Origin of the sequence: Candidatus Pelagibacter communis (assembly GCF_001179845.1) — a bacterium.
Classification (GTDB): Bacteria; Pseudomonadota; Alphaproteobacteria; order Pelagibacterales; family Pelagibacteraceae; genus Pelagibacter; species Pelagibacter ubique_Q.
The window spans coordinates 1-57,671 of the sequence record NZ_CVSB01000006.1 but is presented as its reverse complement, the minus strand read 5'-3'; the positions used below and the strand labels follow the sequence as shown (position 1 = coordinate 57,671).

63 protein-coding genes and 1 riboswitch (1 of these 64 running past the window's edge) are annotated in these 57,671 nt (G+C 30.1%); of the genes, 25 read left to right on the top strand and 38 right to left on the bottom strand.

Annotation, left to right across the window (positions count from 1 at the left end):
- The 6 genes in view from purF to AMN81_RS00330 are tightly spaced (at most 30 nt apart) and all read left to right on the top strand, a layout consistent with a single transcriptional unit that may run on beyond the window.
- Nucleotides 1-757, top strand: the 3' portion of a protein-coding gene (gene purF / locus AMN81_RS00355; protein WP_072090177.1) for an amidophosphoribosyltransferase. 725 nt of this gene lie to the left of the window's left edge; only the last 757 of its 1,482 coding nucleotides appear in the window; its start codon lies beyond the left edge, outside the window; its stop codon occupies nucleotides 755-757.
- Between the two features lie 3 nt (nucleotides 758-760).
- Entirely contained in the window at nucleotides 761-1,318 is a 558-nt protein-coding gene (locus AMN81_RS00350) for an HD domain-containing protein (protein ID WP_072090176.1), read from the top strand.
- Between the two features lie 29 nt (nucleotides 1,319-1,347).
- Nucleotides 1,348-2,643 (top strand): glutamate--cysteine ligase, encoded by a 1,296-nt coding sequence (locus AMN81_RS00345; RefSeq protein ID WP_072090175.1) that lies wholly within the window; start codon nucleotides 1,348-1,350, stop codon nucleotides 2,641-2,643.
- Nucleotides 2,633-3,559, top strand: coding sequence for a glutathione synthase (gshB, locus tag AMN81_RS00340; protein WP_072090174.1), 927 nt, complete (start codon nucleotides 2,633-2,635; stop codon nucleotides 3,557-3,559). Before AMN81_RS00345 ends, gshB begins: the two co-directional genes overlap by 11 nt.
- The gene (locus AMN81_RS00335) at nucleotides 3,556-4,431 is read left to right on the top strand and encodes a DMT family transporter (RefSeq protein WP_072090173.1); all 876 of its coding nucleotides are present in this window, start codon (nucleotides 3,556-3,558) and stop codon (nucleotides 4,429-4,431) included. The genes gshB and AMN81_RS00335 overlap by 4 nt, the downstream gene beginning before the upstream one ends.
- A 30-nt stretch (nucleotides 4,432-4,461) precedes the next feature.
- Nucleotides 4,462-5,760, top strand: a complete 1,299-nt coding sequence (locus AMN81_RS00330) for an MFS transporter (RefSeq protein WP_072090172.1) — start codon at nucleotides 4,462-4,464, stop codon at nucleotides 5,758-5,760.
- On the opposite strand, the gene AMN81_RS00325 is transcribed toward AMN81_RS00330, so the two are convergent.
- The gene (locus AMN81_RS00325) at nucleotides 5,757-6,401 is read right to left on the bottom strand and encodes a (d)CMP kinase (RefSeq protein WP_072090171.1); all 645 of its coding nucleotides are present in this window, start codon (nucleotides 6,399-6,401) and stop codon (nucleotides 5,757-5,759) included. The two genes, AMN81_RS00330 and AMN81_RS00325, sit on opposite strands and share 4 nt — an antisense overlap.
- Nucleotides 6,402-6,554: 153 nt before the next feature.
- On the opposite strand from AMN81_RS00325, the gene AMN81_RS00320 reads away from it, so the two are divergent.
- The 4 genes from AMN81_RS00320 (at nucleotide 6,555) to AMN81_RS00305 (ending at nucleotide 8,730) form a co-directional block, all read left to right on the top strand.
- Nucleotides 6,555-7,214: a hypothetical protein gene (locus AMN81_RS00320; RefSeq protein ID WP_072090170.1), complete on the top strand. Its 660-nt coding sequence runs from the start codon at nucleotides 6,555-6,557 to the stop codon at nucleotides 7,212-7,214.
- A gap of 46 nt (nucleotides 7,215-7,260) precedes the next feature.
- Nucleotides 7,261-7,728, top strand: a complete 468-nt coding sequence (locus AMN81_RS00315) for a hypothetical protein (protein WP_072090169.1) — start codon at nucleotides 7,261-7,263, stop codon at nucleotides 7,726-7,728.
- A 306-nt stretch (nucleotides 7,729-8,034) separates the two neighbouring features.
- Nucleotides 8,035-8,247, top strand: coding sequence for a hypothetical protein (locus tag AMN81_RS00310; RefSeq protein WP_072090168.1), 213 nt, complete (start codon nucleotides 8,035-8,037; stop codon nucleotides 8,245-8,247).
- Nucleotides 8,248-8,730 (top strand): hypothetical protein, encoded by a 483-nt coding sequence (locus AMN81_RS00305; RefSeq protein WP_072090167.1) that lies wholly within the window; start codon nucleotides 8,248-8,250, stop codon nucleotides 8,728-8,730. It abuts the gene before it with no gap.
- Between the two features lie 311 nt (nucleotides 8,731-9,041).
- On the opposite strand, the gene AMN81_RS00300 is transcribed toward AMN81_RS00305, so the two are convergent.
- The gene (locus AMN81_RS00300) at nucleotides 9,042-9,848 is read right to left on the bottom strand and encodes a hypothetical protein (RefSeq protein WP_072090166.1); all 807 of its coding nucleotides are present in this window, start codon (nucleotides 9,846-9,848) and stop codon (nucleotides 9,042-9,044) included.
- Nucleotides 9,845-10,411 carry an ABA4-like family protein gene (locus AMN81_RS00295; protein WP_218836524.1) on the bottom strand — a complete coding sequence of 189 codons (567 nt, stop codon included), beginning with the start codon at nucleotides 10,409-10,411 and terminating at the stop codon, nucleotides 9,845-9,847. The genes AMN81_RS00300 and AMN81_RS00295 overlap by 4 nt, the downstream gene beginning before the upstream one ends.
- An 83-nt stretch (nucleotides 10,412-10,494) precedes the next feature.
- Between AMN81_RS00295 and AMN81_RS00290 the strand changes: the two genes are divergently transcribed.
- Nucleotides 10,495-11,058: a TetR/AcrR family transcriptional regulator gene (locus tag AMN81_RS00290; protein ID WP_072090165.1), complete on the top strand. Its 564-nt coding sequence runs from the start codon at nucleotides 10,495-10,497 to the stop codon at nucleotides 11,056-11,058.
- A 100-nt stretch (nucleotides 11,059-11,158) separates the two neighbouring features.
- Entirely contained in the window at nucleotides 11,159-11,386 is a 228-nt protein-coding gene (locus AMN81_RS00285) for a hypothetical protein (RefSeq protein ID WP_072090164.1), read from the top strand.
- Here AMN81_RS00285 and AMN81_RS00280 read toward each other — a convergent pair.
- The 6 genes from AMN81_RS00280 to mobA are packed head-to-tail and all read right to left on the bottom strand — an operon-like array spanning nucleotide 11,379 to nucleotide 17,571.
- A complete protein-coding gene (locus AMN81_RS00280; RefSeq protein ID WP_072090163.1) occupies nucleotides 11,379-12,428 on the bottom strand; it encodes a threonine aldolase family protein in 1,050 nt (349 codons plus the stop codon). The genes AMN81_RS00285 and AMN81_RS00280 overlap by 8 nt on opposite strands.
- Before the next feature lie 2 nt (nucleotides 12,429-12,430).
- The gene (locus AMN81_RS00275) at nucleotides 12,431-13,546 is read right to left on the bottom strand and encodes a serine/threonine protein kinase (RefSeq protein ID WP_072090162.1); all 1,116 of its coding nucleotides are present in this window, start codon (nucleotides 13,544-13,546) and stop codon (nucleotides 12,431-12,433) included.
- 5 nt (nucleotides 13,547-13,551) lie between these two features.
- Nucleotides 13,552-14,769, bottom strand: a complete 1,218-nt coding sequence (locus AMN81_RS00270; protein ID WP_072090161.1) for an aminopeptidase P family protein — start codon at nucleotides 14,767-14,769, stop codon at nucleotides 13,552-13,554.
- 1 nt (nucleotide 14,770) lies between these two features.
- Nucleotides 14,771-15,676, bottom strand: coding sequence for a DMT family transporter (locus tag AMN81_RS00265; protein WP_072090160.1), 906 nt, complete (start codon nucleotides 15,674-15,676; stop codon nucleotides 14,771-14,773).
- Nucleotides 15,677-15,725: 49 nt separating this feature from the next.
- Nucleotides 15,726-16,970, bottom strand: a complete 1,245-nt coding sequence (locus tag AMN81_RS00260; protein WP_072090159.1) for a molybdopterin molybdotransferase MoeA — start codon at nucleotides 16,968-16,970, stop codon at nucleotides 15,726-15,728.
- The gene (mobA, locus tag AMN81_RS00255; protein ID WP_072090158.1) at nucleotides 16,963-17,571 is read right to left on the bottom strand and encodes a molybdenum cofactor guanylyltransferase; all 609 of its coding nucleotides are present in this window, start codon (nucleotides 17,569-17,571) and stop codon (nucleotides 16,963-16,965) included. The genes AMN81_RS00260 and mobA overlap by 8 nt, the downstream gene beginning before the upstream one ends.
- A gap of 42 nt (nucleotides 17,572-17,613) precedes the next feature.
- Between mobA and AMN81_RS00250 the strand changes: the two genes are divergently transcribed.
- From AMN81_RS00250 to AMN81_RS00220, 7 genes are all read left to right on the top strand, one after another.
- Nucleotides 17,614-18,012, top strand: coding sequence for an iron-sulfur cluster assembly scaffold protein (locus tag AMN81_RS00250; protein WP_072090157.1), 399 nt, complete (start codon nucleotides 17,614-17,616; stop codon nucleotides 18,010-18,012).
- Nucleotides 18,013-18,489 (top strand): HPP family protein, encoded by a 477-nt coding sequence (locus AMN81_RS00245; protein ID WP_072090156.1) that lies wholly within the window; start codon nucleotides 18,013-18,015, stop codon nucleotides 18,487-18,489. It abuts the gene before it with no gap.
- A gap of 4 nt (nucleotides 18,490-18,493) precedes the next feature.
- Complete coding sequence (fdhD, locus tag AMN81_RS00240) at nucleotides 18,494-19,333, top strand: formate dehydrogenase accessory sulfurtransferase FdhD (RefSeq protein ID WP_072090155.1); 840 nt, start codon at nucleotides 18,494-18,496, stop codon at nucleotides 19,331-19,333.
- 18 nt (nucleotides 19,334-19,351) lie between these two features.
- Nucleotides 19,352-21,007, top strand: a complete 1,656-nt coding sequence (locus tag AMN81_RS00235) for an NADH-ubiquinone oxidoreductase-F iron-sulfur binding region domain-containing protein (protein WP_072090154.1) — start codon at nucleotides 19,352-19,354, stop codon at nucleotides 21,005-21,007.
- Nucleotides 21,007-23,775, top strand: a complete 2,769-nt coding sequence (gene fdhF / locus AMN81_RS00230) for a formate dehydrogenase subunit alpha (RefSeq protein WP_072090153.1) — start codon at nucleotides 21,007-21,009, stop codon at nucleotides 23,773-23,775. The genes AMN81_RS00235 and fdhF overlap by 1 nt, the downstream gene beginning before the upstream one ends.
- Before the next feature lie 5 nt (nucleotides 23,776-23,780).
- On the top strand, nucleotides 23,781-25,223 hold the full coding sequence (locus AMN81_RS00225) for a protein adenylyltransferase SelO (RefSeq protein WP_072090152.1): 1,443 nt from the start codon (nucleotides 23,781-23,783) through the stop codon (nucleotides 25,221-25,223).
- A 72-nt stretch (nucleotides 25,224-25,295) separates the two neighbouring features.
- Nucleotides 25,296-25,919, top strand: a complete 624-nt coding sequence (locus tag AMN81_RS00220; RefSeq protein WP_179850552.1) for an FkbM family methyltransferase — start codon at nucleotides 25,296-25,298, stop codon at nucleotides 25,917-25,919.
- Here AMN81_RS00220 and AMN81_RS00215 read toward each other — a convergent pair whose 3' ends face one another.
- Both AMN81_RS00215 and AMN81_RS00210 read right to left on the bottom strand, forming a co-directional pair.
- On the bottom strand, nucleotides 25,920-27,023 hold the full coding sequence (locus AMN81_RS00215) for an NAD(P)/FAD-dependent oxidoreductase (protein WP_072090150.1): 1,104 nt from the start codon (nucleotides 27,021-27,023) through the stop codon (nucleotides 25,920-25,922). It lies immediately after the preceding gene.
- 2 nt (nucleotides 27,024-27,025) lie between these two features.
- Nucleotides 27,026-27,508: a TspO/MBR family protein gene (locus tag AMN81_RS00210; protein ID WP_256998198.1), complete on the bottom strand. Its 483-nt coding sequence runs from the start codon at nucleotides 27,506-27,508 to the stop codon at nucleotides 27,026-27,028.
- 8 nt (nucleotides 27,509-27,516) lie between these two features.
- Here AMN81_RS00210 and AMN81_RS00205 point away from each other — a divergent pair, with 8 nt between their 5' ends.
- Nucleotides 27,517-28,275 carry an SDR family NAD(P)-dependent oxidoreductase gene (locus AMN81_RS00205; protein WP_072090148.1) on the top strand — a complete coding sequence of 253 codons (759 nt, stop codon included), beginning with the start codon at nucleotides 27,517-27,519 and terminating at the stop codon, nucleotides 28,273-28,275.
- Here the strand turns inward: AMN81_RS00205 and AMN81_RS00200 are convergent, their stop codons facing one another.
- From AMN81_RS00200 to AMN81_RS00155, 10 genes are all read right to left on the bottom strand, one after another.
- Nucleotides 28,276-28,824, bottom strand: coding sequence for a DUF3833 domain-containing protein (locus tag AMN81_RS00200; protein WP_034390313.1), 549 nt, complete (start codon nucleotides 28,822-28,824; stop codon nucleotides 28,276-28,278).
- 17 nt (nucleotides 28,825-28,841) lie between these two features.
- On the bottom strand, nucleotides 28,842-30,020 hold the full coding sequence (locus AMN81_RS00195) for an SAM-dependent methyltransferase (RefSeq protein ID WP_072090147.1): 1,179 nt from the start codon (nucleotides 30,018-30,020) through the stop codon (nucleotides 28,842-28,844).
- Nucleotides 30,020-30,784 (bottom strand): DUF1365 domain-containing protein, encoded by a 765-nt coding sequence (locus tag AMN81_RS00190; RefSeq protein ID WP_072090146.1) that lies wholly within the window; start codon nucleotides 30,782-30,784, stop codon nucleotides 30,020-30,022. The genes AMN81_RS00195 and AMN81_RS00190 overlap by 1 nt, the downstream gene beginning before the upstream one ends.
- Entirely contained in the window at nucleotides 30,777-32,015 is a 1,239-nt protein-coding gene (locus AMN81_RS00185; protein ID WP_072090145.1) for an NAD(P)/FAD-dependent oxidoreductase, read from the bottom strand. The genes AMN81_RS00190 and AMN81_RS00185 overlap by 8 nt, the downstream gene beginning before the upstream one ends.
- A 6-nt stretch (nucleotides 32,016-32,021) precedes the next feature.
- On the bottom strand, nucleotides 32,022-34,892 hold the full coding sequence (gene gcvP, locus AMN81_RS00180; protein WP_072090144.1) for an aminomethyl-transferring glycine dehydrogenase: 2,871 nt from the start codon (nucleotides 34,890-34,892) through the stop codon (nucleotides 32,022-32,024).
- Entirely contained in the window at nucleotides 34,892-35,272 is a 381-nt protein-coding gene (gene gcvH / locus AMN81_RS00175; RefSeq protein ID WP_023854947.1) for a glycine cleavage system protein GcvH, read from the bottom strand. Before gcvH ends, gcvP begins: the two co-directional genes overlap by 1 nt.
- Complete coding sequence (gene gcvT / locus AMN81_RS00170) at nucleotides 35,272-36,375, bottom strand: glycine cleavage system aminomethyltransferase GcvT (protein WP_072090192.1); 1,104 nt, start codon at nucleotides 36,373-36,375, stop codon at nucleotides 35,272-35,274. The genes gcvH and gcvT overlap by 1 nt, the downstream gene beginning before the upstream one ends.
- 77 nt (nucleotides 36,376-36,452) lie before the next feature.
- A riboswitch (glycine riboswitch) is annotated at nucleotides 36,453-36,538 on the bottom strand.
- A gap of 30 nt (nucleotides 36,539-36,568) precedes the next feature.
- On the bottom strand, nucleotides 36,569-37,441 hold the full coding sequence (locus tag AMN81_RS00165) for a DMT family transporter (protein ID WP_072090143.1): 873 nt from the start codon (nucleotides 37,439-37,441) through the stop codon (nucleotides 36,569-36,571).
- Entirely contained in the window at nucleotides 37,441-38,385 is a 945-nt protein-coding gene (locus AMN81_RS00160) for a 5-oxoprolinase subunit C family protein (RefSeq protein WP_072090142.1), read from the bottom strand. The genes AMN81_RS00165 and AMN81_RS00160 overlap by 1 nt, the downstream gene beginning before the upstream one ends.
- Nucleotides 38,378-39,052: a 5-oxoprolinase subunit B family protein gene (locus AMN81_RS00155; RefSeq protein WP_072090141.1), complete on the bottom strand. Its 675-nt coding sequence runs from the start codon at nucleotides 39,050-39,052 to the stop codon at nucleotides 38,378-38,380. The genes AMN81_RS00160 and AMN81_RS00155 overlap by 8 nt, the downstream gene beginning before the upstream one ends.
- Before the next feature lie 27 nt (nucleotides 39,053-39,079).
- Here AMN81_RS00155 and AMN81_RS00150 point away from each other — a divergent pair, with 27 nt between their 5' ends.
- The 3 genes from AMN81_RS00150 to AMN81_RS00140 are packed head-to-tail and all read left to right on the top strand — an operon-like array spanning nucleotide 39,080 to nucleotide 40,952.
- Nucleotides 39,080-39,853, top strand: a complete 774-nt coding sequence (locus tag AMN81_RS00150; protein ID WP_179850551.1) for a 5-oxoprolinase subunit PxpA — start codon at nucleotides 39,080-39,082, stop codon at nucleotides 39,851-39,853.
- Nucleotides 39,850-40,335, top strand: coding sequence for a tetratricopeptide repeat protein (locus tag AMN81_RS00145; RefSeq protein ID WP_256998197.1), 486 nt, complete (start codon nucleotides 39,850-39,852; stop codon nucleotides 40,333-40,335). Before AMN81_RS00150 ends, AMN81_RS00145 begins: the two co-directional genes overlap by 4 nt.
- A 5-nt stretch (nucleotides 40,336-40,340) precedes the next feature.
- Complete coding sequence (locus tag AMN81_RS00140) at nucleotides 40,341-40,952, top strand: YjbE family putative metal transport protein (RefSeq protein ID WP_072090139.1); 612 nt, start codon at nucleotides 40,341-40,343, stop codon at nucleotides 40,950-40,952.
- On the opposite strand, the gene panB is transcribed toward AMN81_RS00140, so the two are convergent.
- From panB to AMN81_RS00090, 10 genes are read right to left on the bottom strand one after another with little or no spacing between them, the layout of a single operon-like run.
- On the bottom strand, nucleotides 40,953-41,723 hold the full coding sequence (gene panB, locus AMN81_RS00135) for a 3-methyl-2-oxobutanoate hydroxymethyltransferase (RefSeq protein WP_072090138.1): 771 nt from the start codon (nucleotides 41,721-41,723) through the stop codon (nucleotides 40,953-40,955). It lies immediately after the preceding gene.
- Nucleotides 41,716-42,117 (bottom strand): hypothetical protein, encoded by a 402-nt coding sequence (locus AMN81_RS00130; RefSeq protein ID WP_072090137.1) that lies wholly within the window; start codon nucleotides 42,115-42,117, stop codon nucleotides 41,716-41,718. The genes panB and AMN81_RS00130 overlap by 8 nt, the downstream gene beginning before the upstream one ends.
- A 10-nt stretch (nucleotides 42,118-42,127) precedes the next feature.
- Nucleotides 42,128-42,547 carry a VOC family protein gene (locus AMN81_RS00125; protein ID WP_072090136.1) on the bottom strand — a complete coding sequence of 140 codons (420 nt, stop codon included), beginning with the start codon at nucleotides 42,545-42,547 and terminating at the stop codon, nucleotides 42,128-42,130.
- Nucleotides 42,548-42,568: 21 nt separating this feature from the next.
- Nucleotides 42,569-44,131 carry a glutamine-hydrolyzing GMP synthase gene (gene guaA / locus AMN81_RS00120; RefSeq protein WP_072090135.1) on the bottom strand — a complete coding sequence of 521 codons (1,563 nt, stop codon included), beginning with the start codon at nucleotides 44,129-44,131 and terminating at the stop codon, nucleotides 42,569-42,571.
- Entirely contained in the window at nucleotides 44,121-44,561 is a 441-nt protein-coding gene (locus AMN81_RS00115) for a tetratricopeptide repeat protein (RefSeq protein ID WP_072090134.1), read from the bottom strand. Before AMN81_RS00115 ends, guaA begins: the two co-directional genes overlap by 11 nt.
- Nucleotides 44,561-45,637, bottom strand: a complete 1,077-nt coding sequence (gene guaB / locus AMN81_RS00110; protein WP_072090133.1) for an IMP dehydrogenase — start codon at nucleotides 45,635-45,637, stop codon at nucleotides 44,561-44,563. The genes AMN81_RS00115 and guaB overlap by 1 nt, the downstream gene beginning before the upstream one ends.
- A gap of 37 nt (nucleotides 45,638-45,674) precedes the next feature.
- A complete protein-coding gene (locus AMN81_RS00105; RefSeq protein WP_072090132.1) occupies nucleotides 45,675-46,286 on the bottom strand; it encodes an RlmE family RNA methyltransferase in 612 nt (203 codons plus the stop codon).
- Nucleotides 46,287-47,198 (bottom strand): glycosyltransferase, encoded by a 912-nt coding sequence (locus AMN81_RS00100; protein WP_072090131.1) that lies wholly within the window; start codon nucleotides 47,196-47,198, stop codon nucleotides 46,287-46,289.
- Complete coding sequence (gene pssA, locus AMN81_RS00095; protein WP_072090130.1) at nucleotides 47,198-48,001, bottom strand: CDP-diacylglycerol--serine O-phosphatidyltransferase; 804 nt, start codon at nucleotides 47,999-48,001, stop codon at nucleotides 47,198-47,200. The genes AMN81_RS00100 and pssA overlap by 1 nt, the downstream gene beginning before the upstream one ends.
- Nucleotides 48,002-48,004: 3 nt before the next feature.
- Complete coding sequence (locus AMN81_RS00090; RefSeq protein ID WP_072090129.1) at nucleotides 48,005-48,652, bottom strand: phosphatidylserine decarboxylase; 648 nt, start codon at nucleotides 48,650-48,652, stop codon at nucleotides 48,005-48,007.
- A gap of 76 nt (nucleotides 48,653-48,728) precedes the next feature.
- Between AMN81_RS00090 and AMN81_RS00085 the strand changes: the two genes are divergently transcribed.
- Nucleotides 48,729-49,943, top strand: coding sequence for an NADP-dependent isocitrate dehydrogenase (locus tag AMN81_RS00085; RefSeq protein WP_072090128.1), 1,215 nt, complete (start codon nucleotides 48,729-48,731; stop codon nucleotides 49,941-49,943).
- On the opposite strand, the gene alaS is transcribed toward AMN81_RS00085, so the two are convergent.
- The 7 genes from alaS to AMN81_RS00050 all read right to left on the bottom strand — a co-directional run bounded on the left by alaS (nucleotide 49,935) and on the right by AMN81_RS00050 (nucleotide 57,155).
- Nucleotides 49,935-52,601 carry an alanine--tRNA ligase gene (alaS, locus tag AMN81_RS00080; protein WP_072090127.1) on the bottom strand — a complete coding sequence of 889 codons (2,667 nt, stop codon included), beginning with the start codon at nucleotides 52,599-52,601 and terminating at the stop codon, nucleotides 49,935-49,937. The genes AMN81_RS00085 and alaS overlap by 9 nt on opposite strands.
- A gap of 93 nt (nucleotides 52,602-52,694) precedes the next feature.
- A complete protein-coding gene (gene recA / locus AMN81_RS00075; RefSeq protein ID WP_072090126.1) occupies nucleotides 52,695-53,852 on the bottom strand; it encodes a recombinase RecA in 1,158 nt (385 codons plus the stop codon).
- Nucleotides 53,853-53,959: 107 nt separating this feature from the next.
- A complete protein-coding gene (locus AMN81_RS00070) occupies nucleotides 53,960-55,252 on the bottom strand; it encodes a TolC family outer membrane protein (protein WP_072090125.1) in 1,293 nt (430 codons plus the stop codon).
- A complete protein-coding gene (locus AMN81_RS00065; RefSeq protein WP_072090190.1) occupies nucleotides 55,249-56,178 on the bottom strand; it encodes a uridine kinase in 930 nt (309 codons plus the stop codon). The genes AMN81_RS00070 and AMN81_RS00065 overlap by 4 nt, the downstream gene beginning before the upstream one ends.
- Before the next feature lie 7 nt (nucleotides 56,179-56,185).
- Nucleotides 56,186-56,551, bottom strand: a complete 366-nt coding sequence (locus AMN81_RS00060; RefSeq protein WP_072090124.1) for a GFA family protein — start codon at nucleotides 56,549-56,551, stop codon at nucleotides 56,186-56,188.
- A 12-nt stretch (nucleotides 56,552-56,563) separates the two neighbouring features.
- Complete coding sequence (locus tag AMN81_RS00055; RefSeq protein WP_080986882.1) at nucleotides 56,564-56,947, bottom strand: VOC family protein; 384 nt, start codon at nucleotides 56,945-56,947, stop codon at nucleotides 56,564-56,566.
- A 13-nt stretch (nucleotides 56,948-56,960) separates the two neighbouring features.
- Nucleotides 56,961-57,155, bottom strand: a complete 195-nt coding sequence (locus tag AMN81_RS00050; RefSeq protein WP_072090123.1) for a hypothetical protein — start codon at nucleotides 57,153-57,155, stop codon at nucleotides 56,961-56,963.
- 175 nt (nucleotides 57,156-57,330) lie between these two features.
- Between AMN81_RS00050 and AMN81_RS00045 the strand changes: the two genes are divergently transcribed.
- A partial coding sequence (locus tag AMN81_RS00045) for a LexA family protein (RefSeq protein ID WP_072090122.1) occupies nucleotides 57,331-57,671 on the top strand: 341 nt, incomplete at its 3' end.

The window sequence follows — 57,671 nt, the reverse complement described above, 5'->3', positions numbered from 1 at the left end:
TGAACTAAAAAGCATTAAACCCTTCCCTGCTAAAAAAGTTAGACCTTGTGTATTTGAATATATTTATTTTTCAAGACCAGACAGTCTAATAGGAGGGAAAACAGCTTACGAGCATAGAAAAAATATTGGTAGAGAACTTGCAAAAGAAAATGACACTGATGCTGATATAGTGGTTCCAGTTCCAGATTCTGGAAACGCTGCAGCTATGGGTTTTGCTCAAGAATTAAAAATGAATTTTGAGCATGGATTAATTAGAAATCATTATGTTGGGAGAACTTTCATTGAACCAAGCCAAAAAATTAGAAGCTTGGGTGTTAAACTAAAATTAAATGCTAATCAAACAACAATCAAAGATAAAAAAATTATACTAATTGACGACTCTCTTGTTCGAGGAACCACATCATATAAAATTGTTAAAATGCTTTATGATGCTGGCGCAAAAGAAGTACATGTTAAAATTGCATGCCCCGAAATAAGATATCCAGATTTCTATGGTGTAGATACACCTACAAAAAAAGAATTATTAGCAGCAAATAAAACAAATGATGAAATTTGTGAATATATTGGAGCTAAATCTTTAAGATTTTTATCAATAGAGGGATTGTATAAAGCTATTGGTTTTGAAAAAAGAAACGAGGCTTATCCTCAATTAACAGATCATTATTTCACGGGAGATTATCCTGTTAAATTAGTGGATGAATTAGGGGATAATAAAATAACTCAATTATCATTATTAAGTACAGGATCAAACAATTAAGTTATGAAAACAGTTAATTTTACTGAAATGAAAAATGGAACGAAGGAAGACTATGAGCTTCTTGAAAAATTTGAGAAAAACTTTGAAAGACAAACAGCTGAGAGAGTTTTAAATTATTTATCGAAACAAACTACAACTTTAGAAGGTTATAAAATCACCAGGCTAGAACACTCCTTACAAGCAGCAACAAGAGCTTTTAAAAATAAAGAAAGTGATGAAATGGTTGTTGCAACTTTACTACATGATATTGGAGATGATTTAGCACCAATGAACCATTCTCAATATGCTGCATCTATATTAAGACCTTATGTTTCAGAAAGAACTTATTGGATTGTTCTACACCATGGTCTTTTTCAAACTTACTACAGCGCTCATCATTTAGGTGGTGACAGAAATGCAAGAGATAAGTTTAAAGACCACAAGTATTATCAAGACACTATAGATTTTTGTGAAAAATATGATCAATGCTCTTTTAACCCTGATTACAAAAGTATGACTTTGGATGATTTTAAGCCATTAGTTAAAAAAATATTTGCAAAAGAACCTTATTATTATCTTTAAATTTAGGTATAAATCACTACTTACAGCGCATGATTGATTCAAAAGAGAAAATTATAAATTATTTTAAATCAGGTATTAAGGAACCCAAAAGCTTTAAAATTGGGATCGAGCATGAAAAGTTTTTATTTAATAATTCGAACAATAAAAGGATTGATTATTCAAAAATAAAAGAAATGTTTACAGCCTTGCTTGAATTTGGCTGGAATCCAGTTTTTGAAAAAAAAAATATTATTGCTCTTAATAAAGGTGGAAAAAATATAACTCTTGAACCAGGCAATCAGATAGAATTATCAGGAGATCAATTAAACCATATGCATGAAGCTTGTGCAGAGTCACAAGACTATTTGTTTGAATTAAAACAAGTTACGAAAAAATTAGATATAAAAATTGTTAGTGCAGGATTCGATCCAATATCTAAATTAAGTGAAATCCCAAATAATCCTAAACAACGATATGAATTGATGACTAAGGATATGCCTCTTGGTGGTGAGCTTAGTTTAGATATGATGTATCGAACATGTGGCACTCAGTTAAATATAGATTATAGTTCAGAAGAAGATTTTATTAAAAAGTTCAGAGTAGCAAATTCTATCGTGCCTATTGCTATTGCTTTATTTGCTAATTCATCAATTGTAGAGAAAAAAAATAGTAACTATTTATCTTATAGATCTAAAGTATGGCAAAGTACTTCTAGAGGTGGATTGCCTAAATTATTTTTTGAAAACATGAGTTTTGAAAAATATGCAGATTTTGTAATTAATTTTCATATATTATTTATACAATATAAAGATCAGTATATTTCAGGAAGGAAATATACTTTTAAAGATTTTATGGAAGGAAAAATCCAAGAAATTGGAAATAGACTTCCAACTGAATCAGACTTAACAACTCACTTAAGTACAATATTTACTGAAAACAGAGTTAAGAAATATATTGAATTGAGATCGATGGATACCTGTGGTTGGGATTGTTTATGTTCAGGACCAGCTTTCAATATAGGTATGCTTTATGGAAATTTAGATGAAGTTTATGAACTAATTTCAACATGGGAGATCGATAAAATAATTAATGCCTATCTTGAGGCGCCACAAAAGGGATTTAATACTCAATTAATGGGTAAAGATCTTCTTTATTGGTCATCTACACTTTTAGACCTTTCAAGAAAAGGATTAGAGAATAGAGATATTTTAAGTAAAAAAGGTAATAACGAGACTGTATTCCTAAACCATCTACAAAAAGTAATTGATAATAAGACAACAAACGCAGATCATATGATTAGTAAATTTTCAAAAAACGAAAATTTAGACGAATTGTATGATAAATAAAATTGTTGCTGTTCAAGGAAACCATCCTTCTAAACTAAATCCTTTAACGGATACAAGTGTTTTTTTAGCAAACGAAATTCAGAATAAAAAATATAAAATTTTCTATTACGATCCAAAAGACTTATCAGTTATTAATTCAAAAGTTACAGCTAAAGGTTTTTTTATTAAATTTAATTATAACAATAAAAAATTCTATAAAATTACAAAAAAACAAAATCTAGACTTAAGTAAATGTAAATTTATTCTTATTCGCCAAGATCCACCATTTAATCTTGAGTATATTTCAACAACATACATTTTGGATACAATTAAGACTAAAGTAAAAATAATCAACAATCCTACCTCTGTAAGGAATGTTTCTGAAAAATTGTATTCATCTAAATATCAAAAATACATGCCAGCTACTATATTTACTCAAAATTTGGATGAAATAAAAAAATTTTTTAAAAAAAACAAAAAAGTTATTTTAAAACCCATCTACAGTTTCAGTGGAAATGATATTCATTTACTAACCAAGTTTAATTTAAAATTAGTAAATAAATTTATAAACAAACATGATCATATTATGTGCCAAAAATTCCTTCCTAAAATAAGTAAGGGAGACAAAAGAGTTTTTATTATAAATGGAAAAGTATGTGGTGCAATTTCAAGGGTTCCAAAGAAAGGTTCAATTTTAAGCAATATGAGTAAAGGAGCAAAACCAACAAATATTAAATTAACAAGTAAAGAAATGAAGATTTCAAAGAAAATTGCAAAAGATTTAAAAAAAGAAAATATTTTTTTTGCTGGAATTGATTTTATAGATCAAAAACTCAATGGAGATATAAATGTTACATCTCCAACTGGACTTAAAACACTTTATGATCTGTCGGGAAAAAATTTAGCTAAAACTTTTTGGAAAGAGCTTAAAGAGTGAATAATTTAACTAATCAACAAAAAGGTTCATTGATGGCTTTTATAGGAGTTATGTTTATAACTCCAGACTCTTTGCTAATTAGATTAGCAAATATTGATACTTGGGGGATGCTTTTTTACAGAGGAGCAATACCATTTTTGGTGGTTTTAGTTGGTCTTCTTTTATTTTATAAAAATAATTTCTTTAAAGCATTATTCAAAATTGGTTACCCAGGTATTTTTTATGTAATTAGTTTTTCTATTTGTAATATTACTTTTATTATCTCAATACAAAACACCAATGTAGCAAATACTTTATTAATGGTAGCCCTTGCGCCAATGTTATCAGCAATATTAGGGGCTATTTTCTTAAAAGAAAAACCGGATAACAAGACTTGGGTTGCTATAATAATTACCTTTATTGCTTGTGTTTATATTTTTTACGATTCTTTAAGTCTTGGCAATTTTTATGGAGATTTATTTGGTTTAATCACTTCTTTTGGATTAGCTTGTAATGCTAACATTGCGAGATACGCTAAAAATATTGATTTAGTACCTGCTGCTGTAATTGGAAAATCGTGCGTTGCTATATTTGCCTTTTTCTTTGTTAAAGACTTTGCATTAGTGGGAAATGATCTTTTTTATATACCTTTAATGTGTGTAATGTGTGTAGCCATACCATTTGTTTTAGTCACCATAGCACCAAGATTTATAACTGCAGCTGAAGTTAATCTATTTTTCCTATTAGAAACTATCCTTGGACCAATATGGGTCTGGATGGTTATCAAAGAACAGCCTTCTAACGAGACTATCTATGGAGGTATCGTTATCATTATTACTATAGCAATTCATTCTTTACTGGCCATAAAAAAAACACAAACCAAAACTAATTAGCCAGCAATTATTTAAACTTAGAAATTACAAATGCAAAAAGAAGTAAAAAGGTCTTGGGCTCTATTTATAGGGATAGGGGTAATGATGATTGCTCATGGATTGCAAATGCAAATTATGGGTATTCGATCAGTTATTGAAGATTTTAGCGTTTTTACAACCGGTATCTTTATGTCTGGATACTATGTAGGTTACTTTGTAGGCTCGAGAACTACTCCTAATTTTGTTTCAAAAGTCGGACATATAAGAGTATTTGCTGCATTTGCATCACTTGCTTCATTAAGTGCTTTAGTTGCTGTTGTTTATATAAATCCTTTTATGTGGACAATTAGTAGATTCATTACAGGTATAAGTTTAGTAAGTTGTTATGTGGTTACAGAAAGCTGGTTAAACGATAGAGCAACTAATAAAAATAGAGGACAACTATTATCTGCTTATATGATGGTAATCTATTTTGGATTAGCCGTTGGTATGTTGTTGCTTAATGTTAGCAAACCAGAAGATTATGAGCCATTTATTTTAGTTTCTATATTACTTTCTGTTGCACTAGTTCCTATTTTACTAACAAAAAGACCTGCTCCAAAATTTAAAAAAATAGAAACAATAAGTATTAAAGAGTTATATAAAATTTCTCCACTAGGAACATTAAGTTCTTTCTTTACTGGAATTATTCATGCTGCTTTCTTTTCTTTAATTGCTGTTTATGCAACTAAAGCAAATTATACTTTGCTTGAAACCTCAGTCTTACTTTTTATTTCAACAATTGCTGGTGTTATTGGACAAGGACCAATAGGTTATTTTTCAGATACATTTGACAGAAGAAAAGTAATTGTAATAACGACTTTTGGAAGTTCTTTATTAGCATTTCTCTCAATCTTAAGCTCAAATGATCCGTTTCAAAATATTTATCATCTAAATGAATTTGCATTTAAAAAAATATTATTCTTCATTTTTGTTGGACTATATTCTAGTTTATGCCTTCCTTTGTTTTCACTTAACCTAGCTCACACAAATGACTTCGTTCCTAAATCAAAATTTGTAGCAGCTGGAGGTGGTTTACAGTTTATCTTTGGTGTAGGCGCAATTAGTGGTCCTATTTTGTGTTCTATATTTATGGAATGGTTTGGTTTAAATGGTTTGTTTGTTTTTTTAATTATAGCTCATGCAATTATTGGAACTTTCGGTTTATACAGAATGAAAGTTAGGGATACTGTGGAAAATCCAGACTCAACTTTTACTCCTGTCCCAGCTACAATAACACCTGCTGGATTGGAATTAGATCCTGATGCAAAACCAATTGAGGAACCAAATTATCAACAACAAAATAATTAATTAAAATTATCTAACTTGTCTATATAGCTAGACATTTTTGATAGAACTTGTTTTTTTGTCAGCTGATCTGATCTAATTAAAATAGAGTCTCTAACTCTAATTAGTGGACTATGCTTTCTGTTTTTATCTGTTAAAGTACGTTTTTTTAAAGACTTTTTTACCTCTTTTAATGGTAATTTCTTTTTAATATCCAACCATCTTCTATAACTTGCAACATCTAAGCTACATTTAAAATAAAATGCTAAATCATACTTAGGGTTTTTTAATAATATTTTACTAGCAATATCTCTCCCTTCAACACATATTCTTTTATTTTTTCTAATTATAGAAATTTGTACTTTGTTAACAATTTCTCTAATTTTTTTTATTTTAGCCAAGCCAGCTACATGATTGCTGATTTGCTCTGAATGTAAATTTTGTTTTGAGATTTTTTTATAAGAAATATTTTTAAATTTATTTTTTACAAAAGTAATTTGATTTTTAGGCTTATGTTTGATTATTAGCTTACTAGCATACCTATATAAAAGTCCTGAATTTATAAGAAGTAATTTGTATTTTTTAGATATAAGTTTAGCAGCTGTACTTTTGCCACTTGCCGATTCTCCATCACAGGCAATTATAAGTTTTTTTATTTTTTTCATTTTTTAAGTTTTTTATTATAAAATTATAAAATTTAATATCCTAAATTTTATCAATTTGATATTAAGCTTTTTGTTTTAAAAAAGAATATAAAAATTTATTAATGACTTTGATAAACATTTAAAATAAAAAGAATAAAATTTATAAATCAAACAATGTTAAATATTGCTAATAAAACCTTAAAGTTATTAATTGGTCAAATAAGAATAGGTGTGACAGCTAGTAAAACTCTTTTGTTTCTATGGTTAAAATATGACTTAAAATCAATCGATGGTGAGCTAGGAATTGACTTAGCTGGTGGATCAATGATGAATAAAAAATTTTTCATGACAAAAAAATATATTTGTGTAGATCTTGATAAACAAAAGTTAGATCGAGGGGTTAGAAATTTTCCTGATGCATTACCTGTTAATGATAAAATTGAAAATTTTATAAAAGCATATAATCGAGAAAAACCAAATTTGTGTGTTTGCACTCAAACTATGGGTATAAATAGCAAATTTAATCATGATCATACTTTAATTTTAATAAAAATGATTTACGATTTATTAAAACCTGGAGGGAGTATGGTATTTAACGTTGGTAATGTTGGGGTAAATTTAAGTTTAATTGAAAAGGAATTAGGTAAACTCTTTAGTAGAAAGTTCGAATACATTAAAATTAACTCTTATGGTTTTATGAACAAGACAATTAAAAAACCAAATCCTTATTTCCAATTTTTTTTAGCCAATCTTATGAATATAATTCCTCCATTAAGAACTTGTTTTGGTTTTAATAAAACAAACATTTACTGTTGTTTTAAAAAAAAATTATAATCTAGAATGTTAAAATCTAATTCCTGATTATCTAAAGTAATTTAGCATGGTAGATATTAATAAAGCACCAAACGATTTTTTTGATAATTGGAATAAAATCCAAACAATGTCATATAAAAATGTCATTGAGCTGCTTGTGAAGAGAAGTAGTGAAAAAAAGGTATTGGCTTTAATTCAATTTGAATTAGATCAATTTTCAGAAAATGTTCAAAAGGATTTGGCTATTTCTGAAACAAGTTCTTTCTACCAAGAAATATCTAATCTTTTCAGAGACTCGAACTGGTGGTCAACTGGTACAGTAACAGACGCTTGTAAATATTATTTAAACTGTGCGAGAAATAATATTTCTTATTTTGAAAACTATGTTGAAGCAGATAGTGATTTATCTCAAAATCAAAAAAATGAAATATTTGCCTTATATCAATTATGTACTTTATTCGTTTCTTGGAATGCTATTAAAGACAAACAGATCAGAGAAATAATAGATATTAGAAAAAGTTTATTTTTTAGATAAAACTAGACTGTATGAACAAAGAAAACGCAAGTAAACTCTGGAAAATTATTCAGGAAGCTGGCGATTATTTGGGGTGCTAGTGGTACACCCTACCCCACACGACCTCACACTACTTCACACTAGTTAGGCGGATAATTAAAATTTAATTGAAAATAATACGCCTAAAAACTCATCAATTTAAACAAAAAACTATATCACAGACTATAGCAAGTTGAGATAAATCAAATAGCTTTTAGAAGAAACTACCGTTTATACTTATTGTAATTAAATAATGAAGAAACTTATTGTTTATGTTAAAATAAATTTATGAAATCATTTAGCTTGAGAACAATTGGTATTTTTATTCTTGTAATATCAATAATGTATCCACTGAATATCATGCTTCAGACAGGCAATACATTAACAATGGCTCTTTTTGGTGGTATAGGCAATTTTACTTTATTAAGTGAAATTGGGTTTGTAGTTGGAATTATTTTAATAGTGATGTCTTTTTTTAAAAAAAAATCAAAAAAAAAGTAATTGAAAAAAATACTTGCTATATTTTTGTTTTTAGTACTGTTCATCAATTCCTCTAAAGCTAGTTTATTTTCCAATAAATTTTACTACGCATGTAGCGGCAAGGGTACTAAATTTGTTGGTAATATAGAAAGAGTTTATTGGGATGGAATTCGCTATGTGGGTTTAGATAAAGAAAAAATTTATTTTTTTTGGTCTTCTATTGGAAATGGAAAAAAAAAATTCTTAAGGGAGGAAAAATTATCAAAAATAGTTAATGATAATCCTGATGAAAAGTGGAGATTTGATGGCTTATATATAGATATTACTAAAAAGGGAGATTTTGTAACTAAATTATTTACTTATGGAAAAAATAATCAAATCATAAAATTTAAAGTTAGAAAAAAAAATAATAGTTTAATTGAGTTAGCTGTAAATCCTGATGAAAATAGTGAAATGCGAGGCATGTTTAAGTGCAAAAAAACTAGTAAAAATAAAATGAGATGAAGATAGGATTTTATAGGATAACTATATCACAGACTATAGCAGATTTAGATAAATCAGGTTTTGAAGTAGTGTGAACAAAGAAAACGCAAGTAAACTCTGGAAAATTATTCAGGAAGCTGGCGATTATTTGGGGGAATAGAGGGACACATTATTCCACATTAAGCTACATCAAACTACAGTACTTATGCGGATAATCAAAAATTTACATTAAGTAAATCGCTTAAAGACTCATCTATTTAATAAAAAAACTACATTACAAACTAGATACAAAAAAGATAAATCAAATAACTATTTTTAAAGCAAATTGCTGATCAGATGAATGGTTGACCTCTTAAAGCCTGCAAGAATGTGAAAGCGACCATACCTACACCTATAGTAGATGCGATGACAACAATAAGTCTTGGTCTTTGGAAGAAACGATCAGCGATAAATCCAATCACAGGGATGATCTGCATCAAGTGCGTCGCGAAGAAGTGAGGCACACGTAGGTCACCACCACTACGCACCCAACCGACGATTGGCAGGCCATCGGCATCACTTTTGACTCCACCGACCCAGTGGCCGTATGTTTGCGACATATAACCGGCGACAATTAAAGTTGTGAAAAATCCGAGGATCATGCCTAACAAAATACCAAGTCGTAGACCCTGACGCATCTCACGAACAGGGTAGCGGTAAACCAGCAGACCGATTACTACAGGAATCAGAATCAATATGACAGCTCCAATGCCCATTGCAGCGTACATCAAGGATTCGAACGTGGTCTCGAAGTTCCAGTGCGAGTGACGTCCGCGTGCAGCCTGCATAGTAAGGTAGGCCAACTCAAAAATCGCAGTGAATGTCAGGACCCAGCCCAGGACATAAACCGAAAATTTTCTCCGAACATCGTAATCAATAAAACGTGCAATGAAGGCGATGGTTATCATGTGCAGTCCAACCGACGCATAGAACTTCATTGGTTTCGACCAAATATTTATTTCGTTCAGCTGACGTGGATCATAAAGTGAAACCAGGAACGTGACTGGCAAGAACGCGATGATAATTAAACCACCCTGCCAGAGCAAATCCTCCACACGGGAAGTCACAGAAACCTTTGGTGATAGTGTCAGTGTCGTCATTGTCCAGCTCCTTTTGTTATCGATTGAGGGATATCTAGTATCAGTTTACGGGCCTTCCATAACATCAGGAACAGGAGCAACCCAAGTGGGCCAAACATGAAAGTTGAGGCTAGGATCGGAGCCTGAACTACTCGTGAAATACCAGCATCATCTGATTGCCGTGAAATCCATGCACCAATGAAAAGGTCGAACGCCAAATAGTGCACCCAACCTGCTAGCAAAATATGATCGTTGGATAATAATTTCGCTACATCCGCTAGTGTATTGTAACCACCTTCAGCGGGACCGAAGTGGCGCAGTATCAAAATCACGTAACCCAACGATAGAACTGCTGGGAAAACATACGCCGGCAAGATCGATAATAACGGCCAACGTCGTGGCCCAAAAATCAAGATCACCCAGCCAATCATCGCAATCAGTCCACTATAGGAGAACCAAGATTCAAGATCATTGGGTAGGAAATTTCGCAAGAAATACAGGACTAAGCCAGTTGCCAAAAGTGTTATGATCAACCAAACGGCGCTAAGATACAAATTTTTCTTCATGATCCAACCTTCTTTCATTATATTTAAAATCCTGTTATTATGTTTACTAAGATAACATGATTACTATAGGAAAATGTTTACTTTGTAAACATTAATTTGATATGAGCTATCACAAAAAAAATCTAAAAGAAAAACTCGTTGAGGTTGCATGGAATATTTGTGTCGCTGAGTCTTGGGAAAAAGTTAATATGCGAGAAGTTGCTAAGAAAGCTAGAGTTTCAAATACTGCTTTTTATAGACATTTAAAAAACAAAAATGATCTTAAAGCAGAGTTGGTTCGAAGAGGTTTTGAAATAATAAATAAGGGCAAGAAAAATTTAACCAATAATTTTTCTGGTTACGGAGCTCATTACATAAGATTTGGATTAAAGTATCCATATATTTACGATTTAATGTTTGGGAATACGGATTTAGATATATCTCTTTATCCCGATATAGAAGCTCTATTTGATGAAGCTTTTGATGGAGTAATTCAAGGAGTTAAAAATTTTATGCCCAATGCATCTGATAAAGATGTTATGATAAAAGCAGTCAATATTTGGGCATCTGTTCATGGATTAGTTGGAATATTGAGACGTTCGGATTTGCAGGCAAATAAAGATAAGCGTCTCAAATGGATTAAGAATAACTTAGAAGAATATTTGAAGATGACTACATTTAAATAATTAAAAAATCTCTATTGATACTGGTTACAATTTATAGGATTTTATAGGATAACTAGATACAAACTAGATACAAAAGAGATAAAACAAGAAAAGTGAGTGTGTGAACAAAGAAAACGCAAGTAAACTGTGGAAAATTATTCAGGAAGCTGGCGATTATTTGGTGGGGCAATTACCTGATCATCCAAATCACCCTAAAGGAAGAAACCCCTATGCTCATGTTGCGATTTGTGTGAAAAGTAAATTCAATGTAAGTTACAAGGATATTCCTGATGAAAAATTTGATGAAGTAATAAAGTATATTGAGTTTTTAAAAGAAAATCCTAGTTAACTTTAATTGTATTTAACAATTCATCGACATCACTATCTTTAGTATTCCAAGCAGCAACTAATCTGACCGCTTTACCATCTAATTCTTCTTCATTCATTTTATAACCTTCAGAATTTAGATATTCTATTTTTTCTCTTGGAAATTTTGCAAATACTTCGTTTGCTTCTGTAGGATAAGCAATTTCAATATCATTGTGCTTGCTTAAACCATCGCTTAATTTTTTACCCATTGCATTAGCGTGCTTTGCGTTTCTCAACCAAACATCATTTGAAATATAGGCATCGAGTTGTGCAGAAACAAAACGCATTTTTGATAATAAGTGCCCCGCTCTTTTCATTAAAAAAGCAATGTCTCCAACTAATTCTTTCTTAAAAAATATAATTGCTTCAGCTGCTAGACATCCATTTTTAGTTGCTCCAAATGACAATACATCAACCCCAGATTTCCATGTCATTTCAGCAGGACTTACATCTAAAGATACCAATGCGTTAGCAAATCTGGCTCCATCCATATGTAAATTTAAATTATGTTTATGGGTGATTTCTCCAATTTTTTTTATTTCATCTAATTGATAAACTTCACCTGTTTCACACACTTGAGTGATACTGACTGATGAAGGTTGTGTATGATGAACAATCCCTTTTCCACCTATCGATTGATCCAACTCCTCTGATGTTATTTTTCCCATCACTCCATTTAAAGTAACTAACTTTCCCCCTCCTGTATAAAATTCAGGTGCACCACATTCATCTGTATTTATGTGGGACATCTTATGACAATAAATATTTCCATAAGAAGGTGTCATTGTAGATAATGCTAAAGCATTAGCTGCAGTACCTGAGGCAGTAGGAAAAACAATTACTTCTTTTTCAAATATTTCTGAAAATTTGTCTTGTAATTCTGTTGATATCGGATCATTACCATAAGGAGTACTATCTCCTTCATTGGCTTTCAAAATTGCATCTAATACCTCGGGACAAGCACCAGCAACATTATCAGAAGCGAATTTAACTCGCTCTCTTTTTATTTTAATTTTTGCCATAATTATTGTTTTGGAAAGTAATCTTTAAGTTCACCCTCTCGGTAAACGTCTGCAGTACAACAATGTAAACCTCCACCAAAAGCGTAAGCATCTCTAAGCTCTACTGGTATAACTTCCATTCCTAATTTATCTAATTGTTCAGCTTGGTATTTTTCACTTTTTTCCACACATACAGTTTTAGGATCTAAAACTAAAACATTCATTGATAGCCAAGTTGATGAATAACATAATGGTGGTGGTTCGTTATGTGCTGGTTGCGCACTGTCTAAGATTTCCCAACCATTGTCTTCAAATAATTTTCTTTGTTCCTTAGGAAGTCTTCTTTGTGGGTTATTGATAATTAAACCCTCTTTTATTGGGGTAAAAGTTGCATCAATATGAATTGGATAAGGATCACCTGGAAAATTTACTGCATGAACTCTATGATCTTTATAATGTCTTTTAAGCCAATCAATTCCTTTTAAATTTGTTGTAAATCCATGTTGAACAACTAAATCTTTTCCAAATCTCAATACATCTGCTGCATCAAACAATGGTTCTTCCTCAGTAGTTACAAAATATTTTTTCTCAGTCCACTCTAATCTTTTTTGAACACCAATTTTATCTGACAAATAATCTTTTCTGTAATCTGCATCCGTTAATCTTGGTTTTGGAGCAGACTCGTGTCTCATGTTAGGATCTTGATTGTAATAATCTTTTAAAAGTGGTCGGTAACATAAATATTCAAACCAACGACAACGATAACTCATTGTAGCTTCTAAAATTTCGTTTCCTACTGTCAACAAAACATCTCTTGGAGGCATGCAGCCAAACATGGTTTCTGCTTCCCAGTCAGGTGTGGAAGTTTTTTGATTAAAATCAATTGGTGTTGGTCGATCAACTTTAATACCTCTTTTTTGAAGCATATTTGAAAAGTTATCTAATAATTCATTTGCTTTATCTACAGTGTCTTTAGTTCTTGGACCAAACTGACCCCGCATATCACTATCTTCAGGAACTTTAGCGTCTAATGCTGGCTCTGGTGCTGGAATACAAGTGCCATCCGCTCTTCCAACAATGACATGTTTTAACGGATCCCACTCGTTCCAACTATTAACAATAGTTTTATTCTCGCTCATAAAGATTAGTTTTTTATAATATTATGCTCAGGACCAAAAGGAAATTTTGTAATATTCTCTGCTCCATCTTTACCAATCACCAAAATATCGTGTTCTCTATATCCACCTGCGCCAGGATTACCCTCTGGTATCATTATCATTGGCTCCATCGACACGACCATATTTTCCTCAAGAACAGTATCAATATCTTCTCTTAATTCTAAACCTGCTTCTCTTCCATAAAAGTGTGAAAGCATACCAAATGAATGACCGTAGCCAAAAGTTCGGTACTGAAGATAACCAAGCTCAGCAAATAATTCATTTAGCTCATGACAAATGTCTGAACATTTAACACCTGGTTTAATCAATTCTAATCCACGTTTATGAACTTTAACATTTGCTTCCCAAGCTTTAAGTGAAGCATCATCAGCATGATCTAAAAATAAAGTTCGTTCTAGTGCAGTGTAGTATCCTGAGATCATTGGAAAAGTATTTAAAGATAAAATATCTCCTTTAACCAATTTTCTATTAGTCTTTGGATTGTGAGCTCCATCTGTATTGATGCCCGATTGAAACCATACCCAAGTATCCATGTACTCTGCACCTGGATAACTTTTAACAATCTCTCTTTCCATTCTATCTCTTGCTGCTATTGCTACTTCGATCTCAGTATTATCTTCTCTTATATTTTTAACTATTTCTTCACCACCAATATCTGCAATTCTTGCACCATTTCTAATGATTTCAATTTCTTCGTTCGATTTAATCATTCTAAGCTTCATTAGATCTTTTGAAACATCACTAAACACAGAGAAAGTAAAAATAGATCCTATTTTTTCTCGCATATCTAAAGTGACATGATCATTTTCTATTCCAATATTTTTTGGAGGTTCATCTCTTCCAATAATTGAAACAATGGCTCTTAAAAAATTATCTCTTTTCCAATCAGTATAAATAACGTTATCACAATGAGATCTACGCCATGGTTGACTTGCATCAATATTAGCTGAAATTGTTGAGATTTTATTTTGAGTGATCACACATCCGTATGGTCTACCAAAAGAGCAATAAATAAAACCTGTGTAATATGCAATGTTATGCATGGATGTTAAGATAACCATATCAAGACCGTTTTGGTCCATCACTGATCTAAGTTTACTTGCTCGATCGTTATATTCTTTATCAGTAAATGGTAATTTTACTTTTTCACCGTTTTTAAGTTCAAAAAAATCTGGTCGTTCCATATTAATTTAATGCTATATATCTTTTGTTCCATCTCATTATTAAACTGTAATAAAATATAGATACAAAAAGAAAAAAACCACCGATTATAGTATTTGTGGATGGTACTTCATTAATACCAAATAATGGCAACCAAACCCAAAAAATTCCACCTACAACTTCAGTTAAAGATAATAAAGTCAGTTCTGCTGCTGGTATCGCTTTAGATCCAATTGAATATAAAATTAAACCAAAACAGACTAGTGTTCCATGTAAAGAAAACAAAGCTCCGTTGTAGCTAGATGAAAAGAAAACCAAGTCTTTTGATAAAATCATAATTGTTGCAAATACAAAACAAAAGAAACCTGCAAAAGCTACCGTTGTGAATTTTGGCGTTTCTTTTCTCCATCTAAGCGTTACAGAAAAAACTGAGAAACCAATTGAGGAGGCTAAACCAAATACAAAACCAATTAATGATTTTTCACCTGTGTTTCCAAGTGCCATAATAATGATACCAACTGATGCAATTATTATTGATATCCAAACATTGAGAGAAATTTTTTCTCTTAAAAATAAAAATGCCAATAATGCTGTAAAAAAGGGCATTGCTGCTAAACAAAGCAAAGTAACTGCGGCACTAGTATTTGTAATTGAATAAATAAATGTAATCATAGCGATCCCCAACCCAGATCCACCGATTACTCCAGATAAACCTATTTTATAATAGTTTTTGTAAAAATTTTTTCCTTCCTCGAAAAATAAATAAAGATTTAATAGGATGAAAATTGTTAAACCTCTGCCAAAAATGTACTGCCAAGGTGCCAATTGCGGATTATCCATGTATCGAACCACTAATGGACCAAACGACCACAGCAGACCAGCAAAAAGCACGACGGGAATGGCTATTCTTGGATTTCTTAACTCTAACATAATGAGAAATCTAATTGTAAATAGAATTTTCTACAACAAAAATACGTTTCTAAACTAAATTTTGATTTGAAAGGTTGGGGAAAAAACAATCAACGATCTCTCCTTTTTTAAATTTTGATTTACCCGCTGGTAACAAAACCCAAATATTTGATTTTACAAATGATTTAATTCTAAAAGACTCTTGACCTTTTAAAATTTCAACATTTATTTTTCCATTTTTAGTTGTGCTTAACTTGCTCTTTACAAATCTTGTGAAATTCTTTTTTTTATCAAATCCATTCGTCAAAATAGCTTTGATTGATTTTTCTTCAGCTAATCCTAAAGCATTTAAAATATATGGAATTACAAAAAATCTAAAACATGCAGCAGAGGAAATGGGATTTCCAGGGAGTCCAAATATTGCCTTTTCTTTTCCTTTGATTTTTGCAAACATTATTGGTTTTCCAGGCCTTATTGCAGCACTTTTAAAGTAGTTTGATAACTTAAATTTTTTAACAACATCTGGTATAAAATCAAATTTACCTGCGGAAACAGCACCTGACGTAATAATAATATCATCTTTAGATTTAATTAATTTATTTATTTTTTGTTTAAAAATATTTTGATGATTATCTCTTAATATACTGCCGCTTTTAAAATTAAATAAAAAATTTTGATTTAAGTTTTTTATATAGTGTGTGTTGGAATTTCTTACCATCCAATTTGGAATATTATCTTTGTCTGATATTTCGTTTCCTGTTGAAAAAAATAATATATTAATTCTTTTTTTTACTTTAATATTTTTAATGCCTAAACTTTTAAAAGCTAAAATATGGTTTGGTTGAACAATTGTATTTTTTTTTATTATAACCTCCCCCTTTTTATAATCCGAACCTACAAACCTAACGTGATTAAATTTTTTTATTTTTTGGTCAATTAAAATATATTTTTTATTAGGCGCAAAAATTATTTGTTCTATAGGAATAATTGTATCAAAACCCTTTGGTATAATTCCTCCAGTCATTATTTCGGCAGTATCAAATTTTTTTATCTTTTTATTAAATGGTTTCATTCCTGCCGCTATTGAACCAATAATTTTAAATTTTTTTGGCAATTTTTTTCTTAATCCATTAGTATCTTTTGAATTAATTGCGTACCCATCAAATGCAGCATTATTCCCTGTTGGATAATTTATGTTAGAATAAATATTGGTAGAAACTACTCTATTTAGAGAATTTACACTCTTTATAGACTCATCTTTAATTTTAATTTTGGCTTTTTTTAAAATTGTCTTTGATTTTTCGTAACTAATCATTTTTGAGTATTTCTTCAGCTTTTTTTAAATCTTCTTTTGTATTTATATTAAAGAAAGGATCATTATTTGAAAACTCCATATTAATTATTTTTACCCCAGTATTATTAGCCCACAACTCTACTTTTCTTTCTCCATTTTTTAGATCCTTCTCTAACTTATCTAATAAATTAATCGACCATAAGCCAAATATATTGTGTCGTGTGTTATTTGACTTAATGAAAAATAAATCGCTTTCATTGAAATTAATATTTTGAATAAAATCTTTTAGTATTTGTCTCTTAAAAAAAGGTGTATCAACAGGGAAAGTTGCTATCCATTTGTAGTCTTTTTGATTTTCTTTTATCCATTTCATTGCTGAAAAAACTCCTCCTAACGGACCAAGACCTTTTTCATAATCTTCAATTATTGAAATTTTTTCTGATTTATGAAAATTAATTTTATTATTTGATACTATTAAAAGCTCCTTGAATTCATCACTAATTTCAGTCAACATGTGATCAATTAATAATTTACCAGCTAACTTTACTTGGGATTTATCTTCTCCAAACCTTTGTGACTTACCGCCTGCTAGCACAGTGCCTAAAATATTGTTATGATCCATCTATAAAATATAAAACATTCAATGTTGAATTAAAGAAATTAAATGGATTTAAGAATTTTAGAAATAGCAGCCCATACTGAAAATAATAAAGTTGTTGAAAACTATACTCATAAGTCAAAACACAAAAATCCATTATGTGGTGATGAGATGGAAATAAGCTTAATTGTCAAAGAAGATGTTGTAAAAGATATGGGTTATCAGTGTAAATCGTGTGTTTATTGTCAGGCATCAGTCAGTCTATTATCCAGAAAAATTAAAGAAAAAAAAGTTGATGATGTTAAAAAATTTATAAAAGTTGGTGAGCAACTTTTTGAGAACGCAAAAGTAGGTATGGAAAAACATTGGAAAGACTTTAAAGAAATTTTAGATAAAAAAAATCTTTCAAGAAAAGAATGTTTGCTTTTACCTTTAAGAACTATTGCGAAAGCATTAAAAATATAAATGATTAAAATTACAAAACCATTATTGCAAAAAGCATTAATTGCAGGTTTTTTTTCTGCATTTACAATTGGTGTGCTAACAGTCCTTACTTACAAAAGTACACTCGGATATTTTATTGCAGCCTCTTTCGGTTCTTCAATGGTTTTACTTTTTGGTTTTCCAGAAAGCCCATTTGCACAACCAAAAAATGTTTTTTTTGGTCATTTGGTAACTGCTTTAGTAGGAGTTATTTTTGTAAACTTTATTCCACTTCCTATTTATATCAGTATTGCAACTGCTGTTGGAGCAGGTGTTTTTTTAATGATTTTATTTAATATTGTTCATCCACCTGCTGGTGGAAATCCAATTATAGTTATTATTGGAAGTGCCTCTTATGATTATTTAATTAATCCAATAATTTTTGGTTGTATAATTATATTGCTATTAGCAATTATAATTAACAAATATTTATTAAAAAAAAACTATCCATTAAAATAATTTAATGAATTCTAAATACAAAGTTTTAAAATATTCATCTAATAAGTTTGAGAATATAGATGATTTAATTTCAATTGAAGAACCATTGGAGATTTCATTAAAGTTTAAGGAATCTGATAAATGGATCAATCAAAGTTTATCTATAACAATGAGAACTCCAGGTGATGATGAGGATCTTGTAAGAGGATTTTTATATAATGAACAAATCATAACAAATATTAGTGATATTGACTCAATAGATAGTTATGGAGATAAAGTTGGTCAATACAATATTCAAAATAAAATATTAGCAACTTTAAATAATTCTAAAAATATAAATATTGCAAAAATAAAAAGAGACTTTTTAACTAATTCCTCATGTGGTGTATGTGGAAAATCTTCTCTTGATGCACTAGAAATAGTTAAAAAGAATAAAACAAATTCATCAGAACCCAAAATCAAAAAAGAGGTAATTGTTAAATCGCCAGATACATTGAGAGAAGGCCAATCAGAATTCAGTAAAACAGGTGGAATTCATGCAAGTGGTCTTTTTAATAGTAATGGAGAATTAGTTGCCGTCAGAGAGGATGTAGGAAGACATAATGCTCTTGATAAACTTATTGGTTGTGCATTAAAGAACAATCAAATTGATCCGAAAAACCAATTTATAACATGCTCAGGTAGACTAAATTTTGAATTGGTTCAAAAGGTCTTAATGACGGATATAGGTATAATGATAGGCGTTGGTGCGCCAACTAGTCTTGCCATCGATTTAGCGAATAAATTTGACATTACCCTTGTTGGTTTCGTAAAGAGGGACAGTTTTAATATTTACACAAATAACAAAAAAGTTATTGTGGGCTAAATTAATAAAAGGGTATTTGTGTCAAAAAATATAAGTAATTTATCAGGCAGAATAGGCTTAAAAGACAACCTATTTAAGCAAATCTCAGAAAATACTTTAAGTGATAATCCACAAGATATTAAAGAAATTGCAAAAAAACATAACCTAGGCGTTTCAACTCTCCATGGTGCAGAATCCTTTTATGAATTTTTAAGACCTTCTCATAGAGAAAAAAAAGCGTTCGTTTGCAATGGTAGTGCATGCATGTGCGCAGGTACTCAAGATAAATTAAAAGATAAATTAAAAGAAAAACTAGGTGATGACAAAGTTGGAGAAATGTTCTGCTTAGGTCATTGTTATGAAAACCATGCTTTCCATTATGATGGAGAAAATTATGCTGGTAAAGATATTGAAAAAATAGATCAAATTTTAAATGGTGAAGAAATTAAACAAGATAAGTTTTTCTCTAAGAGTTATGCTACAACAAGTTTTTTAATGGATGACAAGTTATCATCAACAGATCAATTCAAAGAGCAATTAAGTAAATTTTTAAAAATAGATAAAAAAGAAATAGTAAAATCATTATTAGATTCAAATTTAACAGGAAGAGGTGGTGCAGGTTTTCCAACAGGAATGAAATGGGATTTCTGTAGTAAAGCAAAAGGAGATAAAAAATATGTTATCTGTAATGCAGATGAGGGTGACTCTGGTGCTTTCTCAGACAGATACTTATTAGAGGATCAACCTTTAAAAGTTATTTTTGGAATGGTAATTTGTGGTTATGTGATAGGAAGTAATGAAGGAGTTTTATACATTAGAGGTGAATATCCTAAATCTATTGAAGCAATTAATGGCTGCATCAATGAACTTAAAAAATTAAATTTACTAGGTGAAAATATTTTAGGAACCGATTTTTCTTTTGATCTTGGAATTTGTATAGGACAAGGTGCTTATATTTGTGGAGAAGAAACAGCTTTGATAGCTTCTATTGAAGGAAGAAGAGCAGAGGTTGATGTTAGACCTCCCTTCCCTGTTACCGAAGGGTTATATAAAAAACCAACTGTGGTTAATAATGTTGAAACATTGGCTGCTGCAACTGGAATTTTATTAAATGGATCAGAAAAATTTTCTTCAGTTGGAAATAAAAAATCAGCTGGAACAAAATTAGTTTGTTTGGATAGTTTCTTTAACAACCCAGGTGTTTATGAAATTGATATGGGTACACCAATGAAAAAAATATTTAATGAAATTGGTGGTGGATACAAAGAACCTGTTAAAGCTTTCCAAATAGGAGGACCATTAGGTGGGGTTGTTCCTTTAAGTGAAATAGAAAATTTAAATTTAGATTTTCAAGAGTTCACATCAAAAGGTTTTATGTTAGGTCACGCAAGTGTAGTTAGTATTCCAAAAGATTTTCCAATGGCTGAATACATTCATCATTTGTTTGAATTCTCAGCTGAAGAATCGTGCGGGAAATGTTTCCCAGGAAGACTTGGATCTTACAGAGGTAAGGAGATGTTTGATCAAGCTAAAAAGAAAACAGCTAAAATTCCTTTGAAATTACTAGAAGAATTGTTGGTTACCATGCAAAAAGGATGTTTATGTGCTCTTTGTGGAGCAATCCCAACTCCAATTCAGAACATCCTAAAATACTTTGGTGATGAAATGAAAAATGATATGGTGAAAGATAATTAATGAGCTCAGAAAAAAGAAAAATTGCTTATATTGATGGAAAACCATACGAAATTGGTCCTAAACACACATCTATTTTAAAATTTGTAAAAAGCTATGTAGGTGAAAAAAAAGTACCTACTTTATGTGATGATCCAAACCTAGCTCCTTATGGAGCTTGCAGAGTTTGCTCTGTAGAAGTTGCTTTAGAAAAAGATGGTCCAACAAGAGTGGTCGCATCTTGTCATACTCCAGTTGCTGAAAACCAACATATCTTTACTTCAAATGAAGCTTTAACAAGTCTAAGAAAAAATATTGTTGAATTAGTTTTAACAGACCATCCAATGGAATGTGATACTTGTGAGGTAAATAATAATTGTGAATTACAAACAGTAGCAAACGATTTAGGAGTTGCTGATCACAGATACAACAGTCCTAAACAACACAAAGGTATACCAAGAGATACTTCTCACGATTACATGAGAATGAACTTAGACAACTGTATTAATTGTGGAAGATGTGTCAGAGCTTGTGATGAAATTCAAGGTTCATTTGTACTAACAATGAGCGGAAGAGGTTTTGAATCTAGAATAACAACTGATAATGATATGATGTTTGGAGATAGTTCATGTGTATCTTGTGGAGCATGTGCGCATACATGTCCAACAGATGCTATTTCAGATGTTTTTCAATCTAAATCTGCAGCTGTAGATAAAAAAGTTAGAACAACTTGTTCATACTGTGGTGTTGGATGTAATTTAGAAGCATCAATAAAAGATGATAAAGTTGTTGCAATAGATACTCCAAAACAAACAGAGGTAAATGCTGGTCATACATGTATTAAAGGAAGATATGCATTTAGTTTTTATGATCATCCAGACAGATTAAAAACACCTTTGATTAAAAGAAATGGAAAGTTTGAAGAAGCTTCTTGGGATGAAGCTTATGATTTTATTAAAAAAGAAATGAATAGAATTACAAAAGATAATGGTCCAGATGCCTTTGCTGGAATTTCTTCTGCGAGATGTACGAATGAAGAAAATTATGTTTTTCAAAAAATGATTAGAGCGGCTGTGGGAACTAACAGTGTAGATTGTTGTGCAAGAATTTGTCATTCTCCAACAGCTTGGGGAATGCAACAAACTTTTGGGACTGGGGCAGCAACTAACTCTACAGAAGATATTTATCATGCAGATTTATTTTTGGTAATTGGAGCTAATCCAACAAATGCTCATCCTGTAACAGGTGCAAAAATAAAACAGCAAGTTATGAAAGGTAAAAAATTAATTGTACTTGATCCAGTTACAACTGAACTTGCAAAACTTGCTGATTATCATATTAAACTAAGACCAGGAACTAACGTTGCAGTTCTAAATATGATGTTGCACTTTATTATTAAATCAAAACTTTATAATGCAGATTTTGTTAGAGATAGAACTGAAGGTTTTGATAATTTCTTAAAAGAAATTGAAAGACAAGATGTTGATCATTTAGCAAAAGTAGCTGGTGTAGATAAACAATTAGTTAAAGAAGCAGCAATTGCATATGCTACTGCAAGAAATTCAATGGAGTTCCATGGTTTAGGAGTTACTGAACATGAACAGGGATCTAAAACTGTAATGTTAATTGCAGATCTAGCAATGATTACTGGAAACATTGGACGAAAAGGTGTCGGAGTTAATCCTTTAAGAGGTCAAAACAATGTTCAAGGTGCAGCAGATATGGGATGTCAACCACACCAAGGTGCTGGATATTTTCCTGTGGCTGATGAAAAGCATCAAGAATTCTATACAGAAAAATATGGAGTAACTCACCCAACTAAACCCGGATTAAAAATTCCTCAAATGTTTGAAGCTGCAATAAACAAGGAATTAAAAGGTTTATGGATCATTGGAGAAGATATTGTTCAAACAGATCCTAATAGTGCTCATGTAATTGAAGCTATGAATTCTTTAGAACTTTTAGTTGTTCAAGAAATATTTATGAGTGAAACAGCAAAATTAGCAACTGTTGTTCTGCCAGGTACAACGTTCTTAGAAAAAGATGGAACTTTTACTAACACTGAGAGAAGAATTCAAAGAGTGAACAGAGCTGTACCTCCTCTACCAGGCACTAAACCTGATGGATTAATTGTAACTGAGATGATGCAGAAATTAGGATTTGATCAGCCAACTTATGATGCAGATCAAGTTCTAGCAGAAATTGCTGATATCGTTCCTTTCTTTAAGGGTGTTACTAGAGAGAGACTTGGAAAATTTGGATTACAATGGCCAGTTCAAGAAGATGGAACTGATACAAAAATTTTACATACAGAAACATTTAAATTAGGTAAAGGCCGACTAAAAAACTTTGATTGGAAAGAATCATCAGAAATAGAAGCTAATCAAAAAGACTATCCTTTGATTTTAACAACAAGTAGGGTTTTACAACATTACAACGCTGCAACAATGACCAGAAGAACAAAAAATATAAATATTGTTGATGAAGATGTTTTATTAATTCATCCTAAAGATGCAGCTCATAGAGATCTAAATACTGGTGATATCGGAAGACTTTATTCAGGTAGAGGTGAGGTTGCGCTTAAAGTTGAAGTTACAGATAAAGTTAAAGAAGGAATTGTGTTTACTACGTTCCATTTCCCAGAACATATGGTTAATATGGTTACAGGTCATGGTAAAGATGAAGAAACAATGTGTGCAGAATACAAAGTATCTTCTGTTGAAGTACAAAAAATTTCTAATCAATTTAAAACAGAAGTTAAACCAAAAGAAAATCAAGCTGAAGTTAGTTAATTAAAATGACCATTGGTTGGCATTTTGATAATACTTATTCAAAATTATCAAACACTTTTAAAGAAAATATTAAACCAACTCCTGTTCATGATCCTGAATTAGTAATTTTAAATGAGGAACTAGCATCTACTTTAAATTTAGATTTTTCAAAAACAGACAAAAAAAAATTAGCAGAAATATTTTCTGGAAACTCCATACCAGAAGAAACTAATACTATTGCACAAGCATATGCAGGTCATCAATTTGGACACTTTACAATGTTAGGAGATGGTAGAGCAGTCTTATTAGGTGAGCATTTAGTAAACAATGACAACCGTTTTGACATTCAGTTTAAAGGTTCAGGAAGAACTTCTTTTTCTAGAGGTGGTGATGGGAGAGCTGCACTTGGACCTATGCTTAGAGAATATATTATCAGTGAAGCAATGCATTCATTAAATATTCCAACTACTAGAAGCCTTGCTGTAGTCAAAACAGGAGAAAAAGTTGTCAGAGAAAATCTATTACATGGAGCTATATTGACAAGAGTAGCATCAAGTCATCTTCGAGTTGGAACGTTTCAATATATTGCTGCAACTCAAAACATTAAAAATTTAAATACTTTAGTCGACTACACTATAAACAGACATTATCCAGAAATTAAAGCATCAAATTCAAAAGCATTAGATTTGTTAAATCTTGTTATGGAAAAGCAATGCCAGCTAGTAATCAATTGGATGCGAGTTGGATTTATTCATGGGGTTATGAATACTGATAACATGGCAATTTCAGGTGAAACCATTGATTACGGTCCTTGTGCATTTATGGATCATTATGATCCAAAAACTGTATTTAGCTCAATCGATAAATTTGGTAGATATTCTTTTTCTAACCAACCACCAATTACAAAGTGGAACTTAGCAAGATTAGCTGAATGTTTAATTCCATTAATACACAAAAATGAAGATACAGCAGTTAAAATTGCAACGGAAACTATAGATAATTTTCAAAATATTTATGAAACTAAATGGTTAAATATGATGAGAGATAAGCTTGGTTTATTTGGAGAAAATCAAAATGATCTAAAATTGATAAATGAATTATTAAATTGGATGGAAATAAATAAAGCTGATTACACAAATACATTTTGTTATTTAATGAATATTAATACTGGTGATAATAAATATAAAAATTTAAATTTTATAAATTGGGTAAAAAAATGGGAGAATAGAATTTTAATAAATAAAGGATCAAAAGAAAAATCAATTTCACTTATGAGAAAAAATAACCCTATTGTAATTCCAAGAAATCACAAAGTTGAAGAAGCTTTAGATGCCGCAAATAATAATAATTTGGAATTAATAAACAAATTATTGGTAATTTTAAAAAAACCTTTTAATAATCAAGATAATATTATGAATTATCAATCTCCATCAGATAATAAAGATTATCAAACATTTTGCGGAACATAATATTCAAATTTTATAATGTTTAAATTTTTCAAAAAGTTCAAAAGAAGTAAGAGTCATGAAATTATAAAACTTATGAACAAAGGAGACTTATATTTTGATATTGGTGCTCACTTAGGGGAAAAATCGAAACCTTTTATCGAAAAAAAAATTAGAACTATTATGGTTGAGCCGCTCCCGATTTGCGTAAAGACTCTAAAAAGATTGTATTCAAAAAATTCTATTGTAAAAATTATTCCAAAAGGTTTAGGCTCTAAAAATACGAAGAAAATATTATCGATAAATAAACAAATGCCAACTGTATCAACTTTTGCAAAACATTGGAAATCTGGCAGATTCTCTAATTTAACCTGGAGTGAAAAAACTCAAATTCAAATTACTACATTAGATGCTTTGATAAAAAAATTTGGAGATCCCCAATATATTAAAATAGATGTGGAAGGCTATGAATTGAATGTATTAAAAGGTTTAAGCAAAAAAAGTGGTATCATCTCATTTGAAATTACTTCAGAATTTTTTTCTGATGCAATTAAATGTTTAAAACATTTAAAGAAACTTTCATATAATAGTTTTACTTTTTCTATAGGGGAACAAAAGAAATTTTTTTCTGATTGGAGTGATTATAAAACAATAATAAATTTAATTAAAAAAGAAATTAAAAAGGATAAATTTTTTTGGGCTGATATATATTGTAAATAATTACAAGACATAAGGTTCTGGTCTAGCACTTTTCCCAAGAACTCTTTCGACTGCAAAATCACTTATATCAATTGTTTGGTATGATCCTGTTGTAATTAATTCAGCTAAAGCTCTACCAATTCCTGGGGCTTGCATTAGTCCTCGACCTGTAAATCCAGATGCCATGTATACATTGTCATATTTTGGATGTTTGCCTACAACTGCATTATTATCTAGTCTATTACAATCGTAGTAACCTGCCCATCCACCAGTTAACTTTAATTCTTCAAAGGCAGGTATTCTCTTAGCAAGAGCTGGCCAAACTAATTCCTCAAAATCATTCCAAGCTGGTTCCAAATCATCTGCATCAAATACAGAAATAGGTGATCCTGCTAAATATTCCCCTCCTTCAGGTCTCCAATAAACACCCGTTGTTAAGTCTCCACTTAGTGGCATCTCTTTTATATATGTTGGGCATTTTACTCTAAACACGGTATGCTTTTGAGGAACAACAGGAATATCTTCTAACAATTCTTTTGTCCAACAACCAGCAGCAGAAACAATTGTTTTAGCATTTATTTCTGAAATACTTTTTACTTCACCTTTAATAAATTCTGCTCCAAGCTCTATTGCTTTACCTTTAAGAGCGCTATGAAACATAAATGGATCAATCCATCCTTCACTTTGATTATCCGTGTAAGTTGCTGTCTCTATTCCTTCACTATTCACATAAGGGAAAACCTTGGATAATTCTGATCCTTTAATATTTTTTGTTCCTGCATCACATTCTTTATGATTTTCTAATGCTCTATATTGTTCTTCAGCATGTTCAGGACCAAACATTAAAAGATATCCATTGGTTACCATGCTAGCTGTTGGGTTGGGATTTTTTTCTGTTTTTAATAATTCTGGTATTTGGAAAATAAATTCTCTTGCAAATTTTCCTAATAAAATATTTTCTTTTTGGAAAAATTGTCTTCTAAAACCACCTAGAGATAATGGGAATGAAGCTGTTTTATAAGTAGGGTCTCTTTCAATAACTTTTACTTTTCTACCTTCTTTGGATAAAAAATAAGCAGTCGCCGCCCCTATAATTCCACCACCAATTACTACAACATCATCCATATCTAATTTAACATAATTAAGCTTGTATTCAGAATTAGTGCAAAGCTACACCAAAGTAAATATGGAATCATTAGGTAGGCACTCAACATCTTGACGCGTTTAAATCTTAAAATAAGATTGATTATCAATGCTATTAGTATGATTAATACCAAAAGTGCTAGAACCATATTGTTAAAAACAAAAAAAACTACACTCCAAGTTGTATTGAATACTAAATGGATAAAATAAATATAAACAGTATTCATATCTCTATTTTTTGTGTGCCAGTAAAGCCATATTGCAACTGTCATCAATGTATACAAGGTCGTCCAAACAGGTCCGAATATCCAATCCGGTGGATTAAATGATGGTTTATTTAGTAATGAGTACCATGGCTCTTTAAAAGTAACAGTAGCTAAACCGCCAATTAATGAAGCAGAGAATGTAATAGCAAGAAACAATATAAATGTTAAAAATTTATTTTTAAACATGTAAGATATATACATAACAAAAAATGAGTAAAAAAACTATTTGGATTACTGGCGGTAGTACTGGTATTGGAAAAGCTTTAGCAATTAAATTTGCAAGTAAGGGATGGAATGTTGCTATATCTGCAAGAAGAGCTGAATTACTAAATGAGCTTTCAAATTCTTATGAAAATATTTCAAGTTTTCCTTTAGACGTAACAGATAAAGAAAAGTGCAAAGAAGTATTTAACGAAATTAAAAACAAATATGAAAATATAGATATTTGTTTTTTTTCAACTGGGACATGGGATCCAAAAAAAGAAAAAGATATAGATGTCGAACAAATGGAAGATGTCTTTAAAGTAAATTTTTTTGGAACTGTGAATAGCATCAAAGCAGTTGAACAATACTTTAGAGATAAAAAAAAAGGTATAATTACTATTGTTTCTTCAATTGCAGGATATAGGGGGTTACCTAATTCAACTGGATATGGACCATCTAAATCTGCATTAAATAACTTAGCTGAAAGTTTGTACTTTGATTTTAAAAGATACAATGTACGTGTTTCTTTAGTGTCTCCTGGATTTATTAAAACACCAATGACAGATAAAAATGATTTTAAAATGCCTTTTTTAAAAACTCCTGAGTATGCTGCAGATCAAATTTATGAAGGTTTAGTTAACAAAAATATATTTGAAATACATTTTCCAAAATCACTTACAATTACATTAAAACTATTGAGTTTTTTACCGAGTAAAATTTATTTTGGTTTAGTTGGAAAACTAACAAAATATCAAAAAAAATAGTTAATCTTTTACAAATACAACTGTCAATTCAGCTACTTTAAAACCAAATTTAGTCATTGTGGCTCTATTAATTGCAACTCTATCATCTTGTTTAAAAATCCAATCATCGAAAGTTATTTTTAATTCTTTACCTTTAACTGGAACTAATAAAACATATTCAAATTTAAATGCTGGTCCATAAGAATATCCTATTGCTTTACCTACAACATCTCCTGCTGTTCCTTCGTAATTATGCTCATCAATTTTGTTTATTGTCCATTCTCGGTCTTGAACTTCACCATCATCCCAATTAAATTTTTCTTTAAGAATTAATTGCTTTCCATCCCAGGTTCCATTTAAATCTGCAGAAAATTGTCTTGTAACTTTTCCCGATCTATTTTGCAGAACACCCCAGGCCTTAACATTTCCAGATAAGTATTCCTCAATAATTAATCTTGGTTCTTTGTTTTTAAAGTCTTCTGGTTTCATAGCGCTATTATTTGAGCAACTTGTAATTAAGAATAATGAAATTATCAATGAAATTGACTTAATAATTTTTATATGTCGCATAAATATCTCCATTATTTTTATTTGTTTTGCATTGAAAATTGTATCAGATCAATATTTTTTGACTTAAATCCAGCTTCACAATAAGAAAGGTAAAACTCCCACATTCTTTTAAATGTTAAGTCAAAACCTTGATTTTTTATTAAATCCCATTTTTTTAAAAACTCATTTCTCCATATAGCCAATGTATTTGCATAATGGTCAGCATAAGAAATATATGAATTTATAGTTAAACCGTTATCAGAAACATAACGATTAATGCTATTTTTATTTGGTAAAAAACCACCAGGAAAAATATATTTTTGAATAAAATCTTGTTTGTTTTTGTATCTGTCAAACAACCTATCATCGATAGTAATTGCTTGAATAGCTGCTTTACCGCCATCAGATAAGTTGGTTTTAATAGTTTTAAAATAACCCTCTAAATAATTTTGACCAACAGCCTCTATCATCTCTATAGAGGCAATTGAATTGTATTTGCCTTTAAGATCTCTGTAATCTTTTATTTCAATATTTACTTTTTCGTTTAAACCGCAATTAAAAATTCTTTCTTTTGCGTATTCAAATTGTTTTTTTGATATTGTAATACAGTCTAGTTTTACATCGTATTTTTTACCTAAGTACTCAGCAAAACCTCCCCAACCACATCCTATTTCTAAAACTTTGTCACCATTATTTGGTTTTATTAGATCAATTAATTTTTGATATTTGTTATTTTGAGCGTCAGAAAGATTTTTCGATTTATCATCAAAAATAGCACTAGAGTAAGTAAGTGTGTCATCTAACCAAAGAGAAAAAAAATCATTACCTAGATCATAATGTTTAGCAATATTTTCTTTGCTTCTACTTTTTGTATTTTTGATTATTTTATTTTTTAAAAAATTGATAAATGGAAAATCAAGAAGTCCTGAGAATTTATATATAACTTCTATATTTCTAGCGGTTAATTCAATTAAATTTGATAAGTTGTCAGTTTCAAATTCACTTCTCATGTAGCTCTCAGCAAATCCAATACTGCCGCCTCTAATTAAATTATAATTAAAATCTGGTTTTTTGATTAAAATATTTGCATGCAATTTTTCATTTGGATTTCCAAACTTTAAAACTTTTCCATCATATGTAGTAAGCTCTAGATAACCATGACTTATTTTATTAAGAAATTTAAAAACTAATTTATCTGCAGCGTTATTTAAAAACATTAATTTTCTACTGTTATATTATTTTTAATTTTAAATTTTTTCTTTATAAATTTAATTCCTTTAATCCACAATTTAAACGCTTCAAAATGTATCGCAGAGATAATTTTAAACGTCATTAAAGGGTGTTTAAGATAAGAATTCATTAAGTTTTTACTTGTCAAATCAGATCTTTCACCATCTTGAGATGCAAAAAGAATTTTTCCTTCTTGATCGTATTGATCAATTACAACTGACAACTTATGCTCTGGATTTAATATCCTAAAAAAATAATTACAATCCATTTCAATAAATGGTGAAACATGAAATTTCTTTGAGCAATTATTTTGAATTAATTTATTTTGTCCCTTTACTTTAAAAACATATGTGTGTTGCTCACCAAATGTATTCTTAACTTCATATAAAATAGAAATTAAATTATCATTTCTATCATATACAAAAAAAATACTTAGTGGATTAAAAACATAACCTAATATTCTTGGATAGCATAAAAGTTTAACTTTTATGTTGTCTGCACTGATTTCGTTATTAATTAGATTTTTTTTTACCCATTCAAAAAGAGATGACCCATCACGATCACCATGATCTTTCTCGTAAAAACTAATAAGATTAAATTTATTTAATGAAAAAAATTTTAATTTATCATCAAGCTCATTTAGCTCTGATAGATCTATAAATAATGAAAATACTTTATATTTAAAAAAATGTTCTTTTGGTTTAAATCTCTTATGGATTACATTTCCATTATATATACAAGAACTAATCATTAAGGTTTTTCAGCATTTCAATAGATGATTTTATTCCATCTTCATGAAATCCGTAACCAAAATAACTGCCACAAAAAAGTAAATCTTTTTGATTTTGTATTTTAATAAGCTCTGATTGAGCATCTAATGCTTTTTGATCGTAATATGGATGTGTAAATTTTACTTTTCTCAATATTTTTTTCTCATCAATATTGAAGTAAGGATTTAGTGTTAAGAAAATATTTTCATCACACTTTAAATTTTGTAATAAATTTAACCAGTAGGTTATTGAATTTTTCTCTAAATTCTTGTCATCTATTGATGAATTCCAAGAAGACCAAGCTTTTTTATTTTTTGGCATGGCCCGCTGATCTGTATGTATGTAAGCTATATTTTCTTTGTAACTAAAATTCGATAGAATATTTATCTCATCCTCAGTTGGATTTTCTATTAACTTTAAGGCTTCATCAGCATGTGTTGCCAAAACTACTTTATCATAATCAAAAAATTCGCTGTCTCCGCCATAGTATAGGTCTAATCCTGATGATTTTCTTTTAACTCTTGCTACTTTGTAATTTTTGTAGTGTTCACCACTTATTTGAGAAAGTATTTTACTAACATAAGTTCTGCTTCTATTGGTTACTGTGTACCACTGCGGTCTATTTTTCAATTTAAACAAACCATGATTTTGGAAAAATTTAAGAAAGAAACTAATTGGCATCTTACTCGCTTCATAAGGAGGCATAGACCAAATTGCAGATACCATTGGTATTATATGATAATCAACAAATGTTTTTGATAATTTATTAATTTTTAAATATTCACCTAAAGTAATTTTATCATTTGATACATTTACTTGATCACTTTTTTTGTAAAATTTAATTATATCAAAAAACATTTTTAAGAACTCTATGTTAAACAAATTTGATTTATTTGAGAAAATTCCACTCAACCCTTTTCCACAATATTCAAAGTTTGTATTATCTACAGAAACTGAAAAAGACATATTGCTTTTTTCAATTTGAATATCATTTTCCTCAAAAAAATTAATTAAATTTGGATAGGTTTGAAAATTAAAAACAATGAAACCAATATCTACAGAAACTTTTTTTTCATGAAAAAAAATATCTATTGTATGAGAGTGTCCACCAAAATGATCTTCTCGCTCGAAAAGATCTACATGATGTTTTTTAGATAAATAATAAGCTGCACTTAATCCAGAAATACCTGAGCCAACAACAGCAATTTTCATTAATTATTATGCTGCATCTTCTTTAAACTCATCCATGCTTGGACAAGTACAAAAAATATTTTTATCTCCGTATACGTTATCAACTCTTGCAACTGGAGGCCAAAATTTATTTGCTTTTAAGAATTTTGCAGGATACGCAGCTTGCTCTCTTGAATATTTATGACTCCATTCATCTGAAGCTAATTCAATATCTGTATGAGGTGCATTTTTAATTGGATTATCAACTTTATCAAATTTTCCTGATTTGATCATATCTATTTCTGATTTAATGCTAATCAAAGTATCACAAAATCTATCTAGTTCGGACAAGCTTTCACTTTCAGTTGGTTCAATCATCATTGTGCCTGCTACCGGCCATGACATTGTTGGTGCATGAAAACCATAATCGATTAATCTTTTAGCTATATCTTCTTCAGTAATCCCTGTTTCAGTTTTAATAGATCGAATATCAATAATACATTCATGAGCTACATTACCGTTTGAACCTTTATATAGAATTGGGTAATGATCTTTAAGTCTATGAGCTATATAATTTGCATTTAGTATTGCAATTTGAGTAGCTAATTTTAAACCTTCAGAACCCATCATTTTAATATACATCCATGAAATTGATAAAATACTTGAACTTCCCCAAGGTGCTGCTGAAACTGCTCCTATTCCTGTGGCAGGTCCACAGTCCTTAACAACTGGATGATTAGGCAAATAAACTTGTAAATGTCTTTTACATGCAATTGGCCCCATACCTGGTCCTCCACCGCCATGTGGAATACAGAATGTTTTGTGTAAGTTTATGTGACAAACATCTGGACCAAAATTTCCAGGTCTTGCTATACCAACAAGCGCGTTTAAATTTGCACCATCCATATAAACTTGGCCACCATGTTTATGAATCAACTCACATATATCTGTAATTTTTTCTTCAAATACTCCGTGAGTAGATGGATAAGTGACCATTAATGCTCCAAGATTTTCAGAGTGCATTTCTGCTTTTTTCTTTAAATCCTCAAAATCAACATTTCCTTCTTTATCACAATCAACAACGACAACTTTCATTCCAACCATTTGTGCACTAGCAGGATTAGTTCCATGTGCTGAGCTTGGTATTAAACATATATTCCTGTTTTCTTCACCTCTATCTAAATGATACTTTCTAATCACCATTAATCCTGCATATTCGCCTTGGGCGCCTGCATTTGGTTGAAGCGAAACACCAGAAAAACCTGTAATTGATCTTAGCCAATTTTTAAGATCAGTGAATAAATCTCTATATCCTTCCATCTGCTCAATAGGTACAAATGGATGAGGCTCTGCTAATTCTCTCCACGAAATAGGTATCATTTCTGCAGTAGCGTTTAATTTCATAGTACATGAACCAAGTGCAATCATAGTTCTATTTAAAGCTATATCTTTATCTTCTAACTTTTTTAAATATCTAAGCATCTCAGTTTCTGAGTGATATGAATTAAAAACAGGATGTTCTAAATATTTTGAAGTTCTTAATAAATTTTTTGGTAAATTAGGTAAACTTACTGTTGGGTCTTCTTTTTTAATTGATTCAGCTGCATTAAAAATTTTCAACAATTGATTTACTCTATAAACATTTTTCTTTTCATCAAAAGAAACTGCCAACATTTCAGAATTTACTCTTCTAATGTTTACCTTTTGATCTAAAGCATTTTTATAAATTTGATCCGTTTTATCTTTTGTTACAATTGTAACTGTGTCAAAGAAATGATCTGAATAAATTTCATATCCAGATTGTTTCAATTTATCTGCAAAATTTTTAGCTAATTGAGAAACTCTCTCAGCAATAGTTTTTATTCCATCTGGTCCGTGGTAAATGGCATATGCGGCTGAAACAATAGCTAATAAAGCTTGGGCAGTACAAATATTACTTGTAGCTTTATCTCTTCTTATATGTTGTTCCCTAGTTTGTAATGATAATCTGTAAGCTTTGTTTCCATGTCTATCAACAGAGACCCCTACAATTCTTCCAGGCATAGATCTTTTATATTCATCTTTAGTTGCAAAGAAGGCTGCATGAGGTCCACCGTAACCCATTGGAATTCCAAATCTTTGAGAACTTCCTACAGCAATGTCTGCTCCTAATTCTCTTGGTGTTTTTAATTTAGCAAGTGCTAATAAATCACAAGCTAATATTGCTTTACCATTTTTTTTATGAATTTTACTAATCGCTTCACTAGGATCTTTTATATCTCCTAAAGTTCCCGGATATTGTAATATACCACAAACTAAATCTTCCTTTAATTGATCTAATACTTCATCTTCATTTCCGACAAGAACTTTTAATCCCATTGGTTCTGCTCTTGTTTGGATTACATCTATTGTTTGTGGGTGACAATTTTCTGAGACAAAAACTAAATTACTATCTTTTTTATTTAATCTATGACTTAATCCCATTGCTTCTGCAGCTGCTGTTCCTTCATCTAATAAAGATGCATTTGCAATATCCATTCCTGTAAAATCAACTATCATTTGTTGGAAATTAAGCAGCATTTCCAATCTTCCTTGAGCTACCTCGGGTTGATAAGGTGTATAAGAAGTGTACCAACCTGGATTTTCTAAAATATTTCTTAGAATTACGTATGGTGTGTAAGTTCCATAATAACCCATTCCTATAAAGTTAGAGTAAATTTGATTTTTTTTTGAAATTGCTTTTAATTTTCTTAATGCTTCATATTCTGAATTAGATTCTCCAATATTTAATTCATCTTTCAATTGGATTTTTTCTGGAACTGTACTTTTGATTAAATCATCAAGTGATTTGTAATTAAGTTCCTTAAGCATTTTATTTTGATCTTCATCTGAAGGTCCAATGTGCCTTTTTAAAAAATCTTTTTGAGAATTATGTAACATTAGCTAGCACTCTCCTTTGCAAATTTATCGTATTCTTCTTTGTTCATAAGACTATCCATTTCGGATTGATCTTTCATTTTAAGTTTAAAAAACCATGCTGAACCCTCTGGATCTTCATTAATTTTAGAAGGATCATCTACAATAGCTTGATTAGTATCTACTACTTCACCACTAACTGGAGTATAAACATCACTAGCAGCTTTCGTAGATTCTACCACTCCTGCAGTACCATCTTTTTCAACATTAGATCCTTTTTCAGGAAGTTCTGCAAAAACGATGTCTCCAAGCATTTCTGTTGCATGTTTTGTAATTCCTATTGTGGCTACATCTCCCTCTAAAGTAATCCACTCATGTTCTTTTGAAAATTTTACTTCACTCATTAATTTACTCCTTTCACATAATTTTTTTTATAAAATGGTAATGCGCAAACATTTGCTGGATGTTTTTTCCCTCTTACCTCAAGCAAAATTTTAGTATCAACTTTTGAAAACTCTTTATTAACATAGCCCATCGCTATAGGACCATTTACACTTGGTCCAAACGTGCCACTAGTTATCTCACCGATTTGTGTATCTGTATCATCAAATATTTTAGTTTTTTCTCTAGCAATCAATCTACCTTCGGGTTTAATCCCTACTCTTATTTGGCTTGCTCCATCTTGCATTTGGTTCATAATTTTTTTCGATCCAATAAAACCTCCGTTTGATAATCTAGATTTTGAGATTGCCCATCTAAGGTTTGCCTCAACTGGTGTTTTGTTAATATCTAATTCATGACCATATAAACATAATCCAGCCTCTAATCTCAAGGTATCTCTTGCCCCAAGTCCTATAAGTTGTGCTCCCTTTTTTATTAAATTTTCAACGAATTTTTCAGCTTTATCGTTAGAAATTGAAATTTCAAATCCATCTTCCCCTGTATAACCTGATCTTGTAACAAATAATTTTTGATTATCAGAATCGAACCAATTTCCTGTCATAAAATTTAGTTGATCAACCCCATTTATAATTGAGTTTAAAATTTCAACAGACTTAGGTCCTTGAATTGCAATCAAAGATCTATTGTTATCTAAATTCATTTTAAATTTCGAACCTAGTAAATTAGATAAAATCTCAAAATCTTTATCTTTACATGCAGCATTTAAGATAATTAAATACCCTTCTTCTATTTTGGTGATGATTAAATCATCATAAATTCCCGCATCCTCATTCATTAAAAAACTATACTTAGAGCAGTTTTGTTTTAGATTTTTTAAATCTAATGGAAAAATTTTTTCTAATTCTTCTGTTAAAGTTTCATCTCCATAAATGAATAGTTGGCCCATATGTGATACATCAAAAATTCCAGAATGCGATCTTGTGAATTTGTGCTCTTCAATAATACCTTTGCTATACTGAATAGGCATTTCATAGCCAGCAAATTCAACAAACTTAGCGTTGTTACTTTGATGAAGTTTATTTAGTGATGTTTTTTTTATTTCCATATTAACTCTTCTTTGCCCCCTCTGTCTTGGTGCCTGAGAGATTTGCTCCGTCGGCGAGAATAATTCTCTTTCCAGAGTTAATATGTACGGTCCTTTTGCCTGAGAGTTTCCGGGGTGGTTGCTCCTTCGGCGCTACAAAAGTAGTCTCTCCCGTATATAAATTTATAACACATTTAAAATGTTTATGTGAAATTTATTTGGCTAGTTTTTTAACAAGTAATGGAGACAAAAACTGTATAACTACTGCTGTTATAACTACGGCTCCCCCGAAAAGTACAGTAAGTGGTGGGTTTTCGTTTGCAAACATCCATGCCCACATGGGTCCTAGAACAGCTTCAGTTAACATAATGATTCCAACAAATGCTGAAGGAGTTGATCTTGCTCCAATTGTTATAAGTATAAATCCAAGTCCGACTTGAAAAAATCCTGCAATAAAACCTAAAAAAATATCATTTGTTGAAACCAAAATACTCGGTGACATGAACAAACCTATTAGTGTTGCAAAAATTCCAGCAACCAATTGCAAAGGTATCATGTCGACTTTTGGATATTTTCTGACAATTAAAATTAAGATTGCAAATGATATCGGCATAATAAATGCAACTAAGTTTCCAGTCATTTGACCTGGTGTTAGTGAACTTCCCAACATTAAAATGATACCAGCTACTGCTGTAATAATGCAAGTTAATGTAATTTTTGAAATTTTTTCTTTTAAAAATACGTAACCAAAAATTGCTAAAAACAAAGCTTGAGTTTGTATTATAAAGTTTGCATTAGCTACTGTTGTTTCGTACATAGCAAATACATAGCTAGCAAATCCAATGGATAAAATTATACCTCCGAATAAACCTGGAATTCCAGATTTATAAAGAGCACTAAAAATTTTTCCTTTGTAAGTAAAGATTAAAAAAATTGTAATTACTCCAATAAAGAAAAGTGATCTCCAAAATAATATTTGCCAAAGTGTAGATCCGTCAAAAGACTTAACAATTAAACCTCCAAAACTTAATGCACAAGCTCCTAAAAAAACTAAAAAAGGACCTGGTATTTTTGATAAAAAATTCATTAAATTTGTGATAGTAAATTTTGAGTTTCCATCTCATATAACTTAAATAGAGTCTCTGCATCAGATAAATTAATATCTTTAAATTTTATTTTTGAACCAGGAGACATCTGTACTAATCGGTCATAATCGACACTAGCCACGACTCCAATTTTTGGATAACCGCCAATAGTACCATGATCTGAAAGCATTATAATTGGATTTCCATCTGCCGGTACTTGGATTACACCTTTAATCAAACCCTCTGATTTTATGTTGGTATTCACAATATTATCAATTTTAGGTCCCTCTAGTCTCATACCCATTCTGTCTGAAAGTTTGGATACTGTGAATTCCTTTTCATAAAATATTTTTTTACCTTCTTCAGAAAAGTAATCAAAATTAGTGCCTTTGATCACTCTTATGTTTTCTATTTTGGTATTAATGTAATTAGTTTTTTTAATATCCTTATTTGAATTTATTTTTTTTAAATTAATTCTTTGCCCTACATCTAATTTTTTTCCATCGTTAGATCCAATGTTTGCCTTCGTATTTATAGAACAACTATTCCATTGAAATTTTAAATCGAACTCTCCACCTAATGCTAAATATCCATAAACTGATTTATTTGTAGATATGACATTTATCTCATCTCCATTTTCAATTTGATAACTTTCGTAACATTTGCCCTCAATTTCAGTATCTTTTTTTTTAATGGAAAAAATTACATCCCCAGTCACAGCAAAATTAATTTTCTCTCCTGAATATTTTATATGAGGACCTTGATACGCAAACTCTATAACTGCTGATTCTAAATTATTATTAACAAGTTTATTAGCTATAAGATAATTTCTATTATCCATAGCACCACTAAATGGAATGCCAATATGATAAAGATGATCCCTGCCTTTATCTTGAAAGGTAGTATTAATTCCAGGTCTGATTATATCTAGATAATTACTACTCATTATAATTTTTATACTGATCTAAAGTAATTTCCTTAAAAATTACTGTATCTCCTGGGTTAATTAGATTTGGTTTGTCTTCTTTTGAACTATCAAAGACATCTAAAGGTGTGTTTCCTAAAATATTCCATCCACCTGGACTTTCGAATGTATAAATATTTGCAAATTGCTCAGTTAATGCAACAGATCCCTTTGGCACTTTTACTCTTGGAGTCTCTAAACGTTGAGCTCTCATATTCTCATCTAAGTCACCAAGAAAAGGCATGCCTGCAATAAATCCTGTCATGTAACAAAAATATTCCTTATTTAAAAAATTCTCTAAAATTTTTTCTCTACTTAATTTTAATATTTCTTCCAATCTTTTAATGTCCATTGAAAAATTTTCATGACAACAAACTGGTATTTCTAATTTTTTTGAATTTATATCTTTTGAGTCTTGAGCATTTATATTTTCAACATAATTTTTTACTTCTTTAAAATTTGTTTTTTTTAGATCATAAGAAATAATTAGTTTATTATAAGAAGGTGTTAAATTATTTATCCCTTCAAATTTTTTTTTTTTAATAGTTTTAAAATATTTTATTACTTGTGAATTAATTGATTTATTTACTTCATTACCAAAATCACAGTACAAAGCTGCGTCACCAAGATTTGATATATTTTTTATCATGTCATGTTATACTTAACATTAGAGACTATGGAAATTAATATAAATTGCGATTTAGGTGAAAAATCAAAACATCATTCAAATAAGTATGATCCAGATTTACTAGAAATAGTTAATTCTGCAAATGTCGCATGCGGTTATCATGCAGGTGATGATGAGTCGATGAATCAAGTAGTTCAAATTTCAAAAAAAAATGGTGTTAGTATTGGAGCGCATCCGTCATTTAATGACCCTGAAAATTTTGGAAGGGAAAGAATGAATCTTCCGGCTAATGAGGTAAGACAATTGATTATTGATCAATATGAAATTCTTCAAAAAATTGCTCAAGATTATGGAGAGAACGTTACTCATATAAAACCACATGGTGCTTTAAACAATATGGCTTGTGAGGATATAGACTTAGCTACTACTTTAGCAAAAGCCATAAACGAGATTAGTAAGGATTTAATTTATTTGGTTCCTACAGGATCTAAAATGGAAGTAGCAGCCAAAAAACTAAACATGCGTATAGCTTGTGAAATATTTGCTGACAGAAATTACGAGGATGATGGGAATCTAGTTTCTAGAAAAAAACCACATGCTCTTATTACTGATCCAGAGGAAGCTAAAAAACATGTATTAAATATGGTTAAAAATCAGTCACTTAATTGTCACAGTGGAAAGCAGATACCTTGTGAAATAGACTCTGTGTGCATACATGGGGATAATGAAAGTTCATTGTCTACTGCGAAATCAATTAAGGAAAATTTAATAGAAAATGGGCTGCAATTAAAACCACTTAACCAAATGAAAAAATTTATATGATCAAAAAAACTTTTTATTCACTTTTGTTTTTAGTTTTACTATCAACAAATTCATATTCTGCAGGAACTGACAGTACTAGCAAAGTAAAATCAGATTATACTCAGGCTGTTACTTTAATTAAAGCGGCTAAAAAATATGAAAAAAAAGGAAAAATAGAAAAAGCCAATAAAAGATATGAAAAAGCTCAAGCATTGTTAATCAAATCAAACAAAAAAAAACCACTTCAAGCAGATACTTTAAACTATCTTGGTTTTACAACTAGGAAACTTGGAGATTTCGAAAATGGAGAAAAGTATTATCTTCTAGGTTTAGAAATTGATCCAAATCACGTTGGTATAAATGAATATTTAGGTGAATTATACGTTGTTACAAATAGATTAGATTTAGCGAAAGAAAGATTAAAAGTATTAGAAAGTTGTAATTGTGAAGAGTATAATGAATTAAAAGAAATTATAGAAGGCACAAAGAAATCTAAATATTAAAAATCTTGATTGAAGAACTCATAATTTTAACAAATATAATTTTTATCACGATTATATTAACAGCAGACAATGCTGTAATTGTTGGATCAATTGCTTCAAATTTTGTTCCAAAAAATAGAAAACAAATAATTCTTTGGGGTGTAATTGGAGCCTTTGTTTTTAAAATCTTTTTTGCAATTTTTGCGACTTTTTTATTTGAATTTTATTTTATAAAAATTTTAGGTGGTTTATTATTAATTTGGATCGTTAATGATTTAAGAAAAGATTTATTAGACATTAAAAAAGTAAAACCCACTACAAAAAAAAGCAAAGAACCTTCTTACATAAGTAGTATCGGAAAAGTTTTATTTGCAGATATCATGATTAGTTTCGATAACGTTATTGGTGTTGTAGCTGCAGCAAAAGGTTATTTTGGATTTATGATATTTGGACTTGTTTTGTCAGTAGTTCTTACTGGTGCATTAGCAACGTATATGGCTAATTATATACAAAGGCATATTTGGATAGCTTATGTTGGTTTAATATTTATCTTAATTGTTGGTCTGCAATTAGTAATTGGTGGATTGGTTGATCTTGAAATATTAAATATTAATGAAGAATTTAAAAAATACTTTTAATTAAAAAGAATTTTTTTTATTAGGAAATTTAATTTTTCTAACTTCTTTTGAATAATTAGAAACAGCTTTAGAAATATCATTTCTAATTTTTGCATATTTTTTTACAAACTTATAATTCATTGGATTTAATCCGATTAAATCATCAAAAACTAATATTTGACCATCACAATATTTAGAAGCTCCAATACCAATAGTTGGTATCTTTAAATTTTGGGTGACAAGCTTTGCTAAAGAAGTTTCAACACATTCTAAAACAATTGAAAATACTCCAGCTTTTTCTAATAATTGTGAGTCTCTTATAATGTTGTTTCTCTCTAACTTTTTTTTTCCTTTAAATTTGAAAGTTTTATCTGATTGAGGAAGTAGACCTAAATGACCCATAACTGGAATTTTGTTTTTAACTAAAGATTTGATTGTTTCATAAATTTTTTTTCCACCTTCTAATTTTACACCGTCACATTTAGTTTTTTTCATTATTTGCTTTGCATTTTTTACTGCTTCTTTAGGAGTTCGATAAGTGTTATGTGGCATATCAACAATCATTAAACTTTTTTTTATACCCATTCTCACACTTTTAGAGTGTTCAATCATGGTACTCAAAGTTACTTCTCTTGTAGATTTATAATTGTATAAAACCGAACCAAGAGAATCTCCTACTAAAATTAAATCACAATAATTATCCAATATAGAAGCAATATTTTTTGAATAGGCAGTTAGACTAACTATTTTTGACTTATTTTTTTTTGCAATAAATTTTTTAATTTTACTCATTTATAAATTCTTGGCTCTTATAAGCTTTCAAAAGCTTTTTAGATATAGATAGTTTCTTTGCAATAGGAGATTTTTCGTCAATAATTCTCCAAAAAGGAAGTTTTGGTTTTTTAGTTTTTTTTTTAATTTGTTCCTCTAATGATGCCTCTATAGCAATTCTTAAAAAAATCCCTGTAGATACTGGACAAGTTTTGTTAGCTTTAGCTTTTTTAGCTAAATCTTCTCTCATTTGAATAACTGTCTTTTTTTTACCTTTAGGAATTTTATTAATATATTTTGCTATTGAACTTGGAGATGAAACTAACATCGTTTCACCTTTCTTAATATCTGCAAAATTGAAAGTTAATTTTTTGATTTTTTCTTTGTATGGTTTGTTAAACTTAGCAATCCACATTAGAAAAATATTACCAGATACCAGTATTCTCCATTGAGGCCCAAGGTTCTTGTGGATCTAAATATCCGTCTTGGAGTAATTCGATTGAAATATTATCTGGTGATCTAACAAAAGCCATATGACCGTCTCTTGGCGGTCTATTTATGGTATAACCCATGTCCATAAGTTTTTGGCATGTCTCATAAACATTATCTACTCTGTAAGCTAGATGACCAAAATTTCTTGATCCCTCTCCTAGATCATCACCATCCCAGTTATATGTTAATTCGATCTCAGTGTTTTTATCATTTGGTGGAGCAAGAAAGATTAAAGTGTATCTTCCTTTTTCACTATCTTTTCTTCTTGTTTCTTTAAGTCCAAGACCTTCACAAAAAAACCTTAGAGATGCATCAACATCACTAATTCTAATCATAGTATGTAAATATTTCATAATAATACTTATAGTTAAAAATTACTCTAATTCAATAGTGCTTGGTGGCTTTGATGTAACATCATAAACAACTCTATTAATTCCCCTTATACTATTTACTATTTTATTTGAAATAGTTTGCATAAAAGACTTTTTAAATTCATAATAATCAGCTGTCATTCCATCTTCAGATGTAATTGCTCTTAACAAACATAAATATTCATATGTACGATTATCTCCCATTACACCTACAGTTTTTACTGGAAGTAATGCTGCGTATGCCTGCCATATCTTATGATAAAGACCATGATCTTTTAAAGCTTGGATAAAATAATAATCAGCCTCTTTTAAAATTTTTATTTTCTCATTTGTTATTATACCAGGCATTCTGATAGCTAAACCTGGTCCAGGGAATGGGTGCCTTGAAATAATTTCCTTACTTAAATTTAGCTCTAATCCTAATTTTCTTACCTCATCCTTAAATAAGAATTTTAGTGGTTCTACTAATTTTAAATTCATTTTTTTTGGTAAACCACCAACATTATGATGAGATTTTATTTTCGAAGTTTGGCTTCCAGTAACAGATTTGCTCTCAATTAAATCAGGATAAAGAGTTCCTTGAGCTAAAAATTTAACATTTTTTATTTTCTTAGCATATCTCTCAAATATTTTAATAAATAAATTACCAATTATTTTTCTTTTTTTCTCTGGATCAGAAATATTTGTTAATTTTTTTAAGAATACCTTTTCAGCATTTACATAAATTAAATTCATTTTTAAACGCCTCTTAAAAGTTTGAACTACTTGTAATTCTTCATTTTTTCTTAGAAGGCCAGTGTTTACAAAAATACAATAAAGTTTTTTACCAATAGCTTTATTCAACAATTGAGCAACTACACTACTATCTACACCTCCTGACAATGCACAAATAACTTTATTATTTCCTACTTGTTTTCTAACATCTTTAATAAGCTGATTTTTTTGATCTTTAGAGGACCAATTTCTTTTAATTTTACAAATAAAAAAAATAAAATTACTTATTAATTTTTTTCCGTTTTCAGTGTGAGTTACCTCTGGATGGAATTGCACTCCATAATATTTTTTTATTTTATTTTCAACAATAGCAAATTTTGAATTAGTGCTTGATGCAATAACTTTAAAATTCTTAGGAAGTTTTGAAACTTGATCAGCATGGCTCATCCAAACTTGTTTAGATTTTTCATTTCCAAAAAAATTAGTTGTTAAAAGACTGTTATTTTTTTTATAAACATTAGCTAGACCAAATTCTCTATGTTTTGATTGTTTTACTCTTCCGCCATTAAGTTTTGACAAAATTTGATGCCCAAAACATATTCCAAGAACAGGTACATCAAGCTTTAGAATTTTTTTATCAAATGAGTACTTATTTATTTGATAAACATTTAATGGACCACCAGATAATACTATCCCTTTAATACTGTGATTTATGTCTTTTAGTTTTATTTTTTTGTGACTAACTATTTCTGAAAACACACCTAATTCTCTTACTCTTCTTGCAATTAATTGAGTAAATTGAGAACCAAAATCTATTATTAAGATTTTATTTAGATTTTGATCAAGACTCATTATTTTCAGGTTCAATATTTTTTAATGACTCTTGAATATCTTTGTTTTCATCACATAAATTTTTACAAACTTTCACAAATTTATCAGAAAGATCTTTAACTTTTTCATAATTTGATTTTTCTAAAGCAATTTTCATTAACATTAATAAAGCTTCCTCATTATCTGGCTCAATTAAAAGTGTTGTTTCTAAATTGTATTCTTCTTTTCTTTGATTTTCTTCTTGGTTATAAATTTTTGCCAAATATAAATATGACTTTGCATCTTTTGGATTAAAAACAATATTTCTTTCAAATAAAAAACGCGCATCTTCATATTTTTCTTTTTTAAATAATTCTAAAGCTTCATTAAAAAAATTTTCTTTACTAAAAGACGTGCTGTTAAAAGAAACTGTTAAAAGTATTAATCCTATTAGTTTTAAAAATTTGCTCATTAATATTTGCTATCGTTTTTTACCACATCTACATTATGAACCATACTTTCATAAAATCCAGCTTTTGTAATTTTCACAAATTGCGGTTTATTTCTTAATTTAATAATTGTTTTTGATCCAAGATAACCCATGGAAGATTTCAATCCACCAATTAATTTATAAATTATGCTCCCAACATCTCCTTTATATTTAACAAAACCTTCAACACCCTCAGGCACATATTTTGAGGAGTCTTTTTGTTTTTTTTGAAAGTATCTATCAGCTGACCCTTTGTTCATAGCTCCAACAGAACCCATCCCTCTAAAACTTTTGAAAAGCTGTCCATTTTTTTTAATTAATTTACCTGGGGTTTCATTTGTGCCTGCAAATAATGAACCAATCATTACAGCATCAGCTCCTGCAGCAAATGCTTTAGCCAAATCTCCAGAATATTTTATCCCCCCATCTGAAATTATTTTAACATTTTTATTCTTTAAAACAGTTCTTACAGCTAAAATTGCGCTCAATTGAGGAACTCCTATTCCAGCTACTAATCTTGTAGTGCAAATAGAGCCTGGCCCTATCCCAATTTTAATTATATCTACTCCTAATTTTATTAGGAATTTTGCAGCTTCTGGTGTTGCAATATTTCCTGCACATAAAGCAATTTTATTGCTTTTTATTTTTTTTATATATTTGATTATTTCAGCAACTTTTTTTGTGTGGCCATGTGCTGTGTCTACTACAATCAAATCTACACCTTCTTTAACAATTTCTTTAGCTCTAAAAAATTCACTGGCTGATGCACCTACAGCTGCTCCAACAATTAGTTTTTCTTTTTTTACTTTTTTTATTTCTGATAATTGTTTTTTTATATCAAGGTTTCTGTGAATTACTCCAATACCGCCAGCTTTAGCTATAGCTATTGCCATTCTGCTTTCTGTTACAGTATCCATTGCAGATGATATAAGAGGAATTTTAAGTTTTAAATGCTTTGTTAAAGATACGCTTGTGTCTGCATCAGAAGGTAATATTTCTGAATACTTTGGAGCTAGTGTAACATCGTCAAAGGTAAGTGCTTCTTTTATAGGAACCATGATCTTTTATATATGATTCCTTTTAAATTAAAAGTCTCTATCGAATTTTTCTACAAATTATAAAACTTTCTTTTGAATCTTTTCTGCTAGATTTTGGTTTAAAAACCTTAACTTCTTTAAAATATTTTTTTCCCTCTGCGACGATTTCGTTAAATGTGCCACCCATAAAAATTTTTGAAATAAAATATGCATTTTCTTTCATTAAGTCTTTTGCAAAAAACATCGCCTCTTTACACAGTTCTCCAGTTTGAATTGAGTCTATATTTTTAATTCCTGTTGTATCTACAGCCATATCAGACATTACAACGTCAACTTTGCCATTGATGTTTTTCTTGATTTCTTCTTGAATTTTTTCTTCAGTAAAATCTCCTTGAATTTGAACACTATTACCTATGGGTTCAATTTTTTTAAGATCTATAGATATTAACTTGCCACTTTTAGCTGTTTTCATAGCATATTGTGACCATGAGCCGGGAGCAGCACCAATATCAATAACTGACAAACCTCCTTTAAATATTTTAAACTTTTCATCAATTTCCATTAATTTATAAGCAGATCTTGCCCTATAACCATCTACTTTAGATTGTCTAACATAGATATCTCTACGCTGCTTATTTACCCAGTTTTTAGAGATTTTATTTTTTTTCAATTAATTACTATATCTTAAACTTTTGAGTATTTTTTTATCTTTTAAAGTTTTAATTTCAATTTTTATGCTTTTATCAATTCTCATGTCTTTACCATCTTTCCAAATTCCTGCAGCTAAGTGCATAATTCCGATTTTATAATTTGGAAGAAATGGTTCAACAAAAGTATCATTGTCCTGGTCATATTTTGGTAAAAGGTTGCTTGTAATCCAATTGCAATTTAACGGTAAAAACTCTGTTTCTAAATCATCAATATATACCGACATATTAATTGCGAGTCCTTCACTCCCAAAAATATTTCCAGCTTTTAACGTTTGAGATAAATTCTTCTGCCATGAAGCCCAACCTGGAGAATTATTTTCTAATGAAAATACACCTATGTTAATGTGAGGAGCGAAAGCTAACTTCCTAGCTTTCTCATAACCAATATTTGATTTCACTGCATGTTTGAAATTTTGTGATTTGATTATTGCAAGTTTGCCAAATAACCAATTTACTCTTGAAGTAATTTTATATCCAGGTCCTATAGTTTGGGTAATACCTAATTTTCCATTATCACAAGCTTTAAAATAAAGCTCTATACACTCCCAATCATTTACCCATGCATCACAATCAATCCATAAATATTTTTCATAATCAGGAAAATATTTAGGTAGAAATGCTCTAGATACTTGGCTTTTTAACCACTCTTTACCTTTAACTTTATATCCAGGAACTTCTATATCCCACTCAGCAGATTTAATTTCATCAACCTTTTTAAGTAAAATTTCTTTTTGGTCATCAGTCAATCCTGCATCTAAAATACAAATTGCAACATTCTTGCTTTCATTAAAACTTTTTATTGAATCTACTAGTTCGTTTAGTAAAGGAAAATAATTTGCGTCAGCTAAAGATACAATGACATTTTTTTTCATTAAAGTACGTCTTCAAGATCATCTTCATCTTGAATTTTGTCATTTTCATGAATTTTTTTCATTTTTTGATAGTGAAAAAAACTAATTGGTATCAAACTTAGGTAAATTATGCTGCTTATAGCAATAACATTAAATGTATATATTAATAAAAGTCCAAAAAATAGGACAATTGTAAATAATAAAAAAATTGTTGCTTTTCTTTGGATCACTATTTTTTTAAAAGAGTAAGTTGGAAATTTACTAATCAATAATAATGATGTTACTATAAAAAAAACTGGAACGATTATGTCGTAATTAATTTTTACATAATCAAATCCACTTAAACTTATAATTAAAGGTGTTAAAACTAATATGCCCCCAGCAGGTGATGGAACTCCTTCAAAGAAATTATCTCTCCACGAAGGTTCTTGATTGGAGCTAACATTAAATCTTGCAAGTCTTAAAGCTACACAAATCACATATACCAAACATAATAGCCATCCAAACCTCCCAAAAGTATTTAGTTTCCAAAAATACATTATAAATGCTGGCGCAACACCAAAGCTTATCATATCAGTAAGTGAGTCTAGTTCTTTACCAACCTTTGAGGTTCCTTTTATCAACCTTGCAATTCTTCCGTCTAAGCCATCTATTAAAGCAGCAAATATTATTGCAATGATCGCTAAATGAAACTCTCCACTTAATGCAAATCTAATTGAAGTTAAACCTATGCAAACTCCTATTAGTGTAAGCATGTTTGGAAGAAGCATTCTTGCATTCTTTTTATCTGTAACTAATTTAAAATTATTCTTTGGCTGTTCCATAAATTAATTTTTAGCCAGCAGTGTTTCTCCTGAAATTGCTGTTTGACCAACTTTAACTAGTGGTTCATAATTTTCATAATAAACGTCTGCTCTACTACCAAATCTAATCATGCCAATTCTATCGCCTTGACTTAATTCCTGATTTTTATTTGTCTCGCAAACTATTCTTCTTGCAACTAGTCCAGCTATTTGAACGACTACAATATCATTCCCATGTTTATCTTTAATTTTATAATAATTTCTCTCATTGTCTTCGCTTGCTTTATCTAAAGATGCATTTAAAAATTTACCTGGTTTATATAAAATATCTTCAACAACACCTGAGCACGGTGTTCTGTTTACATGACAATCAAAGACGTTCATAAAAATACTTATTTTTTTAAATTTTTTATTTTCTAGTCCAAGTTCTTTTGGACCATCTACCTCTTCAACTTTAATCACTTCTCCATCTGCAGGGCTTACTAGGTAACTATCATCACCTATAATTGTTCTCTCTGGATCTCTAAAAAAATAATAAACCCAGACAGTTAGTAAAATTCCTATTAATCCTAAAAAATTGTTAATAATAAAAAAAATGATAGTTATGAATACAGCTATTACTATGAACTTGTACCCTTCTGTATGAATCTTTGGAAATATCTTACTAAACATATTCTTCTATTTGCTAATTTTCGATTAATATGTATATAAAACGATCAAATTCAATTAATAAGATAATTTTTATTTAATGAGCAAAATCAAGGTAAAAAACCCAGTTGTTGAGCTGGATGGCGATGAAATGACTCGTATTATATGGGAGTTCATCAAAAATAAATTAATCCTCCCATATTTAGATCTTGGTATTGAATATTATGATTTAGGCATGAAAAGCAGAGATAATACTGATGATCAGATTACGATCAACTCTGCTAATGCTATTAAAAAAATTGGTGTTGGAATTAAGTGTGCAACAATTACCCCTGATGAAGCGAGAGTAGAAGAATTTGATTTAAAAAAAATGTGGAGATCTCCAAACGGAACTATAAGAAATATAATTGGAGGAACAGTATTTAGAGAACCAATTATTTGTAAAAATATTCCAAAACTTGTTCCCTCTTGGACTGATCCTGTAATCATTGGAAGACATGCATTTGGTGATCAATATAGAGCAACAGATTTTAAAGTTCCTGGAAAAGGAAAAATGGAAGTGAAGTGGACATCAGAAGATGGAAAAGATGAAATTAAATATGAAGTATTTAATTTTACAGGTCCTGGTGTGGCTTTATCAATGTACAATTTAGATAAATCTATTGAAGACTTTGCAAGATCTTGTTTCAGTTATGGGTTAATTAAAAAATGGCCTGTTTACATGTCTACTAAAAATACAATTCTAAAACAATACGATGGAAGATTTAAAGATATTTTCCAAGAAATTTTCGACAAAGAATATAAAAGCGAATTTGAAAAAAATAATTTAACTTACGAACATAGATTAATTGATGACATGGTTGCATGTGCAATGAAATGGAGTGGAAAATATATTTGGGCTTGCAAAAATTATGATGGAGATGTGCAATCAGATACTATGGCACAAGGTTATGGATCTTTAGGATTAATGACAAGTACATTATTAACTCCAGATGGAAAAGTAATGGAAGCAGAGGCTGCACACGGAACAGTAACTAGACATTATAGAATGCATCAACAAGGAAAAGAAACTTCAACCAACCCAATCGCATCAATTTTTGCTTGGACTAGAGGGTTAGCTCATAGAGGTAAACTAGATGTTAATGAGGAACTTATCAAATTTGCACAAACTTTAGAAAAAGTTTGTATTGAATGTGTTGAAAGTGGATCAATGACAAAAGATTTGGCAATTCTTGTTGGTCCAAATAGTAAATTCTTAACTACTAATCAGTTTTTAGATGAAATTGATGGAAATTTAAAAAAGAAATTAAAATAAACTCTTAAGCTTTTCGAAAGCTTCTTCAATTTTTGATTGATCTTGTCCACCAGCTTGGGCAAAGTCTTTTCTTCCTCCACCACCTTTACCACCAATTATTTCAGATCCAACTTTTACAAATTTAACTGCATCAAATTTGCTTGTTAATTTATCTGTTACTCCAACAGCTAATCCAACCTTGTCATCTTTATTTGCAAACACAACCACAATACCTTCACCTAAATCTTTTTTACCTTTATCTACAAGTTTTCTTAATTCTTTTGGAGGTAATCCATCTATTTTTTGAAGTCTTAACTTAACTCCATTAATTTCTTCGTCTTTAATAATATTTTTAGATTTATCCTCTAAAATTGAATTTACTGAAATAGTTTCTAATTGTTTAGTTAGGTTTTTAATTAAAGTTTTTTGATCAGCTTCATCTAAACTTGGTTTTCCTCCAAGTTTTATAATTTGCTGACTTAAATCTTTAATTGTTTCCTCGTCTTTTTCTGCAGATAGGTTTGATAATTTCTCTTTATTTTTTAAATATTCTTCCAATTGTTTATCTCTTAAGGCCTCAATTCTTCTAACCCCTGCAGCAATTGAAGACTGGCTGACAATCTTAAATTTACCAATATCACCAGTGTTTTTAACGTGTGTTCCACCACATAATTCAGTAGAAAAATACTTACCATTCTCATCTCCCATCGAAAGAACTCTTACTTCATCTCCGTATTTTTCACCAAATAATGCTAAAGCACCATTTTCAACTGCCTCATCAGGTGTCATTAATCTAGTTTTAACCTCAGATTTTTTTGAGACCATTTTGTTTACAAATTCTTCTATTTTATTGATTTCCTCATTCAAAATTGGCTTCATATGGCTGAAATCAAATCTTAATCTGCTTGGTTCTACCAAAGATCCTTTTTGGGTTACATGAGTACCTAGAACTCTTCTTAAAGACTCGTGTAATAGATGGGTTGCTGAGTGATAAGCTCGAGTATTATCTCTTCTTTCCACATCAATTTTTAACTCTACACTTTCCTGTAGTTTTATTGAACCACTCTTAACCTTTCCATAATGAACAAATAAATCTCCTAGTTTTTTTTGGACATCGGTTACTTCAAATTTAAAATCATTTGATACTATTTCACCAGTATCACCGACCTGACCTCCAGACTCACCATAGAAAGGAGTTTGATTCACTATAATCATTCCTTCATCATTTTCTTTTAACTGATCTACTTCTTTATTGTCTTTTAAAATAGATAAAACGACACCTTCAGCTTGATTTGTTTCGTATCCTAAGAATTCGGTTGCTTCTAATTTATCTTTTATTCCAAACCAAATATCTTCAACCGCTGCATCTCCAGAACCTTTCCAATTTTTCTTAGCAAGTTCTCTACTTTCCTTCATCAAAGATTGAAACTTTTCAGTATCAATTGACATTGATTTGTTTCTTAAAATATCCTCAGTAAGATCTAATGGAAAACCGTAAGTATCATATAATTTAAAAGCTACTTCACCTGACAACACTTTATCTATTTTAGATATTTCATCATTTAAAATTTTTATTCCTCTGTCTAATAAAACTAAGAATTTTTCTTCTTCCATTTTTAAAGTTTCTTTAATTAAAGATTCAGCTCTAACTAATTCTGGATAGTTTCCTGACATTTCATTTTTAAGTGTGTCAAACAAATTATAAAAAACTGGTTCCTTAGACCCAAGTAAATGAGAATGTCTCATCCCTCTTCTCATAATTCTTCGAAGAACATATCCTCTTCCTTCATTTGAAGGTAAAACTCCCTCAGCTATTAAAAACGAACTTGCTCTTAAGTGATCAGCTATAACTCTAAAACTTGCAAGATTAGATTTATCTGGTGTAACTTTTGTAATTTCAGATGCTGAAGCAATTATTTTTTTAAAATGATCTGTTTCATAGTTATCATGTGAACCTTGTAATAAAGCTGCAATTCTCTCTAATCCCATTCCAGTATCAACTGACGGTTTTGGAAGATTAATTCTTTTATCTTTGGTAACTTGTTCAAACTGCATAAAGACCAAGTTCCAAATTTCTATAAATCTATCTCCATCCTCATCTTTAGTTCCAGGTAAACCTCCTGGTAAATGATCGCCGTGATCAAAGAATATTTCAGAACATGGACCGCATGGACCTGTCTCGCCCATTGACCAAAAATTATCTGAGGTTGCTATCCTTATAATCCTATCATCGCTAAAACCCGCTATTTTCTTCCAAAAATTAAAGGCTTCATCGTCTTCATGAAACACAGTTACATAAAGTCTATTTTTATCTATTCCAAAATCTTTTGTAATTAAGTTCCACGCATAATGAATTGCTTGCTCTTTAAAATAATCACCAAAAGAAAAATTTCCTAACATTTCAAAGAATGTATGGTGACGAGGTGTGTAACCAACATTTTCTAAATCATTATGCTTACCACCTGCCCTTACACATTTTTGTGACGTTGTGGCTCTAACATAATCTCTTTTTTCTAATCCTGTAAAAACATTCTTAAACTGGACCATTCCAGAGTTAGCAAACATCAATGTGGGATCATTGTTCGGAACCAAATTACTAGACTCCACAATCTTGTGATCGTTCTTTTCAAAATACTTCAAAAAAGTATTTCTTATTTCATTGAGTGTTTTGTCTGCCATATTTTTAAAATACAGCTTTTTTATTCTATGTCTAGATACCGAAGGGAAAAAAGGCGCTTAAATTAAGCGCCTTTTATTAATAAAGATGACCTATTAATTCTTTTTAGATGATGGAGGAGTGGCTTCTGCTTTTTCAGCTTCTTCTTTTTCAGCTACTTTCTTTTCTTTCTCCAATTTTTCAGGATCGATTGGATTTCCTTCTATTTTCTTAGAAATCACACCTGCTTTTTCTCTAATTGCCATTTCGATTTCTGCAGCAACTTTAGGATTTTGAGCTAAATAAGTCTTAGCATTCTCTCTACCTTGACCAATCTTCTCTCCTTTATAAGCATACCATGCGCCTGATTTTTCAATTATATCTGCTTTAGAACCAAGATCGACTAGTTCGCCCATCTTGCTAATTCCTCTTCCATACATCAAATCAAATTCAACAACTTTGAATGGTGGTGCTACTTTATTCTTAACTACCTTCACCCTTGTAGAGTTACCAATAATTTCATCTTTATCTTTGATGGCACCAATTCTTCTAATATCCATTCTTACAGATGAGTAAAACTTAAGTGCATTACCACCTGATGTTGTCTCTGGACTTCCAAACATAACTCCAATTTTCATTCTAATTTGGTTAATGAAAATCATCATTGTATTTGTATTTGAAATTGAACCTGTTAATTTTCTTAAAGCCTGACTCATTAATCTAGATTGAAGACCAACATGATGATCTCCCATCTCTCCTTCAATTTCAGCTTTTGGAGTTAAAGCTGCAACTGAGTCAATAACGATTACTGAAATAGAGCCTGATTTTACTAGTGTATCAGCTATTTCTAACGCTTGTTCACCTGTATCTGGCTGTGAAATTAAAAGTTCTTCAGTATTTACACCTAATTTTTTTGCATAAACTGGATCTAATGCGTGTTCTGCATCAACGAATGCACAAATTCCACCAGATTTTTGAGCTTCAGCAACAACTTGTAATGCTAAAGTTGTTTTTCCAGATGACTCTGGTCCATAAACTTCAACAATTCTTCCTTTTGGTAATCCACCTATACCTAAAGCTAAATCAAGGCTTAAAGAACCTGTTGAAACAGACTCGATATCCATCGCTCTTTTTTCACCAAGCTTCATTACTGAGCCTTTTCCAAAATTATCTGTAATTTGAGCTATCGCAGCGTCTAACGCTTTGTTCTTTTCTTTAACGTCCATTTCTTGATCTTTAGTAGATTTAACTACTTTTAGGTTATTTTTCGTCATTTTTTGCCTCTTTTTTTAAATTTTTTAACACTCGAATCATGAAATAAATGTACACATTTTGTTCTCATTAGCAATATATTTATTTTCAGGCTCAAAAAATCAAATAATTACTTAAGTTTTAGATATTGGCTGTTTAGCAAGCCTACTGCTTTAAGCAGATTATATTGAGCCATTAAATAGTTTTTCTCAGAACTTGCTAAAGAAATTTGAGCTGAAAGCAGTAAAGCATTTGATTGAATAACGTCAAGAGTTGTTCTTGATCCCCTTTCATACTCTGCTGCTATTCCTTCATTAGCTATTTCAGCTGCATTTACTTGAACTCTAACTGAATTTAAAAAACTTTCTGAAGATTCTAGACTTGACCAAGCACTTGCTACATTTGTTTCATTTGTTCTTACAGCATCATCTAACAATAATCTTTTTCTTGTAGTTAAATTTGAATTTTTTGAGATAGTTGATCTTTTTTTTCCTCCTGAATAAAAAGGCCAGCTTACAGTTGCTTTTAAAACATCTTTTTCTCTTTCATCTATCGTAGAGGTAAAATCATCTGAATAAGATCTTTCTAAAGATAATGATGCAGTAGGTTTTAAATCTGACTCTGAAATAGCTAATTCTTTCTCTGCTTTTAATAAATCTAATTTAGCAATTTGAATATCTGGATTATTTTGCTTTGAAAGATTTAGTGCTTCATTTAAATTTTGTGGAATATTGACTATGGCATTTGAGTTTTTTTGCAATTGTTCAGGATTATTTATTTGGCCAATTATATTTTCATAATTCAGTTTATTTATTAATAGATCACTTTTAGCCTTTGCAAATTGTGCTTGAGCTCCTGCAAGTGATGATTCAGATTGCGCTAGATCTGTATTCGTAATTTGACCTCTATCTCTCCTGATTTTATCATTTTCTACCTGTCTATTTAAAAGATTTAAATTTTTTTGATTAATATCTAATTTTTCTCTCGCTAAAATTAAATTAGTAAACGCATCTATAGCTTTATGTAAAATATCTTGTTCTTTTTTAAGTAATTGTGCTTTAGCTAAATCAAGAGCAACAATATTTTTTTGCAAAGTTAAATCTCTTCCAAAGTCTAATAAAGTTTGTTCTAATTTAATGGAAGTAGTTAAGGGGTCTACATCAGTTATAGTTGCATTTCCTCCACTTTGGTTTGTAAGTTTATTAGTTTCTTCAATACTTTTAGATCCGCTTAAGGTTAACGATGGCATGTAATCAGCTTTAGAAATATTAATATCTTCTTCAGATGCTTTAATATTTTCTCTTTCAGCATTTAATTGAATATTATTTTGATAAGTTTGATTTAATGCATCATATAAAGTAACTGCAATAGCATTACTAAAATAAAATATTGATGCGATAACTATGATAAATATTTTTTTCATTTCGATTTATATACAGCAGTTTTAATTTGATGGTTACTGTTTAAATTTAAAATTATAGAGGCATATTTTGGCATATTTTTGAACATGTTCTGAGTAATTCTTTGATAAGTTTGCATAAAATTAATTACATCCCCTTTGCTCATTATTTTATGACTACCTTTTTTCTTTGTTTTTAACCATAGTTTGTGTTCCTGCTTTAATCTCCACTTTTGTAACAAACTAAAGTTTTTTGCCTTTAAGTAAATCATACAATTTAACTGAGAATATAACTTCTTATACTTAGTTTTTAATTGCTGGTTAACAAATTTTCTCCAAACAAGTTTATGATCATTGGCCTTTTCCATAGAGTTAATAGATTTTTTTAATGTCTTTTCAGTTTCTGCTCTTGCTCCAACACACCATCCTTCAAAAATAATTACATCTGGTCTTTTGTTGATTTTGCTCCATTTATTTTTAGGAAATCTATCATCAATTGCCTTATTAAAACTTGGTAATTTCATTTTTTTAAATTTTTTACTTTTTGATTTTTTAAAGAAATTTAACATCATATTAATGTCATGTGTACCTGGTACACCTCTAGTTAATAACATTGGGTGTACTTTTTTTGATAAAGCTATTCTTTCTTTTCTAGTTTTATAAAAATCATCGATAGAAATCTTAAATACTTTTAGTTTAAAATACTTTTCTAATATTATCCTTATTATTGAACTTATTGTTGTTTTGCCTGTTCCCTGTCCTCCAGCTAAACCGACAAAGTAAGGTTTTTTTTTATCTGCTTTTTTTGAAATCCAAAAACATATTGGAATTAAAAAATTCTTAATCATCCTCTCTTTATTGCCAAACTTTTCAGTTGATGTCTCTTGTGTTTTAATGAATTTAAAACAATCTTTTTTAACTTTCTTAAAACACTCTTCAGATAATTTCATTGAAGTTTTATTTTTCTTGATCCATTGGATGGTTAAGACCATCAAAGAAAGCTACTTCTTTTAAATCTTCTACTTTGACATCGTCTACACATCCCATATTAAATCCAGTCATAGTCGGTGCACTTCTAGGATTGTGATGAGTATAAATTCCACACTCTTTGCAGAAGTAATGATTAGCTACTTTAGTATGATATTTATATAAAGTTAATTTATCCTCTCCTTTAGTAATTTTAAAATCTTCGTTTTTAACCATCCCCATTGTTGCATTTTTTCTTTTACAAATAGAGCAATTGCATCTTACAATTTTTGCTAATTCGTTTACTGATGAATTAATTTCTGCTTCTACGGCGCCACAATGACAATTTAGTTTCATATAACTCCTTTTTTATTTTAAATTACTTTTAGCTGCAATCTTATTTCCGTCAAAGTCACGGATATAAGCATAATAATTTCCATCACTTCTTACTCCTGGTCCTCCCTCATCAGTAGCTCCTTTTGACATTGCAATTTCATAAAATTTTTCTACTACTTCTTTAGAGTCTGCTAACAAAGTTATTTGTGTTCCATTACCGAAGGTTGCTGGTTCACCATTTACTGGGTTTGTTACATAGAATAAAGTTTTGTCAGGATCGCTTGCATGAGAGTAACCAATATATTTTTCTGTTATTACAGTTTTTTTTAATTTTAAAGGTTCGAGAACAGCATCGTAGAACTCACTCGATTTTTTATAATCGTTAGAACCAACCATCACAAAATCTAAAATATTCATAATTTATTTTTACTTATTTATTATATACCTCGTAAACTTTTTCTCTTTCACTTTTGTTCATTCCCTTGGTTTCTTCTATAAACTTATTTCTTAATTCTCTTGTTTTTAATATGAAAAAACAAACAGTATCTTTGCTATGGTAAACTGCTTTTAATTCATCATCTATTTCGTTTAACTCTTCTGGAATATCTGCTTTAATACAAATCATAATTTTCCTTTATAAATCACTTTAAGACTACTTATTGTAAAAGTTATCCACATGTCCACCAAATGTTGTTTTCGATGTTCACGTTTTGATTCACTTTTGATTCAGTTACAGACTCAAAATACAACCTCTTGAGTGTATTGTATAAATGGTCTATAAAGTAGAACAAAACAAGAACATGAAACTAACAATCCCTTATTATCTACATAAAGCAGGCGCTGGCTTTCCTTCCCCTGCTACTGATTATATCGAAGAAGATATTGATCTGAACATGCATTTAATAAGAAATGTTCCAGCAACTTTCATCATCAGAGTTCAAGGAAAATCAATGGTCGATGTTGGAATTAATGATGGTGATTTATTAGTTGTCGATAAAAGTTTAAAACCAAAAAACTTTTCAACGGTGATTGCGAATGTTCATGACGAACTTGTGGTTAAAACTTTAGTTCAAGAAAGAGATAAAAAATTTTTAACTTCTGGATCTAAAGAATTTTCTGACAGAATTTTAATTAACAAAGA

Coding starts and splice junctions, on each gene's coding strand:
- gcvH (WP_023854947.1), bottom strand. CDS start 35,272: ATGAGTGAAGTAAAATTTTCAAAAGAACATGAGTGGATTACTTTAGAG.
- AMN81_RS00280 (WP_072090163.1), bottom strand. CDS start 12,428: ATGGCAAAAATTAAAATAAAAAGAGAGCGAGTTAAATTCGCTTCTGAT.
- AMN81_RS00090 (WP_072090129.1), bottom strand. CDS start 48,652: ATGTTTAGTAAGATATTTCCAAAGATTCATACAGAAGGGTACAAGTTC.
- AMN81_RS00325 (WP_072090171.1), bottom strand. CDS start 6,401: ATGAAAAAAATAAAAAAACTTATAATTGCCTGTGATGGAGAATCGGCA.
- AMN81_RS00115 (WP_072090134.1), bottom strand. CDS start 44,561: ATGAGCAAATTTTTAAAACTAATAGGATTAATACTTTTAACAGTTTCT.
- panB (WP_072090138.1), bottom strand. CDS start 41,723: ATGAGTAAAATTAAAAAATTTATTGCAAAAAAAAATAAGTCAAAAATA.
- gcvT (WP_072090192.1), bottom strand. CDS start 36,375: ATGGAAATAAAAAAAACATCACTAAATAAACTTCATCAAAGTAACAAC.
- mobA (WP_072090158.1), bottom strand. CDS start 17,571: ATGGATCATAACAATATTTTAGGCACTGTGCTAGCAGGCGGTAAGTCA.
- AMN81_RS00065 (WP_072090190.1), bottom strand. CDS start 56,178: ATGAAATTATCTGAAGAGTGTTTTAAGAAAGTTAAAAAAGATTGTTTT.
- AMN81_RS00200 (WP_034390313.1), bottom strand. CDS start 28,824: ATGCGACATATAAAAATTATTAAGTCAATTTCATTGATAATTTCATTA.
- guaB (WP_072090133.1), bottom strand. CDS start 45,637: ATGGTTCCTATAAAAGAAGCACTTACCTTTGACGATGTTACACTAGCT.
- AMN81_RS00250 (WP_072090157.1), top strand. CDS start 17,614: ATGGATTTAAGAATTTTAGAAATAGCAGCCCATACTGAAAATAATAAA.
- AMN81_RS00225 (WP_072090152.1), top strand. CDS start 23,781: ATGACCATTGGTTGGCATTTTGATAATACTTATTCAAAATTATCAAAC.
- AMN81_RS00205 (WP_072090148.1), top strand. CDS start 27,517: ATGAGTAAAAAAACTATTTGGATTACTGGCGGTAGTACTGGTATTGGA.
- AMN81_RS00320 (WP_072090170.1), top strand. CDS start 6,555: ATGTTAAATATTGCTAATAAAACCTTAAAGTTATTAATTGGTCAAATA.
- AMN81_RS00310 (WP_072090168.1), top strand. CDS start 8,035: ATGAAATCATTTAGCTTGAGAACAATTGGTATTTTTATTCTTGTAATA.
- AMN81_RS00350 (WP_072090176.1), top strand. CDS start 761: ATGAAAACAGTTAATTTTACTGAAATGAAAAATGGAACGAAGGAAGAC.
- AMN81_RS00195 (WP_072090147.1), bottom strand. CDS start 30,020: ATGTTTTTAAATAACGCTGCAGATAAATTAGTTTTTAAATTTCTTAAT.
- AMN81_RS00085 (WP_072090128.1), top strand. CDS start 48,729: ATGAGCAAAATCAAGGTAAAAAACCCAGTTGTTGAGCTGGATGGCGAT.
- AMN81_RS00060 (WP_072090124.1), bottom strand. CDS start 56,551: ATGAAACTAAATTGTCATTGTGGCGCCGTAGAAGCAGAAATTAATTCA.
- AMN81_RS00070 (WP_072090125.1), bottom strand. CDS start 55,252: ATGAAAAAAATATTTATCATAGTTATCGCATCAATATTTTATTTTAGT.
- AMN81_RS00185 (WP_072090145.1), bottom strand. CDS start 32,015: ATGAAAATTGCTGTTGTTGGCTCAGGTATTTCTGGATTAAGTGCAGCT.
- pssA (WP_072090130.1), bottom strand. CDS start 48,001: ATGGAACAGCCAAAGAATAATTTTAAATTAGTTACAGATAAAAAGAAT.
- AMN81_RS00130 (WP_072090137.1), bottom strand. CDS start 42,117: ATGTGGATTGCTAAGTTTAACAAACCATACAAAGAAAAAATCAAAAAA.
- AMN81_RS00265 (WP_072090160.1), bottom strand. CDS start 15,676: ATGTTAGAGTTAAGAAATCCAAGAATAGCCATTCCCGTCGTGCTTTTT.
- AMN81_RS00100 (WP_072090131.1), bottom strand. CDS start 47,198: ATGAAAAAAAATGTCATTGTATCTTTAGCTGACGCAAATTATTTTCCT.
- AMN81_RS00290 (WP_072090165.1), top strand. CDS start 10,495: ATGAGCTATCACAAAAAAAATCTAAAAGAAAAACTCGTTGAGGTTGCA.
- AMN81_RS00145 (WP_256998197.1), top strand. CDS start 39,850: ATGATCAAAAAAACTTTTTATTCACTTTTGTTTTTAGTTTTACTATCA.
- AMN81_RS00220 (WP_179850552.1), top strand. CDS start 25,296: ATGAACAAAGGAGACTTATATTTTGATATTGGTGCTCACTTAGGGGAA.
- AMN81_RS00210 (WP_256998198.1), bottom strand. CDS start 27,508: ATGTATATATCTTACATGTTTAAAAATAAATTTTTAACATTTATATTG.
- AMN81_RS00345 (WP_072090175.1), top strand. CDS start 1,348: ATGATTGATTCAAAAGAGAAAATTATAAATTATTTTAAATCAGGTATT.
- AMN81_RS00275 (WP_072090162.1), bottom strand. CDS start 13,546: ATGAGCGAGAATAAAACTATTGTTAATAGTTGGAACGAGTGGGATCCG.
- alaS (WP_072090127.1), bottom strand. CDS start 52,601: ATGGCAGACAAAACACTCAATGAAATAAGAAATACTTTTTTGAAGTAT.
- gcvP (WP_072090144.1), bottom strand. CDS start 34,892: ATGTTACATAATTCTCAAAAAGATTTTTTAAAAAGGCACATTGGACCT.
- gshB (WP_072090174.1), top strand. CDS start 2,633: ATGATAAATAAAATTGTTGCTGTTCAAGGAAACCATCCTTCTAAACTA.
- guaA (WP_072090135.1), bottom strand. CDS start 44,131: ATGAGTCTTGATCAAAATCTAAATAAAATCTTAATAATAGATTTTGGT.
- AMN81_RS00155 (WP_072090141.1), bottom strand. CDS start 39,052: ATGATAAAAAATATATCAAATCTTGGTGACGCAGCTTTGTACTGTGAT.
- AMN81_RS00245 (WP_072090156.1), top strand. CDS start 18,013: ATGATTAAAATTACAAAACCATTATTGCAAAAAGCATTAATTGCAGGT.
- AMN81_RS00330 (WP_072090172.1), top strand. CDS start 4,462: ATGCAAAAAGAAGTAAAAAGGTCTTGGGCTCTATTTATAGGGATAGGG.
- AMN81_RS00300 (WP_072090166.1), bottom strand. CDS start 9,848: ATGACGACACTGACACTATCACCAAAGGTTTCTGTGACTTCCCGTGTG.
- fdhD (WP_072090155.1), top strand. CDS start 18,494: ATGAATTCTAAATACAAAGTTTTAAAATATTCATCTAATAAGTTTGAG.
- AMN81_RS00050 (WP_072090123.1), bottom strand. CDS start 57,155: ATGATTTGTATTAAAGCAGATATTCCAGAAGAGTTAAACGAAATAGAT.
- AMN81_RS00125 (WP_072090136.1), bottom strand. CDS start 42,547: ATGAAATATTTACATACTATGATTAGAATTAGTGATGTTGATGCATCT.
- fdhF (WP_072090153.1), top strand. CDS start 21,007: ATGAGCTCAGAAAAAAGAAAAATTGCTTATATTGATGGAAAACCATAC.
- AMN81_RS00315 (WP_072090169.1), top strand. CDS start 7,261: ATGGTAGATATTAATAAAGCACCAAACGATTTTTTTGATAATTGGAAT.
- AMN81_RS00150 (WP_179850551.1), top strand. CDS start 39,080: ATGGAAATTAATATAAATTGCGATTTAGGTGAAAAATCAAAACATCAT.
- AMN81_RS00260 (WP_072090159.1), bottom strand. CDS start 16,970: ATGATTAGTTACGAAAAATCAAAGACAATTTTAAAAAAAGCCAAAATT.
- AMN81_RS00190 (WP_072090146.1), bottom strand. CDS start 30,784: ATGATTAGTTCTTGTATATATAATGGAAATGTAATCCATAAGAGATTT.
- recA (WP_072090126.1), bottom strand. CDS start 53,852: ATGACGAAAAATAACCTAAAAGTAGTTAAATCTACTAAAGATCAAGAA.
- AMN81_RS00055 (WP_080986882.1), bottom strand. CDS start 56,947: ATGAATATTTTAGATTTTGTGATGGTTGGTTCTAACGATTATAAAAAA.
- AMN81_RS00295 (WP_218836524.1), bottom strand. CDS start 10,411: ATGAAAGAAGGTTGGATCATGAAGAAAAATTTGTATCTTAGCGCCGTT.
- AMN81_RS00160 (WP_072090142.1), bottom strand. CDS start 38,385: ATGAGTAGTAATTATCTAGATATAATCAGACCTGGAATTAATACTACC.
- AMN81_RS00215 (WP_072090150.1), bottom strand. CDS start 27,023: ATGGATGATGTTGTAGTAATTGGTGGTGGAATTATAGGGGCGGCGACT.
- AMN81_RS00165 (WP_072090143.1), bottom strand. CDS start 37,441: ATGAATTTTTTATCAAAAATACCAGGTCCTTTTTTAGTTTTTTTAGGA.
- AMN81_RS00270 (WP_072090161.1), bottom strand. CDS start 14,769: ATGGAACGACCAGATTTTTTTGAACTTAAAAACGGTGAAAAAGTAAAA.